General features: G+C 72.7%; 53 protein-coding genes (1 of these 53 running past the window's edge). 32 read left to right on the plus strand and 21 right to left on the minus strand.

Translation table 11 applies throughout. The features are described 5' to 3' along the window. Positions 1-475 precede the first annotated feature (475 nt). Complete coding sequence (locus ACZ3IJ_RS01645) at positions 476-1,753, plus strand: transglycosylase family protein (protein WP_467465629.1); 1,278 nt, start codon at positions 476-478, stop codon at positions 1,751-1,753. Here ACZ3IJ_RS01645 and ACZ3IJ_RS01650 read toward each other — a convergent pair. Then, positions 1,634-2,662 carry a DMT family transporter gene (locus tag ACZ3IJ_RS01650; protein ID WP_467465630.1) on the minus strand — a complete coding sequence of 343 codons (1,029 nt, stop codon included), beginning with the start codon at positions 2,660-2,662 and terminating at the stop codon, positions 1,634-1,636. The two genes, ACZ3IJ_RS01645 and ACZ3IJ_RS01650, sit on opposite strands and share 120 nt — an antisense overlap. Positions 2,663-3,061: 399 nt before the next feature. On the opposite strand from ACZ3IJ_RS01650, the gene ACZ3IJ_RS01655 reads away from it, so the two are divergent. From ACZ3IJ_RS01655 to ACZ3IJ_RS01665, 3 genes are all read left to right on the plus strand, one after another. Continuing rightward, entirely contained in the window at positions 3,062-3,787 is a 726-nt protein-coding gene (locus ACZ3IJ_RS01655; protein ID WP_467465631.1) for a (2Fe-2S)-binding protein, read from the plus strand. A gap of 54 nt (positions 3,788-3,841) precedes the next feature. Continuing rightward, complete coding sequence (locus tag ACZ3IJ_RS01660) at positions 3,842-5,317, plus strand: SDR family NAD(P)-dependent oxidoreductase (RefSeq protein ID WP_467465632.1); 1,476 nt, start codon at positions 3,842-3,844, stop codon at positions 5,315-5,317. A gap of 273 nt (positions 5,318-5,590) precedes the next feature. Beyond that, positions 5,591-5,761, plus strand: a complete 171-nt coding sequence (locus ACZ3IJ_RS01665) for a hypothetical protein (RefSeq protein WP_352189430.1) — start codon at positions 5,591-5,593, stop codon at positions 5,759-5,761. A gap of 92 nt (positions 5,762-5,853) precedes the next feature. Here ACZ3IJ_RS01665 and ACZ3IJ_RS01670 read toward each other — a convergent pair whose 3' ends face one another. From ACZ3IJ_RS01670 to ACZ3IJ_RS01685, 4 genes are read right to left on the minus strand one after another with little or no spacing between them, the layout of a single operon-like run. Then, positions 5,854-7,278, minus strand: a complete 1,425-nt coding sequence (locus ACZ3IJ_RS01670) for a lipase maturation factor family protein (RefSeq protein WP_467465633.1) — start codon at positions 7,276-7,278, stop codon at positions 5,854-5,856. Positions 7,279-7,311: 33 nt separating this feature from the next. Beyond that, positions 7,312-7,494: a hypothetical protein gene (locus ACZ3IJ_RS01675; RefSeq protein WP_467465634.1), complete on the minus strand. Its 183-nt coding sequence runs from the start codon at positions 7,492-7,494 to the stop codon at positions 7,312-7,314. A 40-nt stretch (positions 7,495-7,534) separates the two neighbouring features. Continuing rightward, positions 7,535-8,089, minus strand: a complete 555-nt coding sequence (locus tag ACZ3IJ_RS01680) for a DUF1990 family protein (RefSeq protein WP_467465635.1) — start codon at positions 8,087-8,089, stop codon at positions 7,535-7,537. Then, on the minus strand, positions 8,077-8,970 hold the full coding sequence (locus ACZ3IJ_RS01685) for a YndJ family protein (protein WP_467465636.1): 894 nt from the start codon (positions 8,968-8,970) through the stop codon (positions 8,077-8,079). The genes ACZ3IJ_RS01680 and ACZ3IJ_RS01685 overlap by 13 nt, the downstream gene beginning before the upstream one ends. 181 nt (positions 8,971-9,151) lie before the next feature. On the opposite strand from ACZ3IJ_RS01685, the gene ACZ3IJ_RS01690 reads away from it, so the two are divergent. The 8 genes from ACZ3IJ_RS01690 to ACZ3IJ_RS01725 all read left to right on the plus strand — a co-directional run bounded on the left by ACZ3IJ_RS01690 (position 9,152) and on the right by ACZ3IJ_RS01725 (position 19,270). Continuing rightward, a complete protein-coding gene (locus ACZ3IJ_RS01690; protein WP_467465637.1) occupies positions 9,152-10,336 on the plus strand; it encodes a DUF6777 domain-containing protein in 1,185 nt (394 codons plus the stop codon). Between the two features lie 50 nt (positions 10,337-10,386). Next, entirely contained in the window at positions 10,387-12,492 is a 2,106-nt protein-coding gene (locus tag ACZ3IJ_RS01695) for a SpoIIE family protein phosphatase (RefSeq protein ID WP_467465638.1), read from the plus strand. A gap of 88 nt (positions 12,493-12,580) precedes the next feature. Further along, a complete protein-coding gene (locus ACZ3IJ_RS01700; protein ID WP_467465640.1) occupies positions 12,581-14,008 on the plus strand; it encodes a wax ester/triacylglycerol synthase family O-acyltransferase in 1,428 nt (475 codons plus the stop codon). A gap of 37 nt (positions 14,009-14,045) precedes the next feature. Next, positions 14,046-14,918, plus strand: coding sequence for an Fpg/Nei family DNA glycosylase (locus ACZ3IJ_RS01705; RefSeq protein WP_467465641.1), 873 nt, complete (start codon positions 14,046-14,048; stop codon positions 14,916-14,918). Positions 14,919-14,941: 23 nt separating this feature from the next. Then, complete coding sequence (locus tag ACZ3IJ_RS01710; RefSeq protein WP_467465642.1) at positions 14,942-15,700, plus strand: LytR/AlgR family response regulator transcription factor; 759 nt, start codon at positions 14,942-14,944, stop codon at positions 15,698-15,700. Positions 15,701-15,827: 127 nt separating this feature from the next. Then, positions 15,828-16,268, plus strand: a complete 441-nt coding sequence (locus ACZ3IJ_RS01715; protein ID WP_467465643.1) for a hypothetical protein — start codon at positions 15,828-15,830, stop codon at positions 16,266-16,268. Positions 16,269-16,283: 15 nt separating this feature from the next. Further along, positions 16,284-18,050, plus strand: a complete 1,767-nt coding sequence (locus ACZ3IJ_RS01720; protein WP_467465644.1) for a sodium/solute symporter — start codon at positions 16,284-16,286, stop codon at positions 18,048-18,050. Continuing rightward, positions 18,047-19,270, plus strand: a complete 1,224-nt coding sequence (locus tag ACZ3IJ_RS01725; RefSeq protein WP_467465645.1) for a sensor histidine kinase — start codon at positions 18,047-18,049, stop codon at positions 19,268-19,270. The genes ACZ3IJ_RS01720 and ACZ3IJ_RS01725 overlap by 4 nt, the downstream gene beginning before the upstream one ends. Here ACZ3IJ_RS01725 and ACZ3IJ_RS01730 read toward each other — a convergent pair. The 3 genes from ACZ3IJ_RS01730 to ACZ3IJ_RS01740 all read right to left on the minus strand — a co-directional run bounded on the left by ACZ3IJ_RS01730 (position 19,264) and on the right by ACZ3IJ_RS01740 (position 20,947). After that, complete coding sequence (locus tag ACZ3IJ_RS01730) at positions 19,264-19,761, minus strand: hypothetical protein (RefSeq protein WP_467465647.1); 498 nt, start codon at positions 19,759-19,761, stop codon at positions 19,264-19,266. The genes ACZ3IJ_RS01725 and ACZ3IJ_RS01730 overlap by 7 nt on opposite strands. Before the next feature lie 198 nt (positions 19,762-19,959). Beyond that, positions 19,960-20,379 (minus strand): PaaI family thioesterase, encoded by a 420-nt coding sequence (locus ACZ3IJ_RS01735; protein WP_467465648.1) that lies wholly within the window; start codon positions 20,377-20,379, stop codon positions 19,960-19,962. A gap of 4 nt (positions 20,380-20,383) precedes the next feature. Beyond that, complete coding sequence (locus ACZ3IJ_RS01740; RefSeq protein WP_391797020.1) at positions 20,384-20,947, minus strand: sigma-70 family RNA polymerase sigma factor; 564 nt, start codon at positions 20,945-20,947, stop codon at positions 20,384-20,386. A 276-nt stretch (positions 20,948-21,223) separates the two neighbouring features. On the opposite strand from ACZ3IJ_RS01740, the gene ACZ3IJ_RS01745 reads away from it, so the two are divergent. Together ACZ3IJ_RS01745 and ACZ3IJ_RS01750 are read left to right on the plus strand one after the other, a co-directional pair. Beyond that, positions 21,224-22,411 carry a CapA family protein gene (locus ACZ3IJ_RS01745; protein ID WP_467465649.1) on the plus strand — a complete coding sequence of 396 codons (1,188 nt, stop codon included), beginning with the start codon at positions 21,224-21,226 and terminating at the stop codon, positions 22,409-22,411. Between the two features lie 102 nt (positions 22,412-22,513). Then, a complete protein-coding gene (locus ACZ3IJ_RS01750; RefSeq protein ID WP_467465650.1) occupies positions 22,514-23,407 on the plus strand; it encodes a polysaccharide deacetylase family protein in 894 nt (297 codons plus the stop codon). Between the two features lie 66 nt (positions 23,408-23,473). Here ACZ3IJ_RS01750 and ACZ3IJ_RS01755 read toward each other — a convergent pair whose 3' ends face one another. After that, positions 23,474-24,136 (minus strand): class F sortase, encoded by a 663-nt coding sequence (locus ACZ3IJ_RS01755; protein ID WP_467465651.1) that lies wholly within the window; start codon positions 24,134-24,136, stop codon positions 23,474-23,476. A gap of 389 nt (positions 24,137-24,525) precedes the next feature. Here ACZ3IJ_RS01755 and ACZ3IJ_RS01760 point away from each other — a divergent pair, with 389 nt between their 5' ends. Then, positions 24,526-25,050 (plus strand): hypothetical protein, encoded by a 525-nt coding sequence (locus ACZ3IJ_RS01760; protein WP_467465652.1) that lies wholly within the window; start codon positions 24,526-24,528, stop codon positions 25,048-25,050. Between the two features lie 147 nt (positions 25,051-25,197). On the opposite strand, the gene ACZ3IJ_RS01765 is transcribed toward ACZ3IJ_RS01760, so the two are convergent. Both ACZ3IJ_RS01765 and ACZ3IJ_RS01770 read right to left on the minus strand, forming a co-directional pair. Next, positions 25,198-25,758 (minus strand): hypothetical protein, encoded by a 561-nt coding sequence (locus tag ACZ3IJ_RS01765; RefSeq protein ID WP_467465653.1) that lies wholly within the window; start codon positions 25,756-25,758, stop codon positions 25,198-25,200. Positions 25,759-25,932: 174 nt separating this feature from the next. Beyond that, positions 25,933-26,697 (minus strand): bestrophin-like domain, encoded by a 765-nt coding sequence (locus ACZ3IJ_RS01770; RefSeq protein WP_391796509.1) that lies wholly within the window; start codon positions 26,695-26,697, stop codon positions 25,933-25,935. A 137-nt stretch (positions 26,698-26,834) separates the two neighbouring features. Between ACZ3IJ_RS01770 and ACZ3IJ_RS01775 the strand changes: the two genes are divergently transcribed. From ACZ3IJ_RS01775 to ACZ3IJ_RS01790, 4 genes are all read left to right on the plus strand, one after another. Beyond that, the gene (locus tag ACZ3IJ_RS01775) at positions 26,835-27,302 is read left to right on the plus strand and encodes a hypothetical protein (RefSeq protein WP_467465654.1); all 468 of its coding nucleotides are present in this window, start codon (positions 26,835-26,837) and stop codon (positions 27,300-27,302) included. A 311-nt stretch (positions 27,303-27,613) separates the two neighbouring features. Continuing rightward, entirely contained in the window at positions 27,614-28,597 is a 984-nt protein-coding gene (locus ACZ3IJ_RS01780; RefSeq protein ID WP_467465655.1) for an SCO0930 family lipoprotein, read from the plus strand. A gap of 269 nt (positions 28,598-28,866) precedes the next feature. After that, entirely contained in the window at positions 28,867-29,679 is an 813-nt protein-coding gene (locus ACZ3IJ_RS01785) for an SAM-dependent methyltransferase (RefSeq protein ID WP_467465656.1), read from the plus strand. Then, on the plus strand, positions 29,676-31,844 hold the full coding sequence (locus ACZ3IJ_RS01790) for a putative bifunctional diguanylate cyclase/phosphodiesterase (protein WP_467465657.1): 2,169 nt from the start codon (positions 29,676-29,678) through the stop codon (positions 31,842-31,844). The genes ACZ3IJ_RS01785 and ACZ3IJ_RS01790 overlap by 4 nt, the downstream gene beginning before the upstream one ends. Positions 31,845-31,901: 57 nt before the next feature. Here the strand turns inward: ACZ3IJ_RS01790 and ACZ3IJ_RS01795 are convergent, their stop codons facing one another. Continuing rightward, positions 31,902-32,780 carry a LysR family transcriptional regulator gene (locus tag ACZ3IJ_RS01795; protein WP_467465658.1) on the minus strand — a complete coding sequence of 293 codons (879 nt, stop codon included), beginning with the start codon at positions 32,778-32,780 and terminating at the stop codon, positions 31,902-31,904. 156 nt (positions 32,781-32,936) lie between these two features. Between ACZ3IJ_RS01795 and ACZ3IJ_RS01800 the strand changes: the two genes are divergently transcribed. From ACZ3IJ_RS01800 to ACZ3IJ_RS01810, 3 genes are read left to right on the plus strand one after another with little or no spacing between them, the layout of a single operon-like run. Continuing rightward, positions 32,937-33,563, plus strand: coding sequence for a succinate dehydrogenase (locus ACZ3IJ_RS01800; RefSeq protein WP_467466253.1), 627 nt, complete (start codon positions 32,937-32,939; stop codon positions 33,561-33,563). A gap of 1 nt (position 33,564) precedes the next feature. Then, positions 33,565-35,508 (plus strand): fumarate reductase/succinate dehydrogenase flavoprotein subunit, encoded by a 1,944-nt coding sequence (locus ACZ3IJ_RS01805; RefSeq protein ID WP_467465659.1) that lies wholly within the window; start codon positions 33,565-33,567, stop codon positions 35,506-35,508. Then, a complete protein-coding gene (locus ACZ3IJ_RS01810) occupies positions 35,505-36,254 on the plus strand; it encodes a succinate dehydrogenase/fumarate reductase iron-sulfur subunit (RefSeq protein ID WP_467465660.1) in 750 nt (249 codons plus the stop codon). The genes ACZ3IJ_RS01805 and ACZ3IJ_RS01810 overlap by 4 nt, the downstream gene beginning before the upstream one ends. 43 nt (positions 36,255-36,297) lie before the next feature. Here the strand turns inward: ACZ3IJ_RS01810 and ACZ3IJ_RS01815 are convergent, their stop codons facing one another. Beyond that, positions 36,298-37,152 carry a helix-turn-helix domain-containing protein gene (locus ACZ3IJ_RS01815; protein ID WP_467465662.1) on the minus strand — a complete coding sequence of 285 codons (855 nt, stop codon included), beginning with the start codon at positions 37,150-37,152 and terminating at the stop codon, positions 36,298-36,300. A gap of 176 nt (positions 37,153-37,328) precedes the next feature. On the opposite strand from ACZ3IJ_RS01815, the gene ACZ3IJ_RS01820 reads away from it, so the two are divergent. Next, positions 37,329-37,880, plus strand: a complete 552-nt coding sequence (locus ACZ3IJ_RS01820; protein WP_467465664.1) for a YceI family protein — start codon at positions 37,329-37,331, stop codon at positions 37,878-37,880. A 180-nt stretch (positions 37,881-38,060) separates the two neighbouring features. Here ACZ3IJ_RS01820 and ACZ3IJ_RS01825 read toward each other — a convergent pair whose 3' ends face one another. Further along, positions 38,061-40,424: an ATP-binding cassette domain-containing protein gene (locus ACZ3IJ_RS01825; RefSeq protein WP_467465665.1), complete on the minus strand. Its 2,364-nt coding sequence runs from the start codon at positions 40,422-40,424 to the stop codon at positions 38,061-38,063. A gap of 9 nt (positions 40,425-40,433) precedes the next feature. Further along, complete coding sequence (locus ACZ3IJ_RS01830) at positions 40,434-41,453, minus strand: LLM class flavin-dependent oxidoreductase (protein ID WP_467465667.1); 1,020 nt, start codon at positions 41,451-41,453, stop codon at positions 40,434-40,436. Between the two features lie 578 nt (positions 41,454-42,031). Between ACZ3IJ_RS01830 and ACZ3IJ_RS01835 the strand changes: the two genes are divergently transcribed. Continuing rightward, positions 42,032-42,520, plus strand: a complete 489-nt coding sequence (locus ACZ3IJ_RS01835) for a phosphatase domain-containing protein (protein ID WP_467465668.1) — start codon at positions 42,032-42,034, stop codon at positions 42,518-42,520. Positions 42,521-42,593: 73 nt separating this feature from the next. Here ACZ3IJ_RS01835 and ACZ3IJ_RS01840 read toward each other — a convergent pair whose 3' ends face one another. Genes ACZ3IJ_RS01840 through ACZ3IJ_RS01850 form a run of 3 tightly spaced genes read right to left on the minus strand, consistent with a single transcriptional unit; the run spans position 42,594 to position 44,401 of the window. Beyond that, positions 42,594-42,812, minus strand: a complete 219-nt coding sequence (locus ACZ3IJ_RS01840) for a dodecin (RefSeq protein WP_391796495.1) — start codon at positions 42,810-42,812, stop codon at positions 42,594-42,596. Between the two features lie 26 nt (positions 42,813-42,838). Further along, positions 42,839-43,603 (minus strand): GntR family transcriptional regulator, encoded by a 765-nt coding sequence (locus ACZ3IJ_RS01845; protein ID WP_467465669.1) that lies wholly within the window; start codon positions 43,601-43,603, stop codon positions 42,839-42,841. A 30-nt stretch (positions 43,604-43,633) separates the two neighbouring features. Continuing rightward, positions 43,634-44,401 carry a GntR family transcriptional regulator gene (locus tag ACZ3IJ_RS01850; RefSeq protein ID WP_391796493.1) on the minus strand — a complete coding sequence of 256 codons (768 nt, stop codon included), beginning with the start codon at positions 44,399-44,401 and terminating at the stop codon, positions 43,634-43,636. 182 nt (positions 44,402-44,583) lie between these two features. Between ACZ3IJ_RS01850 and ACZ3IJ_RS01855 the strand changes: the two genes are divergently transcribed. The 8 genes from ACZ3IJ_RS01855 to ACZ3IJ_RS01890 all read left to right on the plus strand — a co-directional run bounded on the left by ACZ3IJ_RS01855 (position 44,584) and on the right by ACZ3IJ_RS01890 (position 53,876). Then, positions 44,584-45,840: an extracellular solute-binding protein gene (locus ACZ3IJ_RS01855; RefSeq protein ID WP_467465670.1), complete on the plus strand. Its 1,257-nt coding sequence runs from the start codon at positions 44,584-44,586 to the stop codon at positions 45,838-45,840. Further along, a complete protein-coding gene (locus ACZ3IJ_RS01860; RefSeq protein WP_467465671.1) occupies positions 45,837-46,736 on the plus strand; it encodes a carbohydrate ABC transporter permease in 900 nt (299 codons plus the stop codon). The genes ACZ3IJ_RS01855 and ACZ3IJ_RS01860 overlap by 4 nt, the downstream gene beginning before the upstream one ends. Continuing rightward, positions 46,733-47,566 (plus strand): carbohydrate ABC transporter permease, encoded by an 834-nt coding sequence (locus ACZ3IJ_RS01865; protein ID WP_467465672.1) that lies wholly within the window; start codon positions 46,733-46,735, stop codon positions 47,564-47,566. The genes ACZ3IJ_RS01860 and ACZ3IJ_RS01865 overlap by 4 nt, the downstream gene beginning before the upstream one ends. Before the next feature lie 10 nt (positions 47,567-47,576). Then, positions 47,577-49,085: a beta-N-acetylhexosaminidase gene (locus ACZ3IJ_RS01870; RefSeq protein WP_467465673.1), complete on the plus strand. Its 1,509-nt coding sequence runs from the start codon at positions 47,577-47,579 to the stop codon at positions 49,083-49,085. Then, entirely contained in the window at positions 49,082-50,506 is a 1,425-nt protein-coding gene (locus ACZ3IJ_RS01875; protein ID WP_467465674.1) for a cellulose binding domain-containing protein, read from the plus strand. The genes ACZ3IJ_RS01870 and ACZ3IJ_RS01875 overlap by 4 nt, the downstream gene beginning before the upstream one ends. Positions 50,507-50,700: 194 nt before the next feature. Next, positions 50,701-51,951 carry an extracellular solute-binding protein gene (locus tag ACZ3IJ_RS01880; protein ID WP_467465675.1) on the plus strand — a complete coding sequence of 417 codons (1,251 nt, stop codon included), beginning with the start codon at positions 50,701-50,703 and terminating at the stop codon, positions 51,949-51,951. A 183-nt stretch (positions 51,952-52,134) separates the two neighbouring features. Then, complete coding sequence (locus ACZ3IJ_RS01885) at positions 52,135-53,001, plus strand: GNAT family N-acetyltransferase (RefSeq protein WP_391796486.1); 867 nt, start codon at positions 52,135-52,137, stop codon at positions 52,999-53,001. Then, positions 52,998-53,876, plus strand: a complete 879-nt coding sequence (locus ACZ3IJ_RS01890; protein WP_467465676.1) for a lysophospholipid acyltransferase family protein — start codon at positions 52,998-53,000, stop codon at positions 53,874-53,876. Before ACZ3IJ_RS01885 ends, ACZ3IJ_RS01890 begins: the two co-directional genes overlap by 4 nt. Here ACZ3IJ_RS01890 and egtD read toward each other — a convergent pair. The 3 genes in view from egtD to egtB are tightly spaced (each overlapping or abutting the next) and all read right to left on the minus strand, a layout consistent with a single transcriptional unit that may run on beyond the window. After that, entirely contained in the window at positions 53,771-54,736 is a 966-nt protein-coding gene (gene egtD, locus ACZ3IJ_RS01895; protein WP_467465678.1) for an L-histidine N(alpha)-methyltransferase, read from the minus strand. The genes ACZ3IJ_RS01890 and egtD overlap by 106 nt on opposite strands. Continuing rightward, the gene (gene egtC, locus ACZ3IJ_RS01900) at positions 54,733-55,485 is read right to left on the minus strand and encodes an ergothioneine biosynthesis protein EgtC (RefSeq protein WP_467465679.1); all 753 of its coding nucleotides are present in this window, start codon (positions 55,483-55,485) and stop codon (positions 54,733-54,735) included. The genes egtD and egtC overlap by 4 nt, the downstream gene beginning before the upstream one ends. Next, positions 55,485-56,041: the 3' end of an ergothioneine biosynthesis protein EgtB gene (gene egtB, locus ACZ3IJ_RS01905; protein ID WP_467465680.1), read on the minus strand. It continues 760 nt past the right edge of the window; only the last 557 of its 1,317 coding nucleotides appear in the window; the start codon falls outside the window, past its right edge; the stop codon is at positions 55,485-55,487. Before egtB ends, egtC begins: the two co-directional genes overlap by 1 nt.

The following is a 56,041-nucleotide window of genomic DNA, read 5'->3' on the forward strand; positions in this document are numbered from 1 at the left end:
GCGCCCGGGGCCGCCCCCGCCGTGCCCCCCTCGCCCCGGCGCCCCGGCCCCCCCCCCCCGCGCCGGGCTCGCGCCCCCGCGCCGGGGGCGGCGGGGGCGCCCCGCCGCGGCCGCGGCGGCGCGCCGACACGGATGAATGGCCCCGGCGGGCGCGGGCATGCGCTCCAGGAGAGCCTGGGGCCGTACCGCCCCCTCGACCGAGAGGCCCGACATGACCCAGCCACCCGTCCCGGCGCCGCCGTCGCCGATCCCGCCGCCCGGCCCGGTGCCGTCCCCACCGGCCCCGGTGCCCGAGCCGCCGCCGGTGCCGCCGCCGAACCCGGTCCCGGAGCCGCCGGGCCCCGCTCCCGTACCGGGTCCCGAACCCCAGCCGGAGCCGGGGCCCGCCGGCCTCTGAGCCCTTGTCACGGCCTGTGACCTTCCCCTACCGTGGGCGACTGCTGACGCCTTCAGTCGAGGGGTTCAAGGGGGGGCCATGGCCTTACGGGGACGACACCGCCGGCAGCAGCCGAGCCGGATCAACGCCGCGTCGCTCACCGTCACAGCGAGCGGCGTCGGCATGGCGCTCCCGCTGGTCGGCGCCGGGACGGCCCAGGCGGCCTCCCTCGACGTCTGGGAGAAGGTCGCCGCCTGCGAGTCCTCCTCCAACTGGCGCATCAACACCGGCAACGGCTACTTCGGCGGCCTCCAGTTCAGCCAGTCCACCTGGGAGCGATACGGCGGCACCCACTACGCGCCGCGGGCCGACCTCGCCTCCAAGGACCAGCAGATCGCCGTCGCGGAGAAGGTTCTGAAGGGACAGGGGCCGGAAGCCTGGCCGACCTGCTCCACACGCGCCGGGCTCGGCGCGGAGAAGACGGGCGCGACGCCCGCCTCCCTCCCCCGGCAGCGGACCGTTCAGACCAAGGCCCCCGCCGCGGCCGCGCCCGCCACCCCGACGACCGTGCCGACGGTCCGCGAGATGTACACGGTCACCCCCGGCGACTCGCTCTCCCGCATCGCCCGCGAGGAGCGGGTGAAGGGCGGCTGGCAGCGGTTGTACGAGGCGAACCGCACGGTGGTCGGCGACGATCCCGACCTGATCCACCCCGGCCAGAAGCTGACTCTCCGGATCACCGCGCCGGTGAAGCCCGGACCGGCGGCGAAGCCTCAGGCGGGCAGGGCCCCGGCCGCCCAGCCGCCCACCGCGAAGCCCCCGGCCGCGAAGGCACCTGCCACCAAGGCGCCCGCCTCCACCACCAGGCCCGTCTCGAAACCGGCCTCCAAGCCCGCCGCCAAGCCCACGGCCACGACGAAGCCCGTCAGCAAGCCCACGAGCAAGCCCACGACCAGGCCCGCGGCCGGCGCGGACAGCTTCTCGGCGCCCGTCTCCGCCTCCATCGGCACCCGCTACCGCGTCTCCGGTTCCTCCTGGTCGAGCGGCTACCACACGGGCGTCGACTTCCCGGTCCCGACCGGCACCTCCGTCAAGGCCGTCGCGCCCGGCCGGATCGTCTCCGCCGGGTGGGGCGGCGCGTACGGCTACGAGATCGTCATCCGGCACGACGACGGCCGCTACAGCCAGTACGCCCACCTGTCCGCGCTCTCCGTCCGCGAGGGCCAGCGGGTCAACGGCGGGCAGCGCATCGCCCGTTCAGGGTCGACCGGCAACAGCTCGGGGCCGCACCTGCACTTCGAGGTGCGGACGGGTCCCGGGTACGGCTCCGACATCGACCCCCTCGCCTACCTGCGCGCCCGCGGGGTCTCGATCTGACACCTGCCGGACCGCCCCCCGGCGATCCGCCGCCGTCTGGTCGGGGCGCGACCGTCGATCTGACACCGACAGGGAGTCCGACGACGTCGTCAGCCGCTCGACGGTGAGCTGGACGATCCCGAGCGCCGCCACGGCGCCGCAGATCAGCGCGGCGACCGTGCCGGCCGCGCCGTAGCGGAAGGACTCGCCGAAGAGCGTGAGACCGACCGTCGCGGCCACCACCGGGTTGACCACCGTCACGGTCGCCAGCGGGGCCGCGAGCCCGGCACCCCGGTACGAGGCCTGCGAGAGCAGCAGCCCGGTCACGGCGAGCGCCGAGAGGACCAGCACGCTGGGCCACTGGGCGAGCGGCGCGCTCGACGTCCACTCCACCGCCACGGTCTTGGTGAAGACCGAGGCGATCCCGAACGAGACGCCCGCCGCTGCCGCCAGGACGATGCTGCGCAGCACCGGCCGGCCCAGCAGGTGTGCGACGGTGAACAGCACGCCCACCACGGCGAAGGTCCCGCCGGCGAGCAGCCAGCGCTCGGCGTCGGCCAGGGACTGGGTGTCGGCGCCGCCGGTCAGGCTGAGCAGCCCGGCCAGACCCACCGTGGCCATGAGCGCACCGCGCCAGGCCGTACGCCCCGCCCGCCGTCCGACGAAGAGCGCCGCCATGGGCAGCGCGAAGACGATGGTGAGGGCGCCCAGCGGCTGGACCAGACTGAGCGGACCGTAGGCGAGCGCGGCCACGTGCAGCGCCGCGCCGAGACCGTTGAGCAGCACGGACCCCCACCAGGCCGGGCTGCGCAGCGGCGCGTACGTGAGGCCTGAGGCGGAGGCCGCGACCCGCTCCTGCACGATCGCCGCTGCCGCGTAGGCGACCGCCGAGACCAGTGACAGGAGCACGGACAGCAGGAGGGGGCTCATACATACAACGATCTCTCTTCCGGGCGTTCACGTCGTCGTACCTGGGAACGCCTTCGTTCGTACTGCCGTCGCAGTACGGCGCCGTCGCGTACGGCCTGAGATGTACGCCCGCGCAGGTCAGGAGGGGTGGAAAGCGGCTTTTCCGGCATCCGGTTCGGGGTGGGCCCCCAAGCTCCGGGCCCTGGCGGAGGCCTCAACCCGAGCCAGTCCACGCCGGATCCGGGCCACTTTGGCCCGTGCGGTGCACCCGCGCCGAACCGGGCCGAAGCCGTCCGGCAGCCGGCCCGAAGCCGGGCCGGGGGTGAGGGCAGGTCGAACGGTCGGGGGCCGGAGCGCTACGGTGATCCGTCGTCACCGGCCGCGACGTGGCCCGGGACGACACGGCCAGGAGGCGGCGCGGTGGATCTCGTCGAGAGCGGGCGGGTGGGTGGCTTCTTCGCCCTGCGGACGACCGTCCCGGAGACGGGCGGCGCGCATCTGCCGCTGGCGCGCCTGTACGCGGGGGAGGACGGCCCGCTCTCCGCCCGCGTCGACCGCGTGGGCGCCCGCCTCGGGGCGCCCGAGCGGCGGGTCGCCGCCTCCATCGCCCACCTGGGACTCGCGGCCCGGCTCTGGTCGACCGCCCTCGGCCCGGCCGCGCTCTTCGGCCGCTTCCCGGACCTCGATCCGGCCCGGCTGTACTGGGATTCCGCCCTGACCTCGCCCGACGACCTGTGGTGGGCGGGTACGGCCACCCGCCCCGCCACCGTGGCCGACCTCCGTGAGGCCGTTCAGCTCGCCCATCTCGTCCCCCTGCACGAGGCCCTCCGCCGCGACGGACGGATCTCGCCCCGGCTGCTCTGGGGGAACGCGGGTTCGGCCCTCGCGGGGGCGCTGCGCGAGCTCACCCGCTGGGCCCGCGCCCAGGACCGGCCCGAGGTCGCCGCCCGCGCCGGCGCGCTCGTCACCGGCCTGTTCGCCCACCCCGACCTGGCCGGCACCGTCCAGGGCCCGGCCCTCCGCCGCGGCAGCTGCTGCCTCTACTACCGCTGCCCCGGCGGCGGGCTCTGCGGAGACTGTGTGTTCGACCACCCTCCCGCGCGAGGACGCCCCACGGGTTTGGAGACAGGGCCACAGGCTCCGTAAAGTTCATCTTTTGGAACGACTGGAACGACCCGCGACAGAGGAACGGCAGAGGCCATGACGGTGACCGAAGAAACCCAGGGGTACGGGCCGGGCATCGACCCCGATCGCCTGGCCGTCTGCCTGAGCGTGCTCGACGAGCTCGACAAGCTGGAGGTCGACCACCCGGACGCGATCGCCGTCCGCCGCGCCACCGCCGGGATCTACCGCACGGTGAAGCAGCGTCGCCGTCAGGAGCGCCGGGCCGCGAAGACCGCGCACGACAAGGCGGTCACCGAGGCCACCGCCACCGGCTCCGCCCAGCGGATCGACGACGAGACCGAGGGCCTGCTGCCCTCCTCCGTCACCGAGGCCGGCAGGATCGCCGGGATACTCCAGCGTCCCCGGTCCTGCTACACCTGCAAGACGCGCTACGTCGAGGTCGACTACTTCTACCACCAGCTCTGCCAGGACTGCGCGTCCCTGAACCGCGCCCGTCGCGACGCCCGCACCGACCTCACCGGCAGGCGCGCCCTGCTCACCGGCGGCCGGGCCAAGATCGGCATGTACATCGCCCTGCGCCTGCTGCGCGACGGTGCCCACACCACGATCACGACCCGCTTCCCCAAGGACGCCATCCGCCGTTTCAAGGCCATGGAGGACTCGGCGGAGTGGATGCACCGGCTGGAGGTCGTCGGCATCGACCTGCGCGATCCCGCGCAGGCGGTCGCCCTGGCCGAGCAGGTCGCCGAGCAGGGTCCGCTGGACATCCTCATCAACAACGCGACGCAGACCGTGCGCCGTCTGCCCTCCGCCTACTCGGCCCTGGTCGAGGGCGAGAGCGCGCCGCTGCCCGCCGGGGAACTCCCCGCCCACCACGTGATCGGTGCCTTCAACTCCGGCGCGGTGGACGGTCTGACCGCGCTGCCCGTCGGCGTCAGCGGCCTGGACGCGCAGAAGGTCGCCGACCTCGCCCTGGTCGCGGGCAACGCGAGCGTCGAGCGGCACCGTGACGGCAGCGCCATCGACGCCGGCGGACTGGTTCCGGACGTCGTCGAGACCAACACCTGGGTGCAGACGATCGACCAGATCTCCCCGGTGGAGCTGCTCGAGACCCAGCTCTGCAACTACACCTCGCCGTTCATCCTGATCAGCGCGCTGCGGCCGGTGATGGCCGACGCCGCCAGGAAGGCGGCCAGCGGGCGCGCCTACATCGTCAACGTCTCCGCGATGGAGGGCGTCTTCGGCCGCGGGTACAAGGGCGCCGGCCACCCGAACACCAACGCCGCGAAGGCGGCGATGAACATGGTGACGCGGACCAGCGCCCAGGAGATGTTCCAGAGCGACGGCATCCTCATGACCTCGGTCGACACCGGCTGGATCACCGACGAGCGTCCCCACTTCGACAAGCTGCGGCTGGCCGAGGAGGGCTTCCACGCCCCGCTCGACCTGGTCGACGGCGCCGCCCGCGTCTACGACCCCGTCGTGCGCGGCGAGGCGGGCGAGGACCTGTACGGCTGCTTCCTCAAGGACTACGCGCCCGGCAACTGGTAGACCGACCGGCCCCGGCCCCGGTTGCACCACCGCGTTAAACCGATCCAATGTCCGAAATTCACTCGATTGCGTCACACTTCTCAGCCCCATGGAGCGCCGGCGCGCTCATTTGGTTAGTCTGATGCCCACGGTCGACCACCCGGGATTCACCAAATCCTCACGGTCGGCCTGGGGACTGGCCTGCCACCAAGGCCGCGGTCCCGCCCTGAAGCCGGCGCCACCGCGACCGAAACGGCCATGTCCTCATAGGTACGCGACACAAGGGAGTGCGCGGTGACACCAGAACTGACGAAGCAGGAACAGCGACCGGCCGAACGCCCGGAGCGGGCCCACCGCCCCGGTGAGCTGGGAAGCCTCGACGTGTGGGCGCATGCTGCACCGATCCGGCTGGCGGGCTACGAGGACGACCTCGCGGAGCCCCACATCCTGCCCGGTATCGACTGAGTCGTACCGCTTCACCCGTGCCCCCGGACGCCCCCGCGCCCGGGGGCACGGGTCTGCCCGGCCGGGTCCGCCCGCCCGAGGGGCAGGGCCGGTCAGCGTCGGGCCGTACTCCCCAGTTCGACCGGCGGCAGGTACTCCCGTACCAGCGTGCGGTGCCACCACGCCCCCGTCTCCCGGAGCTCCCGCCAGGTCGTGAAGCGGTAGCGGTAGAGCCGGGCCCGGACGAGGGCCGGCGGCGCGTCGGGGAACGGGTTGTGCCGCAGCAGCCGCAGGGTGTCCCGGTCCCCTTCGAGCAGGCGCTCCACGAACGGCCCGAACCAGTCCCGGGCGTACACGGGGGAGAGCGCCGCGAACCACATCAGCCAGTCGAGGCGCAGATGGTACGGAGCGAACTGGCGCGGCACCCTCCGCGGATCTCCGGGCTTGCCCTTGAAGCCGTACTCCTTCCACACCGTGCCGGCGTGCGGCACGCGCTCGTCGGTGCCCTCGACGACGATCTCGTCCCGGATCCGGCCGACCGTGCCGAAGGCGCCGTACGAGTTGACCAGGTGGAACGGGTCGTAGGAGCGGTTCATCGCCTGGCGCCGGGAGAGCAGGTTGCGCGCCGGCCGGTAGCTGCGGACCAGGACCAGGGCGGTCACGGCGGCGACCACGACCACGTACCAGACCGGCGGGTCGGGCTGGGGGTGGTGGCCGCCCACGAGGAGCGAGCCGTCCACGGCGGAGAGGGCGAGCACGATCGTCAGCCAGTTCAGCCAGGCGAAGTTCCCCGAGAGCACCAGCCACAGCTGGGTCGCCACCATGAGGCCGGCGGCGACCGTCGCCACCGGCTGCGGGGTGAAGAGCAGCACCGGGACCAGCAGCTGGACGACGTGGTTGGCGGCCACCTCGGCGCGGTGCAGCGGTCGGGGCAGACGGTGGAAGAACCAGCTGAGCGGACCGGGCATCGGCTGGGTCTCGTGGTGGAAGTAGAGGCAGGTCAGGTTCCGCCAGCAGCGGTCACCACGGATCTTGATGAGCCCCGCGCCGAACTCGACGCGGAAGAGCAGCCAGCGCAGCAGCAACAGGACGAGGACCGGTGGTGCGGTCTCGTCGTTCCCGAGGAGGACCGCGAGGAAGCCGGCTTCGAGGAGCAGTGACTCCCAGCCGAAGCCGTACCAGGTCTGACCGACGTTGACGATCGAGAGGTACAGGGCCCAGAGCGCCGCCCACCAGAGCATCGAGACGGCGAGCGGCACGGCGTCGCCCGCGCCCGCCACCAGCGCGAGGGCCAGGGCGGCGCCGGTCCAGGCCACCGTGGCGAACAGCCGGTCCGAATAGCGCCAGTGGAAGAGGCTGGGGGTCCGGCGCGGCTCCACCCGGCGCAGATACTCCGGTACGGGCAGCATGCCGCGCTCGCCGATGAGGGCACGGAACTGGAGAGCGGCGGACAGGAACGCCACGACGTAGAGGCCCGCGAGCCCCCGCTGGAAGACGATCCGGCTCAGCCAGTAGTCCGGTGCGGTGAACCACTCCATCGCTTCCAGTATCGGCGCTGGACGGAGCGGATGTCAGCCCTTCTCGTCCTCGTCCCGGCCGCGCACGCCCTCCGCCTGGGACGGCGTGGTGCGGGCCGTCGCGGGGTGCCGGTGGTCCCGCTGGAGCGCGTCCATGTCCTCTTCGAGCCGCTCGCCCTCGGCCTGTGACGGAGTGCTGTACATGTCGTACTGGTCCTGGCCCACGGCAGCCTCCAAGGTCGGAACATCTGCCTACAAGGGGAGCGTAACTCCGGCGTCATCCCGTGGCGCGCCCCGCGACGACCCGTGCGAGCGTGCGGCCGAGACGGCGTGCGTAGGCCCGCTGAAGGGCGGGGACGAGAGGGCCGGCGAGGCGTGTGTACCAGGTGGCGGGGCGGCTGAAGGCGGTGACCGTGAACCAGACCGTGCCGTCGGGGTGGAGGTCGACGACGAAGGACTCCTCGCCGCGCTCGGGGTGTCCGGCGCGGGTGCCGTACGCGAAGCCGATGCGGTCCCGCTCGTACGCCGTCCAGATCACCTCGCAGGGTGCGCCGAGGCGGACGGGACCGGCGCCGACCGAGACCTCGACGAAGGCGCCGGGTTCGGCGCGGACCGCCCGGCTGCGGACCCGGGCGCCCGAGGCGCGGTGCATCCGCCAGGTCGTGACGGCGGCCCCGGCGCTCTCGAAGGCGTCCCGGCCCCGGCCGACGCGGACCATGTGGTGGAGGTGGTGGTACCCGCCGGGCAGGACGTCGCGCGCGGTGGCTCCGACCTCGCGGTAGTTCAGGGGTGCGGCGGCCGGAGTGGCGAGGTCGCGTATCAGACGGGCCATGGTGCGGTCTCCTTCGAGGGGGCGGTCGCCCGCAGGCGGCGCCAGGCGAGCAGCGAGCAGAGAGCGAAACCGAGGGCGTTGCCGAGGCCGTGGGTCGCGGCCATCCAGGTCAGGTTCGGGTGGGGGAGTCCGGTGGCCTCGCCGAGCGCCCAGCTGAGCGCGAGCAGCATGGTCGCCACCAGGACGACGGCCGAGACGGCGAGGAGGCCGCGGGTGACGCGGTCGGGGGCGCCGGTCCGCAGGTCACGCCAGGTGGCCAGGGCGACGGCCCACATCCCCGCGGTGAGGACCACCGCCCCGGTGAGCTCGGCCCAGTCGTCGACGAAGTAGCCGACGAGGACGAGCAGCGTGCCGAGCGGGACGCTGAGCGCGGCGAAGCGCGTGGCGGGTCCGTCGGACGTACGGCAGACCAGGCCGGCCACCAGGGCGGCGGCGAAGCCCGCGAAGTGGAAGTGGGGCACGGTCAGCGCCAGGATGTCGAGGTCGAAGCCCAGCAGCTCGTGGCCCGCCCGTTCGGCGACGAGCGCGAGTCCCGCCACCGACGGGGTCACGAGCGCGGTGACAACGGCGACCTCCGAGGGGGCGAGGGTCCGGAGACGGCCGGGCACCCTCCCCGTGGGTGGCGGGCGGAGGAGCACCGCGAGCCGGGCCGGGGCGCAGAGTGCCAGCGCGAGCGTGGCCAGCGCGTAGACGGCGGCGAGCGCCGCGGCGGTGGGGGAGCGGGGGAGCCAGAGGGCCACGGCTGCGGGCAGGGCGAGCAGGGGCCAGGCGCGCCGGAGCGGGAGGAGGCCGCGTGGCCGGGGTCCGTCGACGAGCCCGAGACCGGCAGGGACGACGACGAACATGCCCAGCATCACGATGAGTCCGACCAGCACGGACATGGCTCCACCCCCTGATTGAACGTGTTCAAACTTGCTGCACCAGAGACTAGGGCTTTAACTGAACGCGTTCAAGTCTCTTCTCGGCCGGCTTCCCCCGCTTGGCCCCGCCCGGCTTGCCGCCGGCGCCCCGGTGCGACAGACATGAAGGAATGTCTCGGGGTGGAAGAGGCGGGAGATCCACGTGCGCTCACCCATGCGCCGGTCGTCACGGCCCCACGTCACCGCACCGGCCGTCGGAGTGCTGGCCTTGACGCTGCTCCTCGCGGCCTGCTCGGCCCATGACGGCGCGGGCGAGGGCGGCGCCGCCTCGGAGCGGACCGCCGCCGCCTCCCCGGAGGTCTTCCTGCAGCCGGTCGCCGACCAGGGACCCGACCCGTTCACCGCCTCCACGGCCCGGGCCGGCGACCCGTCCCCGGCCGCAACCGCCCCGCCCGGCAGCTCCACGGGCGGAGCGATCCGAGAGGTCACGGGATCCACACCCGGGCTCTACGGCGGAACCCGGGCCGTCGCCAGCTGCGACGTCGAGCGGCAGGCCGAACTCCTGACCCGCGACGGAGACAGGACCCGTGCCTTCGCCGAGTCGGCGGGCATCCCCGAAGCCGGTGTCGCCGACTGGCTGCGCGGCCTCACCGCCGTCGTCCTGCGCGCCGACACCCGCGTCACCAACCACGGCTACCGCGACGGGGGCGCCACCGCGTACCAGTCCGTCCTCCAGGCCGGTACGGCGGTCCTCGTCGACCGGTACGGCACGCCGCGCGTGCGCTGCGCCTGCGGAAACCCGTTGCGCTCACCGGTCGCCGCCCAGGGCGCCACCCGCCGGGGGCAGCCCTGGTCCGGCTACCACCCCGACCGTGTCGTGGTCGTCCGGCCCACGACGACGGTCGTCACCAGCCTGGTCATCGTGAACATCGTCGACAGCACCTGGATCGAGCGGAAGACGGGCACCGGCGGCGAGCGGGACACCCACCCGGCCGTGATCCCGCCCTGCGACCCCGCCGCGTGCGACCTCACCGGAGCACCGACGCCCGTGCCGTCCCCCTCGGGCTCGGACGGCTCGCCCCAGCCCGACCGCGACGAGCCGACGCGCCCCGACGGCTCCGCGCCTCCCGGGGACGTGTCCCCGCCGGCGCCGCCGACGACCGAGTGCCCCTCGTACGACCCGTATCCGAACGGCACGCCGGACACCGCGTCCCCGGACACCACCACCCCGGACACGTCGGTACCGCCCGGCTGCCCCACCCCGACCTGGTCGCAGCCGCCCGTGGAGCCGCGGCCCGAGCCGGAGCCCGAGTCCGACGCGCCCTCCTTCGAGGACCTGTTCCCGGTCGAGACCGCGCCCCAGCAGCCGGAGACGTTCGAGGGCTGAGGCGTGATCTCCGCCGTGCGAGCGGCCGTGCCTGCGCCTAGCGTGGCCACATGAGCGCGGGTAGCGGGGGCGGCGAGTCGACGGAGCCCTGTCGCTGCGCATCGGGCACGGGCGGTGTGACGTGCTGCTTCCTCCGTGACTACGGCCGGGCGTTCCGCATGGGCAGCTTCGACTGGGATCTCGTCGCGGGCCTGATGACCATGGACGAGGGCGCCCTGCGGGTCTTCGACATGCGCCCCGAGGAATACGACGGCCGTCCCGCCGGTCTCTCCTCCCGCGTGGGGCCTGACGAGGGCAGGCAGCTCGACACCCTCGTCAGCCACGCGCTGAAGGACGGCAGTGACCACTACGGTGCCTATTTCCGCGTCCGCACCCGGTACGGCACACCCCGCTGGACGCACACCGAGGGAGAGATCCTTCGGGACGAGACCGGCCGTCCCGTCCGGATCGTCGGCATCGTCCGGGACGCCTCGGAGGAGGTCAGCGAGCAGGCCGCCCGGCTCGGTCTGGACGAGGGCAGGCGCGAACGCACCAGCGTCGTCGAGTCCACCACCGCCGCCCTCGCCCACGCCCGGACGGTGCAGGACGTCATCGACCTCCTCAACGACTCCCACGGTCTGGAGTCCTTCGGTGCCACCAGCCTGGTGATGGGGCTCATGGAGGCCGGCCGGATCCACCTCGTCGCCGAGGGTCCCCAGGGCGCCTTCGTGCCCGGCACCCGGTTCACCCGGGTGGACGAGCCGTACCCGATGGGCGAGGTGATCCGGACCCTCAGACCCCGGTTCATCGAGTCGCCGGACGACTTCGCCGCGTCCTACCCGATCCTGTGGCCCCACATCAGCGGACTCGGCATCACCTCGGCGGTCTACCTCCCGCTGATCGCCCAGGCCCGGCCGATCGGCGCGCTGGGGCTGCTCTACAGCGACCGGACCGGCTTCAGCCCCGACGAACGCAACCTGCTGGTGGCACTCGGCAGCAGCATCGCGCAGAGCCTCCAGCGCGCCATGCTCTACGAGCAGGAACACGACCTGGCCGAGGGGCTCCAGCAGGCGATGCTGCCGCGCCGCATCCCCGACGTGCCCGGCGCCCAGATAGCGGTCCGCTACCGCTCTGCACGCCTCGGCCAGGACATCGGCGGCGACTGGTACGACGTCATCCCGCTGCCGGGCGGCCGGGTCGGCGCCGTGATCGGAGACGTCCAGGGACACGACACCCACGCCGCCGCCGTGATGGGACAGCTGCGGATCGTGCTGCGCGCCTACGCCGCCGAGGGCCACACGCCCGCGACGGTGATGGCCAGGGCGTCGGTCTTCCTCCACGAGCTGGACACCGACCGCTTCGCCACCTGTACGTACGTGGAGGCGGACCTCACCACCGGCGCCATGCAGGTGGTCCGCGCCGGCCACGTCGACCCGCTGCTCCTGGACACCGACGGAAGCTGCCGCCGGCTGCCCGTCGACGGCGGGCTTCCCCTCGGCCTGTCGGCCGAGTTCGACCGGCTCGACTACCCGTCGACGACGCTGGGGCTGTCCCCCGGGCAGACCTTGCTGCTGTACACCGACGGGATGGTCGAGAAGCCCGGCTCCGACCTCGACGACGGGCTGCGGTGGCTCTCCTCGCTGGTGGAGGAGGGGCCGCGCGACCTCCAGCCGCTCGCCGACCACCTCTGCGAGGTCGTGGACGAGCGGGGCGGCGAGGACGACATGGCGCTTCTGCTGCTGCGGCGGCAGGGGGCGTACTTCCCGCAGTCGGGCGGCAGGCTCCAGCAGCACGTGGCGCAGAGCGACCCGGAGGCGCTGCGGTCGGCCCGGCACATGATCCGTGCGGCCGTGCGGGCCTGGGGAGCGGGGGAGCGCTCGGACGAGATCGAGCTGGCCGCCGACGAGCTGATCACCAACGCGCTGATGCACACCGACGGCGGGGCGATCGTGACCCTCCGCGTGCTGGCCGGTCCGGAACGGCGGCTCCGCGTCGAGGTGGAGGACCGTTCCAGCGCCCTGCCCCGGCGCCGGGAGGCCGGCGAGGCGGGCGTCTCCGGGCGGGGTCTGATGCTCGTGGACCGCATCTCGGACGTCTGGGGCGTCGAATCGCGAGGCAGCGGCAAGTGCGTCTGGTGCGAATTCATTGTTAACTCTGCGTACATAGATCGTACTTGACCGTAACGGACCGCAGGCGGTTGACTGCGGTGTCCGCCGCCCTGGTTTCCGCCACCCGGTTTCCGCCACCTGAGGACATGGGGATCTCTTGAGCAGTCAGCTTCTGGCACCTCTCGACCTGGCTTTCTGGCATCTCGAATCCGCCGACCACCCCATGCACCTGGGCGCCCTCGCGCACTTCGGCCCGCTTCCCGGCGACGGCGACCCGTCCGCCGTCCTCGACCTCCTCGGAGACCGCGCCGCCGCCATCCCGCGCCTGCGGATGCGGGTCCGCGACGTCCTGCTGCCCGTCGGCGGGGCCGCCTGGGCCACCGACAAGCACTTCGACGTACGCCGTCACGTACGGGAGATCGCACTGCCCGGCGCCGACTTCGGCGCCGAGACCGCCCGCCTGGCCGGCGAGCTGATGGAGCGGCCGGTCGAACGGGGGCTGCCGCCCTGGGAGATGTACCTGCTCACCGGTGCGCCCGACGGCTCCTTCGCCGTCCTCGTCAAGCTCCACCACGCCCTCGCCGACGGCATGCGGGCCGTCGCCATCGGCGCCGGGATCTTCGACGAGATCGCCGCTCTCGCCCGCCGAACCGGATGGAAGGCGGGCGCCAGAGGCGATCACGCGGACGGGCGGCGGAGTCCCGTGGCCGTACCGCCGCGCTCCTGGCTCCCCGGCCCCGGCCGGATCGTGGGCGCCGCCCGCGAGCGCATCGGCGACCTCGGCCGGGCCGTCGAGGTCGGCGCCTCCGTCGTCGGCGCCTCGGTCGCCCGGGCCGGCCGGCTCGACCCGCCCGCCACGGCGGCGCTCGCCGCCGACTCCAGCGGCACCCGGCGGGTCGCCACGGCCGTCCTCGACGTGGAGCGCGTCCACCGGATCCGCCGGACCTCGGGCGGAACCGCCAACGACGTCCTCCTCGCCCTGGTCGCCGGTGCCCTGCGCCGCTGGCTCGACGGGCGCGGCGAACCGCTCCCCGGCGCCGACCCGCGTGCCCTGGTCCCCGTCTCCCGTCGACGGCCCGGATCCCCCGCGGCCTCCGGGAACAGCCTCTCCGCCTACCTCCTCAGCCTGCCGGTCACCGAGCCCGACCCCGCCGTCCGGCTCGCCGACGTACGCCGTGCCATGGACCGCAACAAGGCCGTCGGGCCCATGCGGGGCGCCGGGGCCGTGGCCGTACTCGCCGACCAACTGCCCCCGCTCGCCCACCGCTTCGGCGCACCCCTGGCCTCCGGAGCGGCACGGCTCCTCTTCGACGTCCTCGTCACCAACGTGCCGCTGCCCCGCTCGGCCCTCTCCCTCGGCGGAGCACCCCTGCGCACCCTCTTCCCGATGGCACCGCTCGCACGCGGCCAGGCGCTCGCCGTCGCCATGTCCCCGTACGGCGGCCGCGTCCATGTCGGCCTGGTCGCCGACGGCAAGGCCGTCCCCGACCTCGACGCGCTGGCCACCGCGCTCTCCGCCGAACTCGACCTCCTCGACGGTGCCGGCCTCCCCGACGGACGCGGGCCCCTCGGCGGGGCCGGCTGAACGCGCGGCCGGACGGCGGCTGCGGCAGGGTGGAGCCATGCCCGAACTGCCCGAGGTGGAAGCCCTGCGAGAGTTCCTCGACGAGCACCTGGTGGGCAAGGAGATCGCCCGCGCCCTGCCCGTCGCGATCAGCGTGCTCAAGACGTACGACCCGCCCCTGAGCGCCGTCGAGGGCGCCACCGTGACCGGGGTCGCCCGGCACGGCAAGTTCCTCGACATCGCCACCGACGGCGCGGCGGGGCGGCTCCACCTCCTGGTCCATCTGGCGCGCGCGGGCTGGCTCCAGTGGAAGGACCCCCTGCCCTCCGGCGTCCCCCGCCCCGGCAAGGGACCGCTCGCCCTGCGGACCGCGCTCACCGGCGGCGACGGCTTCGACCTCACCGAGGCGGGCACCACCAAACGCCTCGCCGTCCATCTGGTCAGGGACCCCCAGGACGTACCCGGCGTCGCCCGGCTCGGTCCCGACCCGCTCGCCGGGGACTTCGACCTCGCCGCCTTCACCGCCCTGCTCACCGGGGAACGACGCCAGCTCAAGGGCGCCCTGCGCGACCAGAGCCTGATCGCCGGGATCGGCAACGCGTACAGCGACGAGATCCTGCACGTGGCGAAGATGTCGCCCTTCAAACCCACCCAGAACCTGACCGGGACCGAGACCGCCGTCCTCTACGAGGCGATGCGGACCACGCTGCGCGAGGCCGTCGAACGCTCGCACGGGGTCGCGGCGGGCAGACTCAAGGCCGAGAAGAAGAGCGGGCTCCGGGTCCACGGCAGGACCGGCGAACCCTGCCCGGTCTGCGGGGACACCATCCGCGAGGTGTCGTACCGGGACTCCTCGCTCCAGTACTGCCCCACCTGCCAGACCGGCGGCACCCCCCTCGCCGACCGCCGCACGTCCAAGTTCCTCAAATAGTCGCTTCCCCTAGACTCCGCCGCATGCTGCGCGTACTGGCCGTCGACGACGAAGAGCCGGCCCTCGGGGAACTGCTCTACCTTCTCCGTGCCGATCCGCGGATCCGCAGCGCCGAGGGGGCGACGGACGCCACCGGGGCCCTGCGCAGGATCGGTCGGGCGCTGGAGGCCGGGCCCGACGGGGACGAGGCCATCGACGTCGTCTTCCTCGACATCCACATGGCGGGGCTCACCGGCCTCGACCTCGCCCGGCTGCTCGCCGGCTTCGCCCGGCCGCCGCTGATCGTCTTCGTCACGGCGCACGAGGGATTCGCCGTACAGGCCTTCGACCTCAAGGCCGTGGACTACGTGCTCAAGCCGGTGCGGCGCGAGCGGCTCGCCGAAGCGGTCCGCCGCGTCCGCGAGCTGGTGCACGCCCCCGCGGCCCACGCCCCCGCCGCCCTCGCGGCCCCCGAGCAGATACCCGTCGAACTCGGCGGGGTCACCCGGTTCGTGGCCGTCGACGACATCGCCTACGCCGAGGCGCAGGGCGACTACGCGCGCCTGCACACCGACGAGGGCAGCCACCTCGTCCGCATCCCGCTCTCCACCCTCGAGGAGCGCTGGGCGGCCCGTGGCTTCGTCCGGATCCACCGCAGCCACCTCGTCGCACTCGCCCGCATCGACGAACTCCGGCTCGACGGCGGTGCCACCTCCGTCCGGCTCGGCTCCACCGAACTCGCCGTGAGCCGCCGCCACGCCCGCCAGCTGCGCGACCTCCTCATGCGCCGCGCCGGCGGCTGACCCGCGCGCCGTCACCGCGGGCGGGCGCGCCCGCCTCTGCCGGCGGCGGCCCTGCCGGACGCCTCTACCGTGCGTGAGCGCCGCTGCGTAGACTCCGTGCACTCCACAGCCCCTGCGAGGTCGAGCCATGCCGGAGCGGACACCGACGTCCGAGGAACCACCGCCGCGCCGGCCCCGGCGCGAGACGGTCACGCGTGCCTCCGCGCTCCGTGACGGCGGACCGCCCCGGCAGCGCTTCCCCGGCCCCCCGACCTCCACCGGCCTCCGGCCGCAAGGACCCCCGCCTCGCTCCGCCCGCTCGGAGATCAGCGAGCAGAGCACCCTTGGCCACACCTACGTCCGCTCGCTCATGCGGAGCCAGCTGCGGGCCGCCCTCACCGCGCTCGGCGCGCTGGCCCTCTGCGTCGGACCGCTGCCCCTGCTGCTCGCGCTCCCCGCGCCCGAGGCCTTCGTCTGGATCGCGCTCGGCGCCGGCGTGTACCCCGTCATCTGGGCCGTCGCCCACTGGTACGTCCGCAGGGCCGAGCGCAACGAACGCGACTTCACCGGCCTCGTCGAGGGCCGCTGAGCGCGGGGGCCGGACGTGAACCACACCTACGCGGTGGCAGCCGTCACCGCCGTCGTCCTCGCGACCGTGCTCATCGGCGCCCTCGGCCTGCGGATATCCCGTACGACCTCCGACTTCTACGTCGCCTCGCGCACCGTACGGCCCGGCCTCAACGCCGCCGCCATCAGCGGCGAGTACCTCTCCGCCGCCTCCTTCCTCGGCATCGCCGGCCTCGTCCTCGTCCAGGGCCCGGACATGCTCTGGTACCCGGTCGGCTACACCGCCGGCTATCTCGTCCTGCTTGTCCTCGTCGCCGCCCCGCTGCGCCGCTCGGGGGCGTACACGCTCTCCGACTTCGCCGAGGCCCGGCTCGAGTCCCCGCCCGCCCGCCGGCTCGCGAGCCTGCTCGTCGTCGGCATCGGCTGGCTGTACCTGCTCCCGCAACTCCAGGGCGCGGGCCTCACCCTGGAGATCCTCACCGGGGCACCCGACTGGGTCGGCGGCCTCCTCGTCGCCCTCGTCGTCACCGGCATCGTCGCCGCGGGCGGCATGCGCAGCATCACCTTCGTCCAGGCCTTCCAGTACTGGCTGAAGCTCACCGCCCTGCTCGTTCCCGCCCTCTTCCTGACCGCGGCCTGGTTCGGCGACGACGCGCCGCGCGTCCGCTTCGACGCCCCGGCCGTCTTCCGCGAGCACACCACCGTGAAGGTCGCCGACACCGTACGCATCGAGCTCGACGCCCCGCTCACCCTCACCGTCACCGGCCGCGTCGACGACCTCCCGTACGACGGCGGGTCCGTCACCCTGGACGAGGGCGCCCACCGCGTGGACGGCGGCACCGAACTCGCCTTCCCCCGGGGCGCGCCGGTCCCCGCGCGGGCATCCACCGGAGCCGACCCCCTCGGCTGGTCCCAGCCGCTGGCCGGCGGGCGCGACGGCCACCAGCTCTACGCCACGTACGGGCTGATCCTCGCCACCTTCCTGGGCACCATGGGACTGCCGCACGTCGCGGTCCGCTTCTACACGAGCCCCCACGGACGGGCGGCGCGCCGCACCACGCTCGTCGTCCTCGGACTCGTCGGCGCGTTCTACCTGCTGCCACCGGTCTACGGGGCGCTCGGCCGCATCTACGCCCCCGAACTGGCGCTCACCGGAGCCGCCGACGCCGCCGTGCTCGTGCTGCCCGAGCGGATGCTCGGCGGTGTGCTCGGGGACCTCCTCGGCGCGCTGCTCGCCGGCGGAGCCTTCGCCGCCTTCCTCTCCACCGCCTCCGGGCTGACGATGGCGGTCGCCGGAGTCCTCACCCAGGACGTGCTCCCCTCGCGGGGGGTACGGCACTTCCGGCTCGCCACGCTTCTCGCCACCGCCGTACCGCTGACCGCCGGGGTCTTCGCCTCGAAGGTCCCGGTCGCGGACGCGGTCGGCCTCGCGTTCGCGGTCTCCGCCTCCTCCTTCTGCCCCCTTCTCGTCCTCGGGATCTGGTGGCGCCGGCTCACCCCGCCGGGAGCCATGGCGGGGCTCGTGCTGGGCGGCGGCACCGCGCTCACGGCCGTGATGGCGACCCGCGCCGGCCTGCCCGACGAGGGCTGGCCACACACCCTGATGGCCTGGCCGGCGGTCTGGTCGGTGCCGCTGGGCTTCCTCACGATGATCCTCGTGTCGCTCGCCACCCCCCGGCACATCCCGGCGGGCACCCCGGCGCTCCTGGCCCGGCTGCACCTGCCGGAGGAGCTGACGGCCCGCCCGGAGCCGGTGCGTCACGAGCCTCGCCCCGAGCCCGGGGCGAGGGGGGCCGAGCGATGAGCGGAATCGCACTCGCCGCCTCCGCCGCCGTCGGAGCCGTACTCCTCGCCGTCGGCTTCGCCCTCGGGCGGCTCGCCGCCCGCCGCGGCGACCGGGCGGCCGACCTCGACCTCGGCACCCCTGTCGAGCGGGCCACCTTCACCACTTTGCACACCGCCTCGCTCGCCGCCCCGCCGCTGCGGGCCGGCCTGACCGAGGACACCGCGCGCAAGGCCGCCCGGCACCTCCGCTCGTTGCTCGGCACGGAGGCGCTCTGTCTGACCGACCGGTCCGAGGTCCTCGCCTGGGACGGGCCGGGCGAGACCCACCACCGCGCGCACGTCATGGAGCAGGTCACAGGGATCCTGGGCTCGGGGCGCAGCCTGTCCGCGCACATCGGCTGCGCCGACGTCGACTGCCCGCTGCGCTGGGCGGTGATCGCCCCGCTCACTGGGGAGGGCGGCGTCCTCGGAGCTCTCGTCGCCTATGGCTCGCGGGAGTCGGCGGTGCTGGTACGGGCCGCCACGGAGGTCGCCCGCTGGGTCTCCGTCCAGCTCGAACTGGCCGAGCTGGACCGGTCGCGGACCAGGATCGTGGAGGCCGAGATCCGGGCCCTGCGCGCCCAGATCTCCCCGCACTTCATCTTCAACTCCCTGGCAGCCATCGCCTCGTTCGTCCGTACCGACCCCGAACGGGCGCGGGAGCTGCTCCTGGAGTTCGCCGACTTCACCCGGTACTCCTTCCGCAGGCACGGGGAGTTCGCTCAGCTCGCCGACGAACTGCGCGCCATCGAACAGTACTTGGCGCTCGCCGGGGCTCGTTTCGGTGACCGTCTCAAGGTCACCCTGCAGATCGCGCCCGAGGTGCTTCCGGTGGCGCTGCCGTTCCTCTGCCTCCAGCCGCTCGTGGAGAACGCCGTGAAGCACGGTCTGGAGGACAGTGTGAACGTCTGCCGCGTCACGATCGCGGCCCGTGACGCGGGCTCGGAGGCGGTGGTCGTGATCGAGGACGACGGTGTGGGCATGGACCCGGACGTGCTGCGCGCGATCCTGCTGGGGGAGCGGCCCACCGGTTCGGGCATCGGCCTGTCCAACGTCGACGAACGGCTGCGCCAGGTGTACGGCGCGGAGCACGGACTCGTCATCGAGACCGGGATCGGCGCGGGGATGAAGGTGACGGTACGGATCCCCAAGTACCGCCCAGGGGTGCACCCGACGGCCCCCTACCCCTCCGATCAGTAGAGATGCAGGGCCAGATGGCCGAGTGGGACTCCCAACTGCCAGGCGGGCAACCAGACATGTGCCGACTCGTCGATGTGGAGGCGGCCGAGTCCGGCCGGCGGGAGGCCGCCGAGGTCGGCCGCTCGCACCGTCGTCGCCTCCAGGAGGCGCCAGGTCTCGCGGGCCATGGCGAGGTCCGGGCCGTCGTCGCCCGCGTGCGTCCGCTCGGCGAGCCGCGCGCGGACCCACTGCGGCCAGGGGTGGTCGTAGGCGGTCCTGGACAGCCACTCGTCGAGCCGGCCCGCGGACCGTGCTCCGCCCAAGGCCCCGTCCCCCTCGCAGAGATGGATGGTGAGCGCGAGTGTCTGGAGTCCGGCCCGGTACTCCAGCGTGCCGGGCGCGACCAGGCAGCCGGCGCGCAGCAGATCGTCGGCTATGAACTCGGCACACAGCCACGCCATGGGGACGGCGAGTCCGCCCCCGCTGGTGCCGTTCGTACTCTCGGGCAGCAACGCTCCCACCTTCTCCCGGACATGTCGGTCGGCGATCCCGAACACGAGCCTCCACCGAGGAAGACGCGCGCGGGTCGCTCTTTACTCAACTCGCCGGTGTGGTTTCGGATACGTTTCTCCGCCGGATCGGTGCCGGTGTGGCGCCAGGGAGGCGTGGAGACGCCCGGGGCGGTCGGGGCGGTGCGACGGACCGGCGCGTCAGCCGAGGAGCGCGTACACCGCCGTCGCGTGCGCGGCCGTCTCCTCCGTGCCGTCGGCGGTCATCGTGATGTCCGCGAACGCCATACGGCGGCCGGCCTTGGTGAGCCGGGCCCGCACCAGCACGTCCGTACCGAGCACCGCCCGCTGGAAGCTGATGGACTGCTGCACCGTCGTCATCGGCACGAAGCCGCCGCGGGCCGCCGCCACCGCGATCACCGTCGCCGTGTCGGCGGCGGCCATCAGCGCCTGGCCGGACAGACCGCCGCCCTCCCGGGCGAGCCGGTCGGACCAGGGAAGGCGCAGCACCGCCTCCTGGGCGTCGACCGAGACCACGGAGAGTCCCAGATCGAGCACCCACGGGGCGAAGTTGTCGGCGAGTACCTTTTCGGCGGCGGCGGAGGTCAGCGTCGGCGTCACGGGATCATTGTGCGGCCACGGTCCGCTGACGGGCAACGGCGCGTCGCCGCGGCCGGTAGTCGGGCAGCCGGTGGCCGAGTTGCCGCAGCGCGTAGTGGGAGCGGGACTTGACCGTTCCGGCGGGGATGCCGAGGTCGGCAGCAGCCTCGTTGACGGTCAGGCCCCGGAAGTAGAGGCTGACGAGCACCGCGCGGTGCTCCGGGCTGAGCCCCCGGACGGCCTCGCGCACGTCGAGCGCGGCCACCGCCGACTCCGTGGCGTCCGCCGGGTCGGGGGTGGCGGCGAGCATCCCGTCGCCGATCTCGGCGGGCCTGGCGAGCCGGGAGCGCCGGGCGTCGATGGCGAGGCGCCGGGCGACGGTGAAGAGCCAGGGGCGCATCGAGTCGTAGGGCCCGTCGAAGGCCTCCGGGTGCAGCCAGGCCCGTACGAGCGTCTCCTGCACCAGGTCCTCCGCGCGCTGCTGGTCGCCGTAGGTCAGCCCGAGCAGGAAGCCGAGGAGGGCCTGGCCGTGGTCACGCTGCAGCTCCGCGAGGGCCCGCTCGTCCGTCGTCGCCTTCCCCGTCGTCACGGTCGCCGTCGTCATGCTCCACACCTCTTCTGCCGGCTCGTCGTCCCGGGGCGTATACGAACGCATGTGGGCGGCGAGGGACAGGGAACGGACAGCCGTCTGCGACGAGCGGTCGCACCGAGCGGCGAATGGTGCGATGAGCGGTCGGGGCGGAGGCGTTTCATCCGAATAAGCAGGCGTTACGCCAAATGCGGCTTCACCCCTTGACTGGGTCAATGATCCCCTATCAATTCATCAGGAAAGCTTTTTATCCTATGAATCGGGCGGAGTGGGCGGATGACCCAGCGTACGAAGCACGGGGCGGCGGCCTTCGCGGCGGTCCTGCTCGCGGCGGCGACCGGCTGCGCGGGCGGCATCGGCGCACCCGCCGACCGTTCCGGCTCCGGGAGCCCCTCCGCCCCCTCGCCGGTCGGCGGCGGTGCCTCCGCCCGGACCGGCTTCACCCTCGTCGCCTCGGGCGACGTCCTGCCGCACGATTCGATCATCCGCCGGGCCGCCGCCGACGCGAACGGCCGGGGATACGACTTCCGGCCGATGCTCTCCGGCGTCAAGAGCGTCGTCTCGGCGGCCGATCTGGCGATCTGCCACATGGAGACCGTGTACGGACCGGAGGGCGGGCCCTACACCGGCTACCCCGCCTTCACCTCCCCGCCCGAGATCGCCCCGGCACTCAAGGAGACCGGGTACGACTCCTGCTCCACCGCCTCCAACCACACCCTCGACGACGGCGCCGCCGGACTCGCCCGCACCCTCGACGCCCTCGACAAGGCGGGCGTGCGGCACGCCGGTTCGGCCCGCACCGCCGAGGAGGCGGCGCGCCCGACGCTGCTCAGGGCGGGCGATGCCACGGTCGCCCAGCTCGCGTACACCTATGACACCAACGGCTACCCCCTGCCCGCGGGGCAGCCGTGGGCGGTCAACCTGATCGACGAGGAGAAGATCGTCGCCGACGCCCGGGCCGCCCGGAAGGCCGGCGCCGACGTCGTCGTGGTCAGCATCCAATGGGGAACGGAGTGGCAGACCGCCCCTGACCGGCGGCAGCTCACGCTCGGCCGCTCCCTCACCTCGTCGAAGAGCGGCGGCAGGCCCGACATCGACCTCGTCCTCGGCACGCACGCCCATGTCCCGCAGGCGTACGAGAAGGTCAACGGCACCTGGATCGTCTACGGGATGGGGGACCAGATCGCCGGTGACATGGTCAACCACCAGGGCGCCTTCGACCCCCGCGGCAACCAGGGCACCCTCGCGCGCTTCACCTTCACCCCGCCGGCCGCCACCGGCGCGCGGTGGGAGGTCGCCAAGGCGGAGTTCCTTCCGCAGTGGTTCGACACCGGCCGCGGCCGGGTGGTCGACCTCAACGCCGCGATCAGGAAAGGGGAACCCGTGACCGCCGTACGGGACTCCATCCGCGACGTCGTCCTCGGCCGGGGCGCCGCGAAGGACGGCCTGGTGATGGGGGAGTAGGGCGCCGAGGACGCCTCCGCGGTGTGCGCCCAACGGGTGCATTCGGGCGAGCCGTCGGTGTGGATGAGGCACGCCGGTGTTCGACCGTGCGAGCTATTAGTCATGAAAAAGGATGAGAAGCCCAGTGGGCGGCGGACGATCCTGCGCATCGCCGCCGCCCTCGGTGCCACGGCCACGGTCGGAGTCCTGTCGGCGGACCGCCTCACGGCGCCCCCGGGCACCGCACCGGAGGCCTCCGGACCGGCGGGACGTCCGGCCCCCGGAAACAGCCCGGTGGCGGGTCCTCCGGCGGGTCCTCCCGGGGGGCCGCAGGCGGGGGCGCGGCTGAGTCCGTCCTCGTACCGGCTCCAGCCGATGACGGCGTACGCGCCCCCCGCCTTCCGGCGGGCCCTCCCGCCCGTCCGCCAGCGGCCGTTCCTGAAGATGTCCGGCGTCGGGCGCTCGATGGTGCTCACCTTCGACGACGGCCCCGACCCCCGCTACACGCCGGAGATCCTCGCGACCCTGCGCAGGTACGGCTGCCGGGCGATGTTCTTCGTCTGCGGCGAGATGGCGGTCGAGAACCAGGACCTGGTGCGGGAGATGGCCGCCGACGGGCACGTGGTCGGCAACCACTCGTGGTCCCATCCCCTGATGCCGAAGCTGCGTCCCTCCCGCATCCGGGACGAGCTGGGCTCCACCAGCGACCTGGTCGAGAAGGTCCTCGGCTCGGCTCCGCTCTGGTACCGCGCCCCGTTCGGGGCGTGGAACCGGCACTCCTTCGAGATCGGCGCCGAATTGGGCATGGAGCCGCTCGCCTGGACCGTCGACACCCTCGACTGGAAGGAGCCGGGCACCGGCAGCATCGTGCGCGCGGTGCTGGACGGGGCGGCGCCCGGCGTCGTCGTCCTCTCGCACGACGCGGGCGGTGACCGCTCCCAGAGCGTCGCCGCGCTGAAGCGGTACCTGCCCGAACTCCTCGACGCCGGCTACAGCGTCACCGTGCCCCGGCGCTGAGCCCGGACGGCGAAGGCCCCCGGTGCCGTCGGGCGCCGGGGGCCTTCGTGCGGACGCGGCGACCGCTCAGTTGGATCCGATCATGCGGGCGTAGACCACCACGTTGCCGTCGTAGCCGTTCGCGCGGGAGTAGCCGCCGCCGCAGGTGATGACCCGGAGTTCGGGCGCCCCCGTGTCGCCGTAGACCGCGGCCCCGGGGAAGTCGTTCTTGGCGTACACCTCGATGCCGTAGATCTCGAAGACCGCCGTCCGGCCGTCGTAGCGCTCCACCTCGATGTGCTGGCCCTTCTCCAGCGAGCCGAGGCCGTAGAAGACCGCGGGGCCCGCCTGGTTGTCGACGTGCCCGACGACGACGGCCGTGCCGCGCTGACCCGGCGCGATGCCGTTCTGGTACCAGCCCGCCATGTTCGGGTCCTGCGGGGGAGGTGCCTCGATCCACCCGGAGGCGTCCAGACCCACGTCCATGATGGGTGCGTTGACCGAGATCGAGGCGATCCGGATGCGCGAGGCGGGGGCCTGGGGAAGGGCCTCCACGCCGGCGGACATGGGGGGCGCGGGACCTGTCAGACGGGTGTCGAGCGCAGCGGCGGCCGCGGGCTGCGGCGGGCCGGCCTCGACGTCGACTCCATTGCGCATCATCGCCAGACCGGACAGCATGACGAGGGTCAGGACGCCCCACGGCCGGCGCATCCTTCTGGGCTCGAAGACGCTGAAGTCCTTGGGGCGCATGGTTCTCCCTTCGTGGCGTCGTCAGAACGGTAAGGGCGGCGGGCCGGACCGGCGATCAGAGCGGGGCGAACGGGTGGCGGCCGGGCGGCCGGCGGGCGCCGGACGGGTGCCGGGAGGCGGTCCGCGGGCCCCGAACCCCTCGCGCGCGGGGGCGGCCCGGGTGACACGGACGATGACCCATCCGAGTATTCGTCGGACAATCACCCTGACGGCCTGTGACCTGCGGCTCCGTCAGATTCGGGGGCGATTCCCCGGCGTGTCGCCTCACCGGGGTGGACCAGTGCCGAAATGCGCGCTTCGCCAGCACTTGTGAGGGTTCGTCATGGAAGGCGTACTCGTCGAACTTCCCGGAGCACCGCTTTGGGGCGTCTTCCACTGGAGGTTCAACCATGCGTGCTGCACGCACTCTGGCGGTGACCGCCACCGCGTTCGCGGCGGTCGGGCTCGCCGCCCCTCTCGCCGCCGCCACCCACGGGCCCACCCACGTGGCCGTCAGCGCCCACCAGGTCGACCGGGGCGGTGACGGCGCCAACAGCGTCACGGTCTCCCCGTTCGCCGTGCACCAGGGCGGCATCCTCACGATCTCCGTCCGGAACTGCCCCGGCGGCCGGGTCACGTCCAACGCCTTCCCGACGGTCACCCTCTCCGGCAACGTCAACGGGGTGTCCACCGCCACCGCCCGCATCCACGACCACGCCACGCCGGGTCAGTACAACCTGGCCGTCCAGTGCAACGGCCGCACGCTCACCCAGACGTTCCGCGTCCTGGCCGGCCAGGGCGCGCAGGGTGGCCTCGGCGGCTCGCTCGCGCCCAGCTCCACGGAGATGGCGGTCGGCGGATCGCTCGTCGCCGCGGCAGCGCTCGGCGGTGGTCTCTTCATCGCCCGGCGCCGTATGAGCGGCGGAAGGGCCTGACCGCCGAACCTCCCGGTCGGCCCGCCACGCCCGTCGCCCCCGGGTCCAGGACCCGGGGGCGACGGGCTCGGTGTGTTCCGCGGGACGGTGGGTGTTCGTGCACCCGCAGGCCGGTGGTGAGCGGTACGGGGGACACCGCCCCCGCCGTCAGTGGCGCCGGCCCCGGTCGAGCTGCGACCGGCGTCGTACGACAAGGACGGTTCCCGCGGCGGCGGCGAGGACGAGGCCCGCGCCGGCCGCCAGCATCACCTTGTCGACCTCGTCGACCGAGCCGCCGAGACCGCCCTGGACACCGCGCGGTGTGGTGAGGACGGTCGAGCTGGTGGTCGGCGTGGCGGTGGTGCCGCTGATGGTCAGGTTGACGGTGTCCGTGATCCCGCCGGTGCAGTTGAACGCCACGGTGTAGACGGCACCGCGCCGGGCGTCCGCGTCCACCACGGCGGTGGCCGAGGACCCGGGGGCGATGGTGACCGTGTCGAAGATGCCCGCCGACGCGATCGCCGTACTGCGGCAGCCGGGAGCGGTGAGCGTCACCCGGCCGCCCGGCGCCACCAGCGAGGGGGTCACGACGAAATCGCCCGGTGCCTTCGCTCCGGCGGCCTTGGGGGGCGGTGCGGGTGCGCCGTCCGCCGCGGAGGCGACGGGAGCGGCCAGGGCGAGGGTGGCCGCCCCCAGCAGGGCTGTGGACACGGCACGTATCGCGCGCATGGATTCCTCCGGGTCCCCGAGGAGCAGCCGCGGAAGCGGTTTCCGCACAAGGACAGGGCATACACCTCGATACCGTCAGACGCTAGGAGCGCACTACCACAGCCGCGATCCCAGACGAGCGAATGGGGGACCGATGTCCCCCGTACGGCCCTGGTGGCGTGTCGCGCGCCGCCGCTATCGCGTGAGGTGCGGGAACAGGTCGGTGAACGGTGTGGCCGTCGCCGAGATCCCGCGCCCGAACGGCGCGTCGAAGTCCCAGATCAGGAAGAGCAGGAAGGCGATGAGCGCGCTGAACAGCCCCGCGAGCAGCAGCTCCCGGCCGGTGCGCCGGATCTGCAGGGTGAAGATGAGCCCGACCGTCACCAGCGCGCCGATGATCAGGCCGAACCACACCACCCCGGGCATGGTCGCCCCCGCGTTCTGCCCCCGGGCCCCACGCGCGTCGTCCACCACGGCCACCTGGTCCACGAGCGGTTGGTACGCCTGCCCCTCGTGGTCGTCCGCGGGCCGGTAGTCGGTCACGCTCCTGCGCACCTGTTCGAGCAGCCGGGTGCCCTGCTCGCTGAGTGCGCCGTGCTCGGACATGTGGTCCCACTCCTCGTCGACCACGTACGCGGCGTACGCGTCGACGTCGGCGCGGATCCGGTCCCGGACGCCGGCCGGGTACACCTCGACCCGGGCCGAGATCTCGTGCAGCGCCTGGGCCTCCTGGCGGACGGTCTCCTGGGCCGCGCCGCGTGCCTCCCAGACGCCCGCGATCGCGAGGCCGAGCACGATCGCGTAGATCACGCCGATCATCATGGTCATGTACTCCATGACGTCGGGGGTCTCGCTGGGATCGTCGTCGTCGGGGACCCTGCGGTTGTTGATGACGACGATGGTGAGGACGACCGCGCACGCGGCGGCCATCGCGATGGTCAGGACGAGCCATTCGGACATGGTGTTCCCTTCGGCGGACTCGGCGGACTCGGCGGACTCGGCGGACTCGGCGGGCTCAGTGCGCTCGGCGGGCTCAGTGCCGGCGGGCTCAGCGGGAGCGCGGGCGCAGGATCGCTGTCGCGAGCACCGCGGGAGCGGTGACCAGCAGCATCAGGGAGACGAGCGAGGGCCCGCCCGTGGGCTGGGGCCGGGCGGCCCGGCGGTACTCGGGCAGGGCGACGGGGGCGGGCGCGGGTGCCGGCGGTCGCGTACGCGCCGACGGCGTCGGCGAGGGTGGCGGGGGAGCGGGCGCCGGTGGTGGCGGGGCCGGAGCGCGGCTCGGCGGGGCCGGCCGCGGCGGAGGCGGAGGATCCGCCCGCTCGGGAGGGGGCGGCGGCGGGGGTTTCGGCGGCGTCGGTTCCTCGGGTGGTTCCTTCGTCGGTTCCGGTGTGGGCTCGGGCGTCGGCTCCGGTGTGGGCGTCGGCGTCGGTTCCGGTGTGGGCGACGGAGTCGGCTCCGGAGTGGGCTCCGGACATGGCGGCGGGGTGGTCGGCGGGGGCGGACACCCGCCCGGACCGGCGCCCGCGACCGCGGTGTTCGAGCCGCCCGGCCCGGTCACGGCGTAGGCGCAGGCGTCGGCGGCCGCGGGCGCCGGGGCGGCGAGCAGCCACAGCAGCGCGGCGGCCGCCAGCGACCGCGCGAGGTGAGATCCGTACAGAGACACAGACACGCCGAAGAGCATGATCAGAGCCCCGGCCCAGCACGCCGGGAACCGGGCCGGATTCCCCGGATGGAGGGGATCTCGGCCGTCAGTGGTTTGACGATCTCCGAAAGTTTTCTCGCCGCCGTTGAGTGCGACGCCTCCGAGCCCCGTATCCAATGCCGTGAAGCGGCCGCGGAGGCTGCGCCGACAAGCAATGATGCAACGGGAGTTGACATGAAGACCTGGGGGAACGCGGCGCTCGCACTGACGGCGGCGACGATGCTCGCACTGACGACGGCGTGTGGTCAGGAGCAGGGCGACCAGACACTGGGCGGCCAGCCCGCGGGAGCCGCCAACCCGGCCGGAGCGCCCGCCGACGCCGGATACAGCTCCGGCGGTTACGCCTCCGGGGGTTACGGCGACAGCGGCGGCGGCGAGGCGGAGCCCGCCGGGCAGATGGCGGTGGCGTCCACCAAGCAGCTCGGCAAGGTGGTCACCGACAGCGAGGGCTTCACGCTCTACCGCTTCGACAAGGACTCCGCCTCCCCGCCCAAGGCCACCTGCGAGGGCGACTGCGTCAAGGCGTGGCCCGTGGTGAGCGCGGAGGGCGCCAAGGCCCCGGCCGGCGTGGACGCCTCGCTGCTGGGCGAGGTCACCCGCGCCGACGGCAGCAAGCAACTGACGCTCGGCGGCTGGCCGATGTACCGGTACGCCAAGGACACCAAGCCCGGAGACGTGAACGGCCAGGGTGTCGGCGGCACCTGGTTCGCCTCCGCCCCCGACGGCAAGAAGGCCTCGGCGGGAGCCGACGGCGGCGCCGCGGAGGAGGGCGCCGAGGAGGAGCCGGTGACGGACGCGGCCGGGCTCTCGGTGCACAAGGACCCCAAGCTCGGTGAGATCGTGGTCGATTCACGGGGAATGACGGTCTACCGCTTCAAGAAGGATTCCGCCTGGCCCATGAAGACGGCCTGCACCGGTGCCTGCCTGGAGAAGTGGCCGGTTGTCGCCCCCGTCGACAAGAACGACATCGAGGGCATCACGAAGAAGGGCTTCGTCACCTTCTCCCGGCCCGACGGCATCAAGCAGCAGACCATCGACTGCTGGCCCCTCTACACCTTCGCCGGCGACGAGGAGCCCGGAGACACCAACGGCCAGGGTGTGGGCGGCACCTGGTATGCCGTGTCCCCCGAGGGAAAGCTGGTCGGAGCGCCCAAGTAGGTCCCCCGCGCCGCGCTTCCGGCCTGCCGGCCCGCCGTCACCTCCCCGGTGACGGCGGGCCGGCGCACGTCCGTATGCACGTGAAAATGCACGAGCTGAAGGCGTGAACCTTTCTCTTCCGCTCGCACGTGCCAATGGCGTGTGACGAAGAACGGACCGCGAATTTCCGTTTCCACTCGCTCTCGCGACGGGCGATCAGTAGCCTCTGCTCGAACACCGGCCGCGAACACCTGGCCGCATCCCCCGTGGTTGACTCGTTGGAGACAGTGATGGAGCGTCCCGCCTGGGCCCCGCCGGGCATCGATATCTCGGTGCCGAGCGTGTCCCGAATGTACGACTTCTATCTGGGCGGCTCGCACAATTTCGAGGTCGACCGCGAAGCGGCCCGCAAGGCCATGGAGTTCATGCCGGGACTCCCCAAGGTCATGCAGGCGAACCGTGCCTTCATGCGCCGCGCCGTGCGCTACGCCGTCGCCGAGGGCGTGACCCAGTTCCTCGACATAGGCTCCGGCATACCGACGTTCGGCAACGTCCACGAGGTCGCCATGGCCGCCTCGCCCGACGCGCGCGTGGTGTACGTCGACCACGACCCGGTGGCCGTGGCGCACAGCCGGGCCGTGCTGGAGGGCGAGGGGCGCGCCGCCGTCGTCGCGGCGGACCTGCGCAAGCCCCGGGAGATCCTGGACAGCCCCGAGGTCCGCCAACTCCTGGACCTGGAAAAGCCCGTGGCGCTGCTCCTGGTGGCCGTCCTGCACTTCCTCGAGGACGAGGACGAGCCGCGCGCGGCGGTCGCCGAGCTGCTCGACGCCCTCGCCCCCGGCAGCCTGCTCGTGCTGACCCACGCCTCCTACGAGGGCATCCCGCTGACGGAGGACGAAGCCGCGGGTACCGTCGGTGTGTACCGGCAGATCCGCAACCCCCTCGTGATGCGCTCGCACGCCGAGATCAGCCGGTTCTTCGACGGCTGCGAGCCGGTCGAGCCCGGCGTGGTCTCCATGCCGGAGTGGCGGCCCGAGAGCCCGGTCGAGGAGGAGGATCCCTACGCCTTCTCGGGCTTCGCCGGTGTGGGGCGCAAGGCGTGAAGGTGCCGTCGCAGCCGTCGGGCTCCGGTGCGGAACCGGACAGCCTGGAGGGCAGACTCCGGCGGTTCGTGACCATCTGGAGCCGGGCCACCTTCCCCGTCACGGCCACCTCCATGACCCGCGCCGAGTTCGAGCAGCAACTGATGCCGCTCGCCCGCGCGCTGTGCGCCGCGCTGCACGACCGGTCCCTGGACACGGCGCCCGCCCACGGCGTCGGCGCCGCGCTGGTCGGCATCCACTGCACGGAGCCCGACGCGCTCAGCCGCACCCTCGGCGTCATCGACGCCTACCTGGTGCTCTACTGCGGTGACGAGGAGAGCACCACCTCCACGGAGGAGCTGCGGGCCCGCTGTTCACGGCTGCAGCACGCGATGGCGGCCGGTTTCGCCCAGGCCCTGCGCGAGCGGACCCGCGCCGAGCAGGAGGCCATCGCCCGCTCCGCGCTCAGCGCCCGCAACGCCGCCGAAGTCGCCCTGCACACGACTGAGAGCCGCTTCCGGGCGGTCTTCGACGGGGCGGCGGTCGGGATCGGCATCGCCGACCTCGAAGGGAACGTCCTGGAGGTCAACGAGACCCTCACCCGGATGTTCGGCGGCCTGGACGGGCAGATCCGCGCCCGCAAGGTCAAGGAGTGGGCCCACCCCGAGGACGGCCCGCACGTCTGGAAGCTCTACGACGAACTCGTACGCGGAGAGCGCGAGCACTATCGCGTGGAGAAGCCGTACTACCGGGGCGACGGCACGGTCCTGTGGACCAACCTCACGGTCTCGCTGCTGCGCGACGCCGAGGGCTTCCCGCAGTACCAGCTCGCCCTCCTGGAGGACACCACCGAGCGGCGGCTGCTCAACCTGCGCCTGCGGTACGAGGCGACCCATGACGCGCTCACCGGGCTGCCCAACCGGACCCTGTTCTTCGAACGCCTGGAGAAGGCGCTCGGCTCGGCCGACGGCGGCCGCTTCGGCCTCTGCTACCTCGACCTGGACGGCTTCAAGGCGATCAACGACAGCCTCGGCCACGCGACCGGCGACCGGCTCCTCGTCGAGGTCGCCGACCGGCTGCAGAGTTGCGCCACCGCCCCGGGCGAGATGGTGGCCCGCCTCGGTGGCGACGAGTTCGTCGCGCTGACCACCGGTCCGCACACCGAGCGCGAGGTCGTCGAGCTGGCCAACCGCATCCTCGCCACGCTCGCCACCCCCGTCCGTATCGACGGCCGTGAGCTGACGGTCCGCGGCAGCGTCGGTGTCGTCGAGGGACCGGCGGGGGAGCGGACACCGGCCGAGGTGCTGCGCAGCGCCGACATCACCATGTACCGCGCCAAGTCGGCCGGCGGAAACCGCTTCGAGTTCGCCGACGCCGAGGCCGACGCCCGGGCGATCACCCGGCACGGGCTGACCACCGCGCTTCCGGCGGCCCTGGAGCGCGGAGAGTTCTTCATCGAGTACCAGCCGCTGGTACATCTCGGCGACGGCAGCGTGCACGGCGCCGAGGCGCTCGTACGGTGGTGCCATCCGCAGCACGGCGTCCTGGGGCCCGACCGGTTCATCCCGCTCGCGGAGAACACCGGGCTGATCGTGCCGCTGGGCCGCTGGGTCCTCCAGGAGGCCGTCCGCCAGGCCCGGTTCTGGCAGGCCCGGCACGCCGACGGCGGCCCGCTGCGCATCAACGTCAACCTCTCGCCGACCCAGCTGCACCATCCGCGCCTGGTCGCCGACACCGTCGACGTCCTGGAGCGCTCGGGCCTCGAACCGGGCGCGCTCTGCCTGGAGGTCACCGAGTCGGCGCTGATCGGCGCCGACGACGACCTGCTGAAGCCGCTGCGCCAGCTCGCCGAGATGGGTGTGGACATCGCGCTCGACGACTTCGGCACGGGCTACTCGAACCTGGCCAATCTGCGGCGGCTGCCGGTGAGCGTCCTCAAGCTGGACCGTTCCTTCACCCAGGGCATGCAGCAGCACCCCGCGGACCCGGTCGACCTCAAGATCGTGGAGGGCATCGTCTCGCTCGCGCACAGCCTGGAACTGGCGGTGACGGTGGAAGGCGTGGAGACGGGCGCACAGGCGCAGCAGCTCAGGGAGCTCGGCTGCGACACCGCCCAGGGCTGGTACTACGCGCGCCCGGGCGCACCGGACCGCATCCACTCCCTGCTCCTGGCGGACGCGGTGTGACACCCGCCGAGGGGCACGTTCCCCCTGGGGACGGTGCCCGCCCCGACCGGGGCGCGGTCAGGTGGAGCGGAGGAGCAGGCGCTGCAGCTCCCGCGCGGCCCGGGGCGGTGCCACGTCGCTGCGGTGAGCCAGCGCGATCGTGCGGCGCAGCCCCGGACGGGCCAGGGCCGTGACCCGGAGGTCGCGGCCCGCGCGGGCCGCGACCATGGCCGGCACCACCGCCACCCCGAGGCCCGCCCGGACGAAGCCGAGCACCGCGTCCATCTCGCCGCCCTCCACCGTGAACGTGGGCTCGAAGCCCTCCGCCCGGCACGCGGCCACCGTCAGCTCCCGCAGGTCGTAGCCGTGCCGGAACATCACCAGCGGCTGATCGCGCAGATCCGCGATACGTACCGGCCGGGCCGGCGCCCGGGCCGCCGCGCTCGAGACCACCACCAGATCCTCGCGCAACAGCTCGACCGTCGTCAGGGCCGGGGACGGCGTCGGCAGCGGCAGCACCACGAGGGCGAGGTCGAGCGCGCCACGCGCCAGCTCCCGTACGAGGTCGTGCGAACCGCCCTCCTCGATGAGGAGCTGGATCCCGGGGTGGAGGTCGTGGAAGGCGCGGAGCACGTCCGGCAGGAGACCCGTGCAGAGGCTCGGCGTCGCACCGAGCCGAACCCGCCCGCGCCTCAGCTGCACCAGCTCCTGCACCTCGTGGCGGGCCGTGTCCGTGTCCGCCAGGATCCGGCGTGCGAGCGGCAGCAGCGCCTCGCCGGCGTCGGTCAGCGTGATGTTCCCCCGCGCCCGGCTGAACAGCTCCGCCCCCAGCTCCTTCTCCAGGGCCCGGATCTGCTGCGAGAGCGAGGGCTGGGAGACGTGCACCCGCTCGGCGGCACGCGTGAAGTGCCGGGTCTCGGCCACCGCCACGAAGTACTGGAGCTGCTGGAACTGCATAGGCTCAGCCTATCGAGATAAGCCGGACCATGTCTTGGACCTCTCGGGCCCTTCGGCCCTAGCGTCGGATGCATGGCTCTGGCAACGAAGACGGCACCCCCGCCGCCCACCCGCCCCCGCGGCTTCTGGTCCTCGACCATCGGCAAGAAGACCGTCATGGCCGTCAGCGGTCTGCTCATGCTCGGCTACCTCGTGGCCCACGTCATGGGCAACCTCAAGGTCTTCTTCGGCCCCGAGGAGTTCAACGCCTACGGCCACTGGCTGCGCACCATGGGCGCGCCGGTCCTGCACCACTCCTGGGCCCTCTGGCTCGTCCGGATCGTGCTGCTCGCCGCCGTGGTCGGCCACGCCGTCTCCGCGTACCAGCTCAGCAGGCGTGACATCAAGGCACGACCCACCGGCTACGTGCACCGCCGCAGGAGGTCCTCGTACGCCACGCGCACCATGCGCTGGGGCGGGATCATCCTGGCCCTCTTCATCGTCTGGCACATCCTGGACCTGACCACCGGCACCGTCCACACCGGCGGCTTCCAGGAGGGCCACCCGTACCAGAACGTCGTGGACACCTTCTCCACGTGGTACGGCAACGTGATCTACATCGTCGCCATGCTCGCCGTCGGCCTCCACGTCCGCCACGGCTTCTGGAGCGCCGCGCAGACCCTCGGCGTCGGCAACGCCCGGCGCGAGCGGCTGCTCAAGGCCCTCGCGAACGGCCTCGCGCTCGTCCTGACCGCGGGCTTCATCTCCGTACCCGTAGCCGTCATGACCGGAGTGGTGAGCTGACATGAGCTTCCTCGACTTCACGACCGGTGAGCCGGTCGTCGACCACAAGGCCCCGGCGGGACCGATCGCGGAACGCTGGGACACCCGGCGCTTCCAGGCCAAGCTGGTCAACCCCGCCAACCGCCGCAAGCACACCGTCATCGTCGTCGGCACCGGCCTCGCCGGCGGCTCCGTCGGCGCGACCCTCGCCGAACAGGGCTACCACGTCGTCCAGTTCTGCTACCAGGACTCCCCGCGGCGCGCCCACTCCATCGCCGCCCAGGGCGGTATCAACGCGGCCAAGAACTACCGCAACGACGGCGACTCCGTCCACCGCCTCTTCTACGACACCGTCAAGGGCGGCGACTTCCGCGCCCGTGAGTCCAACGTCCACCGTCTCGCCCAGATCTCGGTCGAGATCATCGACCAGTGCGTCGCCCAGGGTGTCCCCTTCGCCCGTGAGTACGGCGGACTCCTCGACACCCGCTCCTTCGGCGGCGTCCAGGTCTCCCGCACCTTCTACGCCCGCGGCCAGACGGGCCAGCAGCTGCTCCTCGGGGCGTACCAGGCGCTCTCCCGGCAGATCGCCGCGGGCAACGTCGAGATGCACGCCCGCACCGAGATGCTCGACCTGATCGTGGTCGACGGCCGGGCGCGCGGGATCGTCGCCCGGGACCTGGTCACCGGCGCGATCTCGACCCACTACGCGGACGCGGTGGTCCTCGCCAGCGGCGGCTACGGCAACGTCTTCTACCTGTCGACGAACGCCATGAACTCCAACGCCACCGCCGTCTGGCGGGCCCACCGGCGCGGCGCGTACTTCGCCAACCCCTGCTTCACCCAGATCCACCCCACCTGCATCCCGCGCACCGGCGACCACCAGTCCAAGCTGACGCTGATGAGCGAGTCGCTGCGCAACGACGGCCGGATCTGGGTCCCGAAGGCGAAGGGCGACACCCGCCCCGCCGCCGAGATCCCCGAGGACGAGCGCGACTACTACCTGGAGCGCATCTACCCCTCCTTCGGCAACCTCGTCCCGCGTGACATCGCCTCCCGTGCCGCGAAGAACGTCTGCGACGAGGGGCGTGGTGTCGGACCGGGCGGCCAGGGCGTGTACCTGGACTTCGCCGACGCCATCCGGCGGATGGGCCGCAAGGCGGTCGAGGAGAAGTACGGCAACCTCTTCGACATGTACGAGCGGATCACCGCCGAGAACCCGTACGAGGTCCCGATGCGGATCTATCCCGCCGTGCACTACACGATGGGCGGACTCTGGGTCGACTACGACCTCCAGACCACCGTGCCGGGCCTGTTCGCCATCGGCGAGGCCAACTTCTCCGACCACGGGGCCAACCGGCTCGGCGCCTCCGCGCTGATGCAGGGGCTCGCCGACGGCTACTTCGTCCTGCCGTCCACCATCAACGACTACCTCGCCCGCCACCCGCACGCCGAGCAGGTCACCGACGAGCACCCGGCGGTGCGGGAGGTGCTCGCCGAGACCGAGGACCGGCTCAACCTGCTGCTCGCGGTCGACGGGGACCGGACCCCGGACTCCTTCCACCGCGAACTCGGCGAACTGATGTGGGAGTTCTGCGGCATGGCCCGTACGGACGAGGGGCTGCGCAAGGCGCTCGACCGCATCCCCCGGATCCGCGAGGAGTTCTGGCGCCGCATCAAGGTCCCCGGCACGGGCGAGGAGTTCAACCAGTCGCTGGAGAAGGCCAACCGAATCGTCGACTATCTGGAGCTCGCCGAGCTGATGTGCCTCGACGCGCTGAACCGCGCCGAGTCCTGCGGCGGCCACTTCCGCGAGGAGTCCCAGACGCCGGACGGCGAGGCCGCGCGGCGCGACGAGGAGTTCTCGTACGCGGCGGCCTGGGAGTTCACCGAGGGCGGCGCCCCCGTCCTGCACAAGGAAGACCTCGTCTTCGAGTACGTCCACCCCACCCAGCGGAGCTACGCATGAAGCTCACCCTGCGCATCTGGCGCCAGAAGAACGCCGACGCCCCCGGCGCCATGTCCACCTACGACATCGACGGCATCTCCGCCGACATGTCGTTCCTGGAGATGCTCGACACGCTCAACGAGGAGCTCATCCTGCGCGGGGAGGACCCCGTCGCCTTCGACCACGACTGCCGCGAGGGGATCTGCGGCGCGTGCAGCCTGGTCATCGACGGAGACGCCCACGGCCCCGAGCGCACCACGACCTGTCAGCTCCACATGCGGTCCTTCCGCGACGGCGACACCATCGACATCGAGCCCTGGCGCGCCTCCGCCTTCCCCGTGGTCAAGGACCTGGTGGTCGACCGCTCCGCCTTCGACCGGATCATCCAGGCCGGCGGCTACATCAGCGCCCCCACCGGCGCGGCCCCCGAGGCCCACGCCACCCCCGTGCCGAAGGCGGACGCCGACTTCGCCTTCGAGCACGCCGAGTGCATCGGCTGCGGCGCGTGCGTGGCCGCCTGCCCGAACGGCTCGGCGATGCTGTTCACCTCGGCGAAGGTCAACCACCTCAACGTGCTGCCCCAGGGCTCCCCGGAGCGCGAGACCCGGGTCCTCGACATGGTCGGCCAGATGGACGCCGAGGGCTTCGGCGGCTGCACGCTCACCGGGGAGTGCGCGACGGCCTGCCCGAAGGGGATCCCGCTCCCGTCGATCGCGGCCATGAACAAGGAGTGGCTCCGCGCGACGCGCAGGTCCGGCCGCCGGTAGGCAGGGGTCGCGGTCGGCCCCGCGGCCTCCGGGCCCTTCCTGGTCAGCCGCCGACCGCCCGCAAGGTGCCCGGCCGGCGGCCGACCAGCCGGTCCAGGGCGACGGAGGACGCCTCGTCGGCGGGCAGCCGTACCACGAGCCGCTGCCCGTCGGCCTCGGCCAGGTCGAGCACCTCGTACGCGAGCCGCAGCTCACCGGCCTCGGGGTGCACCAGCCGCTCGACCCCCGAGCGCTCCGGCAGCACACCGGCGGAGGCCAGCCGGTCCGAGAAGGCCGCGCCGGCGGTGACCGTCAGCTCCCTCGCCAGCTCGGCCATCGCCGGATCGGAGCCGGTGACGCCGAAGTACAGCCCCGCCACCTGCTGGTCGGCGACCCGGTCCCAGTCCGGGTAGACCTCCCGGGCCCTCGGATCGGTGAGGACGTACCGCGGCATGCTCGGCGGATCGCCGTCGAGCAGGCCCACCGGCCCCGCGAGCCGCGCGAAGCCGTCGCTGTACGCGACGATCTCACCGAGCATGTTCGTCACCGCGGCCGGCGTCTCGCCGAGCCGGTCGAGCAGCACACGCACGGTGGACCGCACCTCACGGGCCGGGGCCGGAGCGAGCGCGCACATGTGCTGGTCCTGACCGTGCTTCTGCAGCCGCCGCATATGGACCCGGGCGTCGAGGGGCAGCCGCAGGGCGTCGCTCAGCGCGCCGAGGACCTGGGCCGACGGGTTGCGGTCCCGGCCCTGCTCCAGGCGGGCCAGGTACTCGACGCTGATCCCGGCGAGCATCGCCAGCTCTGTCCGCCGCAGCCCCGGGGTCCGCCGGCGTGTCCCGGCGGGCAGCCCTGCCTGGGCGGGTGTCAGGGCCTCGCGTCGGGCGCGCAGGAACGCTCCCAGTTCGTTGTCGCTCACTCCACGATCGTACGAGCGCGGTGCGAGAACAGGGTGGCCCTGTCACTACCAGGCTCCGCGACTACCAGGCCCCGCACTGCCAGGCCCCGCACTGCCAGGCTCCGCACTACCAGACTCCGTACTACCCGTCCGGGCGCGGCCTTCCTCGTGGGACGGCGAGGCCCCAGCGTGGAGCCATGACCACTGAACAGCAGACCAGCCCGACCGCACTGCCGCTGACCGCCGGCCGCTGGGCCTTCGACCCGTTGCACTCCGCCGTCGGCTTCACCGTCCGTCACCTCGGCATCTCCAAGGTGCGCGGCCGCTTCAACGACCTCGACGCGGAGCTCGTCGTCGGTGAGAGCCTGGCGGACTCGTCGATCACCGCGACCGTCGCGCTGGCCTCCATCGACACGGGCAACGCGGACCGTGACGCGCATGTGCGGGCCGCGGACATGCTCGACGTGGAGAAGCGCCCCACGATGACGTTCCGCTCGACCCGGATCGGCGGTGCGGACGAGGATTGGACGCTCCAGGGCGACCTCACCATCGGGGACGTCACCCGGCCCGTCACCTTCGACGTGGAGTTCGGGGGAGTCGTGGAGGTGCCGATGGAAGGCAGCCGGCACGCGGGCTTCGACGCCACCGGTGAGTTCCGGCGCAGCGACTTCGGCCTGGACTTCGCCCCCGGCTTCCTCGGTGACGTCATCAAGGTGAGCCTGGAGGTCCAGTTCGTGGAGCCCAGCTAGGGCGTGTTGCGAAAGTCCCGCCTGCCCCGCGACGCCTGGCACGCACGCTCGCTGCGTTGTCGGGATCGTCCGAGTACACCCGGTACGAGGACGACCCTCCGCCTTGCGATCGCACGCACCAGACGCCGCGGGGCCCGCCCTTCGGGCGGACGGCGCTACTTTCGCAACACGCCCTAGGGCTCACCGGGGGCCTCGACCGCCGAGCCGGGCCGCGAGGTAGCGCGCGGTCCGGCTCTCCGGCGCGGCGGCCACCGTGTGCGGCGGGCCCTCGGCGACGATCCTGCCGCCCTCCTCGCCGCCGCCCGGACCGAGGTCGAGCACCCAGTCCGCCGTGGCGACCACGTCCATGTCGTGCTCGACGACGACCACCGAGTGCCCGGCGTCGACCAGGCCGTGGAGCTGGCGCATCAGCACCTCCACATCGGCCGGGTGGAGGCCGGTCGTCGGCTCGTCCAGGACGTAGAGAGTGTGCCCACGGCGCAGCCGCTGGAGCTCGGCGGCGAGCTTGATGCGCTGGGCCTCGCCCCCGGACAGCTCGGTCGCCGGCTGGCCGAGCCGGAGATAGCCGAGGCCGACGTCGAGCAGTGTGCGCAGACTGCGGGCGGCCGCCGGGGTGTCGGCGAAGAAGCCGGCCGCCGCCTCGACCGTGAGATCCAGGACCTCCGCGATCGTGAGCCCCCGCAGTTGCACCTCGAGGGTCTCCGGGTTGTAGCGGGCGCCCCGGCAGTCGGGGCAGGGGGTGTACGTGCTCGGCAGGAAGAGCAGCTCGACCGAGACGAAGCCCTCGCCCTGACACGTCTCGCACCGCCCGCCGGGCACGTTGAACGAGAACCGTCCCGCCTTGTACCCGCGCCCCCGGGCCTCCTCGGTGGCCGTGAACAGCTTGCGGACCACGTCGAAGAGACCGGTGTACGTCGCGAGGTTGGAGCGCGGCGTCCGCCCGATCGGCTTCTGGTCCACCGTCACCAGCCGCTCCACGCCCTTGAGTTCCTCGCCGAGCGTGCCGACCAGGGTCGACTTGCCCGACCCCGAGACCCCGGTCACCGCCGTGAGGACCCCGGTGGGGAAGGCCGCGTCGACCGCCTTGAGGTTGTGCCGGGTGACCGGCCCGGTGCGCAGCCAGCCGGTGGGCCGGCGCACCGTCCGCGCGGGGGCGGGGGCGCGGTCGAAGAGGAATCGGCGGGTCGCCGACTCCTCCACGCCCGCGAGGTCCTCCGGCGGACCGCTGTGCAGCACCCGGCCGCCGTGCACCCCCGCCCGGGGGCCGACGTCCACGATCCAGTCGGCGTGGCGGATCACGTCGAGATGGTGCTCCACCACGAACACCGTGTTGCCGGCGGCCTTGAGCCGGTCGAGGACGACCAGCAGCGCCTCGGTGTCGGCCGGGTGCAGACCCGCGGAGGGCTCGTCGAGTACGTACACGACCCCGAAAAGGCCCGAACGCAACTGGGTGGCCAGGCGCAGCCGTTGGAGCTCTCCGCTGGAGAGTGACGGGGTGGTGCGGTCCAGACTGAGATAGCCGAGGCCCAGTTCGGTCACCGTGCCGATCCGCGCGACGAGGTCCTCGGTCAGGAACCGCGCCGTCTCCGAGCCGTCGTGCTCCGTCAGGAGCCCCGCCAGAGCCGTCAGCGGAAGAGCGGCCAGTTCGGCGATCGTGCGTCCCGCGAAGGTCACCGCGAGCGCCTCCGGCCGCAGCCGGCTGCCCTCGCACACCGGGCACGGCGCGCTGGTCAGGAAGCGCTCGGCCTTCGCCCGCAGCGTGGGGCTCTTCGAGTCGGAGAACGTGTGCAGCACATAGCGGCGGGCGCTCATGTACGTTCCCTGGTAAGGCCGTTGGATGCGGCCCGCATCCCGTACCGGGTGGACCGTGACGACCGGCTGCTCGTCGGTGAAGAGGATCCACTCCCGGTCCTTCGCGTCGAGCTCCCGCCACGGTCGGTCGACGTCGTGGCCGAGCGCGTCCAGCACGTCGCGCAGGTTCTTGCCCTGCCAGGCGCCGGGCCACGCGGCGATCGCGCCCTCCCGGATCGACAACTGCGGGTCGGGTACGAGGAGTTCCTCGCCGGTCTCGTGGACGAGGCCCAGACCGTGGCACTCGGGGCAGGCGCCGACGGCGGTGTTCGGCGAGAACGCGTCGGAGTCGAGCCGCGCGGCCCCCGCCGGATACGTCCCGGCGCGGGAGAAGAGCATGCGCAGCGAGTTGGAGAGCGTGGTGACCGTGCCGACCGACGAGCGGGTGTTCGGCGAGGATCGGCGCTGTTCGAGGGAGACCGCCGGGGGAAGCCCGGTGATCTCGCCGACCTTCGGCGCCCCCACCTGATGGATCAGGCGCCGGGCGTAGGGCGCGACCGACTCGAAGTAGCGGCGCTGGGCCTCCGCGTAGATCGTCCCGAACGCGAGCGAGGACTTGCCGGAGCCGGACACCCCGGTGAAGACGGCGATCGCGTCACGCGGGACGTCCACGTCGACGCCGGCGAGGTTGTGCTCGCGGGCGCCCCGGACGCGGACGTACGGGTCGTGGCCGTCGATACGAGTGTCGGGCATTCCGCAATCCTAGGTGTTTGCGCTGGTCAGGCCCGTCACGCGAGCGAGACGGCGGTACGAGTCGAGGAGCGCCGCACGGTCGTACGTACTCGTCGTCACCAGTACTTCCTGAGCCCCGCTCTCCTTCGCCACCCGCTCCAGCGCGTCGCCGACCTGCTCCTCCGTGCCGTACAGGTGTCCCGTCAGACCCGACTCGAAGAAGCCGCGCTGCCTGTCGGTCATGGGGAGCCGCAGGATCTCCTCCACGGGCCTGAGAGGCGGGAAGACGCCCTGGGTGCGGGAGTGGGCGAGCGACCACGCCTCCGGTATCAGCAGGCTCCGCGCCTCCTCCTCGGTCGCGGCGACGGCGACGGTGCCCGCGATCACGACGTACGGCTCCTCGGACCACGCCGAGGGGCGGAACGCGGACCGGTAGGCGTCGACGGCGCCCAGCATCCGCTCCCTGCCGCGCAGATCGCCGATCACCAGCGGCAGCCCCGCCTCGGCGGCGATCGTCGCGCCCTCGCCGGTCGCGAGGACGTACGGCGGGATCCGCAGCCCCTCCGCCGGGCGCGCGTGCACCTGGGGGTGGGCGGTCTGGGTGCCGTCGAACCATCCGAGGAGCTCGGACAGCTGCTCGCCGAAGCGGTCCGCGTCCTCCTTGTCCCGGCCGAGCGCGCGCCGGATCCCGTCGGTGAAGCCGACGGAGCGGCCGAGGCCCATGTCGATCCGGCCCGGGAACAGCGACTCCAGGACGCCGAACTGTTCGGCGACGACCATCGGCTGGTGGTTGGGGAGCATCACCCCGCCGGTGCCGACCCGGATGGACGAGGTCGCGGCGGCCACGGCGGCCGCGAGCACGGTCGGCGCGGAACCGGCCACGCCGGGCACGCTGTGGTGCTCGGAGACCCAGAACCGGTGGTACCCGAGCGCCTCCGCCTGCCGCGCGAGCTCCACGCTCGCCCGCAGGGCGACGGCCCCGTCCTCACCCTCCCGGGTCCGGGAACGGTCGAGGACGGAGAAGCGGATGCCGCCGAGCGAAGAGGTCACGCAGGTTTCAACGCGCGCGGGCGCGGAGGATTCCCGGGCGGGGCGAAACGGTCGGCGACGGCATGCCGGCACTCGGGTACCGGCGACCCGGGACTCCGGCGCCTCAGCACCCGGTAGGTGGCGCCCCGCACCCGGCGTCCCACCACGCCGCCACTCCGGCGTCCCGGCGTCCCGCCACTCCGCCACTCCGGCGTCCCGCCACACTCCGGCGTCCCGGCGTCCCGCCACTCCGCCACTCCGGCGTCCCGCCACACTCCGGCGTCCCGGCGTCCCGCCACTCCGCCACTCCGGCGTCCCGCCACACTCCGGCGTCCCGGCGTCCCGCCACTCCGCCGCACTCCGGCGTCCCGGCGTCCCGGCGTCCCGCCACTCCGCCGCACTCCGGCGTCCCGGCGTCCCGCCACTCCGCCGCACTCCGGCGACCCGGCGACCCGGCGACCCGGCGACCCGGCGTCCCGGCGACCCGGCGTCCCGGCGTCCCGGCGTCCCGGCGCTCCGCGCGTCTCCGACCCCCTGGCACCCCCGGCCCTCGGCGGGCCGCGTGTCCCGGCCTCGTCCGTACTGCCTACGCTGTCCGTGTGACGCCCAACCGCAGCCCCCTCGCCGTGTTCGACCTCGACAACACCCTCGCCGGCACCGCCCACCGGCAGCGGTTCCTGGAGGGCCGGCCGCGCGACTGGGCGGCGTTCTTCGCCGCGGCGCCGCACGACCCGCCGCTCGCGGAGGGCGTAGCCCTGTGTCTGGAGGCCGCCGAGGAGTGCGAGATCGTCTATCTCACCGGGCGCCCCGAGCGCTGCCGCCGGGACACCGTCGCATGGCTGGCCGCACAGGGACTGCCGGAGGGCGCCCTCCACATGCGGCGTGACCGCGACTTCCGCCCCGCGCGCCGGACCAAGCTGGAGATCCTGCGCCGGCTCGGCCGCGACCGTGAGATCCGGATGCTCGTCGACGACGACGAACTGGTCTGCGACGCGGCCGAGGAGGCCGGCTTCGCTGTCGTCCGGGCCCGCTGGGCGACCGCTTCGGAGGCGCTGAAGGACGCGCAGGAGAAGGAGGGCCGTACCTGACCCCGTGAAGGAAGGCCGACGCCCGGCCCCTCAGGAGCCGCTCCTCAGGGAGCCGCCCCTCACGCCGCGCCCCTCAGGAGCCGCCCTCCTCCAGCCGGAAGCCGACCTTGAGCCCGACCTGGTAGTGGCCGATCTGCCCGTCGACGATGTGGCCGCGGACCTGCGTCACCTCGAACCAGTCCAGGCCCCGGAGGTTCTGTCCGGCACGCTGGATGCCGTTGCGGATGGCCTGGTCGACGCCGTCGGGGGAGGTGCCGACGATCTCGGTGACGCGATACGTGTGGTTCGACATGGCGGCCGAACTCCTCTCGGTGGGGGTCACTCCACGGTGCCCCACCACGCCCCGGTCCGCGACACGTCGGGCGCCGGGTGGTCGGGCGCGCCGTCGGCGAGCGCGAGGCGGGAGACGATCCGGTAGCGGTCGCCCCGGTAGAGCGAGCGGACGTACTCCACCGGGCGTCCGCCCGTGTCCGAGGTGATCCGGTCGAAGAGCAGCGCGGGGGAGAGGACGGGGACGTCGAGCAGCGCGGCCTCCTCCTCGCTCAGGACCGTCGGCTCGATCGACTGCACGGCCCGCGCCGTCCGGATGCCGCACTGCTCCCGCAGGTGGGCGTAGAAGCCGCGCTCCATGTCGGCCGCCGTCAGACCCGGGACCAGTTCGGCCGGGACGTGCAGGTGTTCCAGGGCGATCGGCGCGCCGTCCACCCGCCGCAGCCGCGCCACGTAGACCAGCTCCGCAGCGGGGGAGACGGTCAGTTTCCGGCCGATCCGCGCGCCCGCCCGCACGGTACGGAACTCGAGCACCGTGCTCGTCCAGCTGCCCCTGCTCGGGGGCGCCCCCGCCGCGTGGTCCTCGGCCACCAGTTCCTGGGTGATCTTGGCGGGGGCGACGAACATGCCGCGCCCGTGTTCCCGTACGAGCGCTCCCGTGGCGACCAGTTCGTCGACGGCGGCCCGCAGGGTGGGGCGCGAGACGCCGAGGGTGGCGCACAGCGTGCGTTCGGAGGGGATCGCGTCGCCCGGGCGACGGCCGTCGATCACGGCCAGCAGATGCTCCCGTACCCGCTCCCGCTTGAGTTCCATCGCGTGCCCTCCCCGCCGTGGTTCCGGCGGTCAGTATGCATCGCCCTCCGTCGAGGAGGTCACGACGCCGTCGCGGGTGAAGTCGAGGCGGGAGACGATCCGGTAGCGGTCGCCCCGGTAGACCGAGTGGACGTACTCGACGGGCCGGGCCGAGGTGTCGAGGGTGAGACGCTCGATCAGCAGGGCGGGGGAGAGGACGGGGACGTCGAGCAGGCGCGCCTCCGCCTCGCTGACGACGGTCGGTTCGATGGACTGTGTCGCCTCCCGGACGTGGATGCGGTGGTGCTCGCGCAGATGGTCGTAGAGGTCACCGGCCTCCAGCTCCTCGGCGGTGAGCGCGGAGGGCACCAGGTCCGCCGGGATGTGGAGGTGCTCGATGGCCATGGGGGAGCCGTCGACCAGGCGGAGCCGGGCGATGTAGAGCAGTTCGGCGGCGGGGGAGACCCGGAGCTTGCGTCCGATCCGGGCCCCCGCCCGCGTCCTGGCGGACTCGAGGACCGTGCTCGACCAGCTGCCCGCCGCCCGGGGCACGGCGAACGCCGTGTCGTCCGGAGCGAGTTGCTGGGTGATCTTGGCGGGGGCGACGAACATGCCGCGCCCGTGTTCCCGTACGAGCGCTCCCGTGGCGACCAGTTCGTCGACGGCGGCCCGCAGGGTGGGGCGCGAGACGCCGAGGGTGGCGCAGAGCGTGCGTTCGGAGGGGATCGGGTCACCCGGGCCACCCGCCTCGATCAGCCCCAGCAGATGCTCCCGTACCCGCTCCCGCTTCAGCACCCCGCCCGAGGGGCTGTCCTTCATGCGCTCTCCCTGACTCCTGACTGGTCAACTGGTAAGCCTCATCCTAACCAGGCTCGCGGGCGGGGAGTCTGTGAACAACGCATATTTTTCAAGGGGTTGACGGCCTCATTGGTCCATGCCACCTTCTGGTCACGCAGCTGACCACTTGACCAATTGGTCAATTCTCCTTCTCCGAGGTGCCCGTGAAGACCAGATCCCTCGCAGCGCCCGTCGCCGTCGCGGCGACCCTCGCCCTCTGTGCCACCGCCTGTGGTTCGACGGACGACCCGAAGGCCGGAGACTCCGGCGAGGTGACCGTGTGGATCATGAAGGACAGCGTCACCGACGACTTCCTCACGCGCTTCCGCGCCGACTTCGAGGCGACGCACCAGGGCACCACCCTCGACATCCAGATCCAGGAGTGGGACGGCATCGGCGAGAAGGTCACCGCCGCCCTGGCCGGCAACGACGCCCCGGACGTCATCGAGGTCGGCAACACGCAGATAGCCCAGTACGCGGTGAGCGGCGGCGTCCGAGACCTCAGCGACAAGGTCGACGAGCTGAACGGCGCCGACTGGCTGCCCGGACTCGCCGAGCCCGGCAGGATCGACGGCAAGCAGTACGGCATCCCCTGGTACGCCGCCAGCCGGGTCGTCATCTACCACAAGGACCTCTTCGCGCAGGCCGGCATCACCGCCCCGCCGAAGACCCGCGACGAGTGGCTCGCCGTCACCGCCAAGCTCGACAAGGGCCCGACCCAGGGCATCTACCTCCCCGGCCAGAACTGGTACGCCTTCGCCGGCTTCGTCTGGGAGGACGGCGGCGACCTCGCCGTACGCGACGGCGAGACGTGGAAGGGCTCGCTCGACACCCCGGAGGCGCTGGCCGGCATGGAGTTCTACCGGCAGCTCCAGGCCCTCGGCAAGGGGCCCAAGGACTCCGACGAGGCCAAGCCCCCGCAGGCCGACGTCTTCGCCAAGGGCGACGTCGCCCAGATCATCGCCGTACCGGGAGGCGCGAAGATCGTCGAGGAGGCCAACCCCGCGCTCAAGGGCAAGCTCGGCTTCTTCCCGATCCCCGGCAAGTCGGCCGACAAGCCCGGCGCCGTCTTCACCGGCGGCTCGGATCTCATCGTCCCCGAGGCCTCCGCCCACCCCGACGCCGCCTACGAGGTGATCAAGGCGCTCGCCGGTGAGAAGTGGCAGACGGAGATGGCCAGGACGATGAGCTACGTCCCCAACCGCACCTCGCTCGCCAAGGTCATCCAGGACGACCCCGGCACCGCCGCCATGGCCGCAGGGGCCGCGCAGGGCCGCGCGACGCCCAACTCCCCCCAGTGGGCGGCCGTCGAGGCCACCAACCCGATCAAGCAGTACCTGACCGCCGTGCTCACCGGTACCGACCCGGCGAAGGCCGCCAAGGACGCGTCGGAGAGCATCACCAAGACCCTCGGCTCGTGAGCGGGCGGCGCCGGGCCGCACTCTGGCCCTACCTCCTCGTCGCGCCGACGGTCCTCGGCGGCGCCCTGCTCCTCGGCTACCCCCTCGTCCGCAACCTGCTGATCTCGCTCCAGCACTACGGGATGGGCGAACTGATCCGGGGCGACGCGGTGTTCGTCGGACTCCGCAACTACCGGACCGTCCTGGCCGACCCCGAGTTCTGGGAGGTCGTCAGGCGCACCTTCTGGTGGACCCTGGTCAACGTCGCCCTGATCATGGTGATCGGCACCCTGGTCGCGCTGATGATGCGCAGGCTGAGCCGGCGGATGCGGATCCTGGTGACGAGCGGGCTGGTCATGGCATGGGCCAGCCCGGTCATCGCCACCACCACCGTCTTCCAGTGGCTCTTCGCCTCCCGTCTCGGGGTCGTCAACTGGGTGCTCGTACGGCTGGGGTTCGACTCCTACGAGGGATACTCGTGGCTCGCCGACGGCACGGCCGCCTTCACCGTCCTCGTCCTTCTCGTGGTCTGGCAGTCCGTCCCGTTCGCGGCCATCACCCTGCACGCGGCGCTGATGACCGTCCCGGAGGAGCTGTACGAGTCGGCCCGGCTGGACGGGGCCGGGGCCTGGCGGATCTTCCACGCGATCACCCTGCCCCTGCTCCGTCCCCTCTTCGGCCTGGTCCTCTGCCTCGAGGTGATCTGGGTCTTCCGCTGCTTCGCCCAGATCTGGGCCGTCACCCGCGGTGGCCCGGGCGACGCGACCACCACGCTGCCGATCTACGCCTACCGGATCGCGCAGTCCCTGCACCGCTACGACCTCGGCTCGGCCGTCTCGACCCTGACCGTGCTCCTCCTGGTCGCCGTGCTGATCGCCTACTTCCGTCAGTTGCTCCGGCAGGAGGCCGACCGGTGACACCCCGCGCCCTGCGCCGCCTACCGCTGAACACGGCCGCGGCGATCGTCTTCGTCCTCGCCGTCTTCCCCGTGTACTGGATGGTCCTGACCGCCTTCAAACCCACCCGGGACATCCAGACCGAGACCCCGGTCTTCCTGCCCACCTCCCTCACGCTGGAGCACTTCGCCGACGCCGTGGAGGCGGACGGATTCTGGCTCTTCTGGCGCAACAGCCTTCTCGTCACGGCCGGCTGTGTCCTGCTCGCGCTCGTCGTCGCGCTCGGTGCCGCGTTCGCCGTCGCCCGGATGCGCTGGCGCGGCCGCCGGGGCTTCATCCTGATGGTCTTCATCGCCCAGGTGGCGCCCTGGGAAGCCCTGCTGATCCCGATGTACGTCATCGCCCGGGACGCCGACCTGCTCGACCGGCTGGCGACCCTGACCCTGATCTACTTCATGATCACGCTGCCCTTCACCATCGTGACCCTGGGCTCCTTCCTCGCCGCCGTCCCCGCCGAGCTCGAAGAGGCCGCCCAGGTCGACGGCTGCACCCGGGCGGAGGCGTTCCGCCGGGTGACGCTGCCGCTGCTCGCGCCCGGTCTCCTCGCCACCTCGCTCTTCGGATTCATCACCGCCTGGAACGAGTTCGCCTTCGCCAACATGCTGATCATCAAGAACCAGGACGACCGGACGCTGCCCGTCTGGCTCTCCTCCTTCTCCAACGTCTTCGGCACCGACTGGGGCGCCACCATGGCGGCCTCCACGCTCTTCGCCCTGCCCGTCCTCGTCCTGTTCCTGGTCCTGCAGGGCCGGGTCGCCGCCGGGATGACCGGCGGAGCCGTGAAGGGATAACGAGCACGCCATGCGCCTGCCCCCACTCGTTCCCCAGCCCACCCAACTCCACCAGTTGTCCGGCAGGTTCACCTTCGACCACGCCACCGCGCTCAAGGTCGCCCCCGGCGCCGAAGGGGCCGCCCGGCTGCTGCGCACCCTCCTGGGCCCCGCCACCGGTCTGCCCCTGCCCGAACGGTCCGACGGCACCGTCGTCCTCGCCCTCGACCCCGCCCTCACCGGACTCGGCGACGAGGGGTACGGCCTGACGGTGGGCGCAGAGGGCGTGCTGATGCGCGCCGCCCGCCCCCAGGGTCTCGTCGCCGGCGTCCAGACCCTCCGTCAACTACTGCCCGTGCAGGCCCTGTACGACGGCCCCTCGCCCGGCGTCGCCTGGTCCGTCCCCTGTGTGCAGATCACCGACACACCCCGGTTCCCCTGGCGCGGCGCCATGCTCGACGTCGCCCGCACCTTCCGGACCGTCTCCTTCCTCCACCGGTACGTCGACCTCCTCGCCCTGCACAAGCTCAACGTCCTCCACCTCCACCTCACCGACGACCAGGGCTGGCGCATGCCCGTCGCGTCCCGCCCCCGTCTCACCGAGGTCGGCGGCCATCCGCACGGCGGCGCCTACACCCGTGCCGAACTCACCGCGCTGGTCCGGCACGCCGCCGAGCGCGGTGTGACCGTCGTCCCCGAGATCGAGATGCCCGGCCATGTCAGGGCCGCGCTCGCCGCCTACCCCGCGCTCGGCAACCGGCCGGACCGGGCCCTCGGCGTCTGGGACCGCTGGGGGGTGTGCGACACGGTCCTGGGCGTCCACGACGAGGTCCTGGACTTCTGCCGTGACGTCCTCGACGAGGTGATGGACGTCTTCCCCTCGCCGTACGTCCACGTCGGGGGAGAGGAGTGCCCGACCACCGAATGGCACGCCTCGCCCGCCGCGCGCCGGCGCGCCGTCGAGGAGGGGCTCGACGGGCCCGCCGCCCTGCACGGCTGGTTCATGGAGCGGATCGGCGGCCATCTCCTCGACGCCGGCCGCCGGCCCCTCGGCTGGACCGAGACCGGCGCCGACCTCCCCCCGTACTTCACCGTCATGCCCTGGCGTGACACCGCGCACGGCCGCACCGCCGCCCGTCGTGGCCACCGGGTCGTCATGGCGCCGCACCGCACCACCTACCTCGACTATCCGCAGTCGGCACGCTCCGACGAGCCCCCGGGCCAGCCCGGCGCCGTCGTCGACCTGCGCGCCGTCCACGGCACCGACCCGGCGCCCGGCCACTGGAGCGCCGAGGAGACCGCCCAGGTGCTCGGAGCCCAGGCCCAGTTGTGGACCGAGTACGTGCCCACCGCCGCGCACGCCGAGTACCTGACGTTCCCCCGGCTCTGCGCCCTCGCGGAGGTCGCCTGGTCCGGCCGCGGCGACTGGAACGCCTTCCTGGCGCGGCTGCGCCACCACAGGACCCGGCTCGACGCCCTCGGGGTGCCGCGCCGCCTTTCCCCCGCCCCCGTCACCCCCTCAGGAGAGGAAACCCGATGAGTGAACCGAAGAGCACCAGGAACCTGCGGGCACGTGCCGCGCTCGCCGTCGCCGCCGTGACCGGCCTCGGCGCCACCGCCCTGACCGCCCTTCCGGCGGCCGCGGCGGGCGAGGCCGTCACCGTCCAGTACCGGCAGAGCGCCACCGGGAGCGACCAGGTCGAGCCCTGGTTCAAGGTGGTCAACTCCGGTTCGTCGAGCGTCCCGTTGAGCCAGGTGAAGGTGCGGTACTACTTCAAGGCCGACGCGGGAGCCTCGTACACCTACGCCTGCTCCTGGGCGGTCAAGGGCTGCGCGAACCTCACCGGAACCTTCGGCACCCTCGCCAACCCCACCGCCACCGCCGACCGCTATCTGGAGGTCGGCTTCACCGCCGGCGCCGGCAGTCTCGCCCCCGGCGCGGACACCGGAGACATGCAGCTGCGCTTCCACCGCTCCAACTGGCAGCCGCTGAACCAGAGCGACGACTACTCCTTCGGTCCGTCGCAGACGGCCTACGCGACCTGGAGCAAGGTCACGGCCACCGTCGGCGGGGTCCAGGTCTGGGGCACGGCCCCCGCGGGCAACGAGCCCACCCCGACCCCGACCGACCCCACCACACCGCCGCCCACCGGCGGGGCCGCCCTCTTCGACGACTTCGACTACACCGGCCACACCGACCCCGCGGTCTCCGCCCACGGATGGAGCGTGCGGTCCAACTCCGGCGGACCGGGTGTGCCGGGCGCCACGTGGGCCGCCGAGAACGTGACCTTCGCCAAGGAGGGCACCAACTCGATCATGAACCTGCGGACCTCGACCGCCGGCACCGCAGAGTCGACCCGGCAAACCGAGATCCTCACCCGGGCGACGAAGTTCAGGAACGGCACGTACGCCGCACGGGTCCGCTTCTCCGACGCCCCGGTCTCCGGGCCGGACGGCGACCGCCTCGTCCAGACCTTCTTCACCATCAACGACCTCAAGGCGCCGATGGCCGACGACTACGCCGAGTACGACTTCGAGTACCTGCCCAACGGCGGCTGGGGCGAGCCCGCCAACATCCTCTACACCACCTCGTGGGAGACCTACCGGCCCGATCCCTGGGAGGCAGTCAACCAGCACTCCGAGGTCCGCGCGAGCTACGCCGGCTGGCACGACCTGGTCCTGACCATCGACGACAACACGATCGTCTACTACGTCGACGGCCAGGAGTTCGGCCGCCACGACGCCCGCTATCTGCCCGAGCGCCCCATGTCCATCAACTTCAACCAGTGGCTCATCGACCTCCAGGGCCAGACGTCGACCACACCCCGGTCCTACGACCAGAAGGTCGACTACGTCCTGCACGTGAAGGACCAGGTCCTGACCCCGGCGCAGGTGGCCGCCAAGGTGGCGGCCTACCGCACGGCGGGCACCGCGTTCGAGGACTCCGTACCCGCCGCCTGACGGACCTACCCGGGGTAACGGGCGGGCGTGCCCGTGCACGCCTGCCCGGAACCGGACAGTCCCGGGCTTGACCAGTCCGTTGGTCCAGACCAGAATCCAGGCCACGCACCCGCACGAACACGCCGTTCGGTCCCCCCACGACGGGTCAGCTCCCCATGCCGCACTCCATTCATGGAACGCAGAAGGTGACCTACGTGAAGAACCGCCACCTGGCCTGTCCCCTGGCAGCCGCGACCGCCCTCGCCCTCGCGGGCTGCGGGCTCCTCCCCGGCGACGAGGGCGGGACCCGAACGGTGAACGTCTGGCTGATGCGCGACAGCGCCAGCGAGGACTTCCTCGAACGCTTCGAGGCCGCGTACGAAGCGGAACACGACGGCGTCGAACTGGAATTCACCATCCAGGAATGGACGGGCATCGGGAAGAAGGTCACCGAGGCGATCCGGGGCGAGGGCGGCCCCGACGTCATCGAGGTGGGCAACACCCAGGTCGCCCAGTACGCCGACACCGACAAGCTCTACGACCTCACGCTGGAGTCCGTACGCGACCTCGGGAGCGAGGACTGGCTGCCCGGCCTCGCCGAACCCGGACGCATCGGCGGATCCCAGTACGGGATCCCCTGGTACGCCGCCAATCGGGTCGTGATCTACCACAAGGACCTCTTCGAGCAGGCCGGCATCACCAAGCCGCCCACCAGCCGGGCCCAGTGGCTCGACGACACCGAGAAGCTCAACAGCACCGGGTCCCAGGGCATCTACCTCGCGGGACAGGACTGGTACACCCTCGCCGGGTTCATCTGGGACGAGGGCGGCGAACTGGCCGAGGACAAGGGCGGCGACTGGACCGGCTCCCTGGACAGCCCCGCCGCCCTGCGCGGCATGGAGTTCTACAAGGACCTTCAGTCCCTCGGCTCCGGCCCCAAGGACGCCGACGAACAGACGCCGCCCCAGGCCGAGGTATTCGCCCGCGGTGACGTCGCCCAGATCATCGCCACCCCCAGCGTCGTCGCCGCCATCACCAAGGCCAACCCCGGACTCGCGGACAAGCTCGGCTTCTTCCCGATCCCCGGCAAGAAGGCCGGACAGCCCTGCGCGGTCTTCACCGGCGGCTCCGACCTGATCGTCCCGGAGAACGCGCCCGAGCGGAACGCCGCCATCGAGGTCGTCAAGGCGCTCGCCGGCGAGAAGTGGCAGACGGAGCTCGCCCGTGCCATGAACAACGTCCCCAACAAGACCTCCCTCGCGTCCGTCGTCCAGGGCCAGGAGGCCACCGCCGTCATGGCCCGAGCGGCCGCCCGCGGCCGCGCCACACCGAACTCCCCGCAGTGGGCCGACGTCGAGGCCGCCAACCCGATCAAGCCCTACATGACGGCCGTCCTCCAGGGCGACGACCCCGAGAAGGCCGCCCGGACGGCCTCCGAGAAGATCACCCAGACCCTCGGCGAATAGCCCGGCCCGACCGAAGAACCAGGCCACGCGGGGTTCACCGACCAGCATTCAGCACCTACACACCCGCGAGCCCCCGAACGGTCATGTCGAATCCAGTCGGCCACGGAAGAAGTAAGGAGCCGGACCACCGCTCACCCGGTCCGGCCCCCACCGTCCCCCTTCCGTACGCCGGAGGAGCCCGACATGCCCGCACCCTCGCCCGTAGCCGCTGTCGCACCCGCCGTCCCCGTCCCCGCCGGTGTCACCCTCACGACCGCCCCCCTCACCGGGGTCCCGGCGCAGCCGCAGCCCCTGGCGGCCGACCGCGCCACCGAGGAGCAGCCGCGCTACGTCGTCTGCCTCGCCCGTGACCAGGACGACGTCCGCGCCGCGCAGCGGCTCCGCCACCAGGTCTTCGCCGGCGAGATGGGCGCCCACCTCGACGGACCCGAGCCGGGCCTCGACATCGACGCCTTCGACGCCTACTGCGACCACCTGCTCGTACGCGAGGAGGCCACCGGCGACGTCGTCGGCACGTACCGCGTACTGCCGCCCGACCGCGCCCGGATCGTCGGACGCCTCTACTCCGAGAGCGAGTTCGACCTCGGCCGCCTCGGGCCCATCCGCGACGACCTCGTCGAGGTCGGGCGCTCCTGCGTCCACCCCGCCCACCGCAACGGCGCCGTCATCGCCCTCATCTGGGCCGGACTCGCCCGCTACATGACCCGCACCGGCCACAACTGGCTCGCCGGGTGCTGCTCGATACCGCTGGCCGACGGCGGCACGCTCGCCGCCGCCACCTGGGACACCGTCAAGGCCAAGCACCTCGCCCCCGAGGAGTACTGGGTCACCCCGCACAAGCTCTGGACCCCCGACGGCGTCACCCGCCCCGAGGGCCGCGTCGAACTCCCGCCCCTGCTCCGCGGCTATCTCCGGCTCGGCGCCTGGGTCTGCGGTGCGCCCGCGCACGACGTCGACTTCGGGGTCGCCGACCTCTACGTCCTGCTGTCGCTGCGCAACACCAACCCCCGCTACCTCCGCCACTTCCTCTCCCTCGCCCCGGCGCAGTGACCACCGCCGGCCCCGTCTCCCCCTGGCTGCCTTCGGCGCCGTGCGCGCCCGGCGACTGCGCCCGGTACGCCGGCCCGTCGGCCGGGCCGGCCCTGGCGGCGCTCCGGCTGACCACGGGCGTCACCGCCGTCCTCGCCGGGGTGCTGCTCGCACCGCTGGCGGTCCTGCTGCCCGCCCGCGCCCGGCGGGCGCTCGTGCGCCGGTGGTGCCGGCTGGTGATCCTGGCCTTCGGCGTCCGTATGAAGGTCACCGGCGCCCCCGTCCCCCCGGACGGGCCGCTGCTGGTCGTCGCCAACCACATCTCATGGCTGGACATCCCCCTCGTCGCCGCCGTCCTTCCCGGGCGGATGCTCGCGAAGCGGGAGGTCAGGTCCTGGCCGGTGCTCGGCCCGCTGGCGGCGCGGGGCGGCACGCTCTTCATCGACCGCGACCGGCTGAGAGCCCTGCCCGAGACCGTACGCACAATGGCCGGGGCGATGGCGGGCGGCGGGCGGGTGGTCGTCTTCCCGGAGGGGTCGACCTGGTGCGGCCGGGGCGGCGGCGCCTTCCGGCACGCCGCCTTCCAGGCCGCCTTGGACGCCTCCGCGCCGGTCCAGCCGGTACGGCTGGAGTACCGGCCCGTCGGTCCCGCCGCCTTCGTGGGAGACGATCCGCTGGCCGTCTCCCTCTGGCGGATCGCGAGGGCCCGCGGCATCACCGCGGAGATCCGGATACTGGATCCGATATCCGGCATCCAGTATCCGAACCGTCGTGAACTCGCCCGGGCGGCTCAGAGAGCCGTAGCCAGCGACAGCGCGAACCGCCCCTCACTGTCAGTCCACCAGCGGGTCAGCTCGAGGTCGGCCTCGGCCAGCTCAGCCCGCACACCCGCCTGACGGAACTTCGCCGACACCTCCGTCCGGATCTCCTCGCCCTTCTCGAACGGCACCACCAGATCGAGCTCCGGGATCTTCACCGTCAGCGCGTGCCGCGCCCGCAGCCGCATCTCGATCCACTCCCGGTCCCGGTCCCAGACCGCCACATGGTCGAAGTCCTCCGGCCGGACGTCCGCGTCCAGCTCACGGGCGATCACGGCCAGCACGTTCTTGTTGAACTCCGCCGTCACCCCCGCCGCGTCGTCGTACGCCGCGACCAGCGTCGCCTCGTCCTTCACCAGATCCGTACCGAGCAGCAGCGCGTCGCCCGGCGCCAGCATCGCCCGTACCGAGCGCAGGAACACCGCGCGCTCGGCGGGCAGCAGATTGCCGATCGTGCCCCCGAGGAAGGCCACCAGGCGCGGCCCGGGAGTTCCCGGCAGCGCGAGCCCCCGGGTGAAATCGGCGACCAGGGCGTGGATATGGAGACCGGGACGCTCCTCGAGCAGCGCCTCGGCCGCCCCCTTCAGCGCCGACTCGCTCACGTCCACCGGCACATAGCTGTCCAGCTCCGGCAGCAGCGCGTCGATCAGGAAGCGGGTCTTCTCCGAGGAGCCGGATCCCAGCTCGACCAGCGTCCGAGCCCCCGTCGCCGCCGCGATCTCATGGGCCCGGTCGATCAGGATCTCCCGCTCGGCACGGGTCGGGTAGTACTCGGAGAGCCGGGTGATGTCCTCGAACAGTTCACTGCCGCGCGCGTCGTAGAACCACTTCGGCGGCAGTTCCTTCGGCATGCGGGTCAGACCGTGGAGCACATCGGCGCGCAGATCGGCCTCCGTGGCGTCCTCGGGAAGGGTACGGGTCAGCTGGAAGGGGCTCACGAGGACGGCTCCTTGAGCGAGGTGAGGGTGACATCGGTACGGGTGGCGGTCAGCAGCGTGCGGTCCGGCACCTCGTGCCAGCGGGGATCGTCGTCGTACGGTTCGGAGGCCACGACCACGCGGTCGGGACGTCTGAGGTGCCACAGGGAGTTCCCCCAGCTCGTCGCGGTGATCTCCGCACCGTCGGTGAGCAGCAGGTTGAGCCGGGACCCGGGGGCGGCCCCGGCGACCTCCCGTACGGTGTCGGCGAGCGCCTGCCCCGGCGCGTCACCGGCCCGGAGCCGGTGCAGTACGAGGGCCCACACCAGCGCCGAGTCCGTACGGGCCTCCAGCGCGAGCAGCTCCGCGGCCGACAGCGAGGCGGCCGGGCCGGTCAGCGACCCCGGCCAGCCCTCGACGGCGCCGTTGTGGCTGAAGAGCCATGGCCCGGCCGCGAACGGGGACGCCGCTGCCTCCCCGTCCGCGCCCGGCCGGGTGGCGCCCCGGACCGCAGCGAGCAGCGCGCCCGTGCGCACCACCCGCCCGAGATCGGCCAGGGTGAGGTCGCCCCAGACGGGCGCGGCCCGACGGTAGCGGGCCGGCACCGGGTCGCCGTCGGCGTACCAGCCGACGCCGAACCCGTCCGCGTTCACCACACCGCTGGTCTGCATACGCGGCTGCCAGGCCTGCCGCTCCAGCGAGAAGGGCGGCCGCAGCAGCAGCTCGCCGAGCGGCAACGGATCGCCGACGAAGGCGAGATGGCGGCACATCAGGAGAGCTCCGCATCCCGCGCGGTCCGGAACCCGGAGAAGATCTGGCGGCGCACCGGGAGGTCCCAGTTGCGGAACGTGCCCCGGCAGGCCACCTTGTCCACCGCGAACGACCCGCCGCGCAGCACCTTGTGCGCGGGACCGAAGAACACCTCCGAGTACTCCTTGTACGGGAAGGCGGTGAACCCCGGATACGGCAGGAAGTCGCTCGACGTCCACTCCCACACGTCCCCGATCAACTGCCGTACTCCGAGCGGCGAGGCGCCCTCCGGGTAGCTGCCGGCCGGGGCCGGCCGCAGGTGCCGCTGACCGAGATTGGCGTGGCCGGGCTCGGGGTCGGCGTCGCCCCACGGGTAACGGCGCGAGCGCCCCGTCGCCGGATCGTGCCGGGCCGCCTTCTCCCACTCGGCCTCGGTGGGCAGCCTGCGCCCGGCCCAGCGGGCGTAGGCGTCCGCCTCGTACCAGCTGACGTGCATCACCGGTTCGTCCTCGGGCACCGGCTCCGTCACGCCGAAGCGGCGGCGCAGCCACTGTCCGCCGTCACGCCGCCAGAACA

The organism is Streptomyces sp. NPDC013317, from assembly GCF_055563155.1.

Excerpts from the sequence above, each read along its gene's own strand:
- ACZ3IJ_RS01645 (WP_467465629.1), top strand. The coding sequence starts at position 476 with ATGGCCTTACGGGGACGACACCGCCGGCAGCAGCCGAGCCGGATCAAC.
- ACZ3IJ_RS01650 (WP_467465630.1), bottom strand. The coding sequence starts at position 2,662 with ATGAGCCCCCTCCTGCTGTCCGTGCTCCTGTCACTGGTCTCGGCGGTC.
- ACZ3IJ_RS01660 (WP_467465632.1), top strand. The coding sequence starts at position 3,842 with ATGACGGTGACCGAAGAAACCCAGGGGTACGGGCCGGGCATCGACCCC.
- ACZ3IJ_RS01670 (WP_467465633.1), bottom strand. The coding sequence starts at position 7,278 with ATGGAGTGGTTCACCGCACCGGACTACTGGCTGAGCCGGATCGTCTTC.
- ACZ3IJ_RS01680 (WP_467465635.1), bottom strand. The coding sequence starts at position 8,089 with ATGGCCCGTCTGATACGCGACCTCGCCACTCCGGCCGCCGCACCCCTG.
- ACZ3IJ_RS01685 (WP_467465636.1), bottom strand. The coding sequence starts at position 8,970 with ATGTCCGTGCTGGTCGGACTCATCGTGATGCTGGGCATGTTCGTCGTC.
- ACZ3IJ_RS01695 (WP_467465638.1), top strand. The coding sequence starts at position 10,387 with ATGAGCGCGGGTAGCGGGGGCGGCGAGTCGACGGAGCCCTGTCGCTGC.
- ACZ3IJ_RS01705 (WP_467465641.1), top strand. The coding sequence starts at position 14,046 with ATGCCCGAACTGCCCGAGGTGGAAGCCCTGCGAGAGTTCCTCGACGAG.
- ACZ3IJ_RS01710 (WP_467465642.1), top strand. The coding sequence starts at position 14,942 with ATGCTGCGCGTACTGGCCGTCGACGACGAAGAGCCGGCCCTCGGGGAA.
- ACZ3IJ_RS01715 (WP_467465643.1), top strand. The coding sequence starts at position 15,828 with ATGCCGGAGCGGACACCGACGTCCGAGGAACCACCGCCGCGCCGGCCC.
- ACZ3IJ_RS01725 (WP_467465645.1), top strand. The coding sequence starts at position 18,047 with ATGAGCGGAATCGCACTCGCCGCCTCCGCCGCCGTCGGAGCCGTACTC.
- ACZ3IJ_RS01745 (WP_467465649.1), top strand. The coding sequence starts at position 21,224 with ATGACCCAGCGTACGAAGCACGGGGCGGCGGCCTTCGCGGCGGTCCTG.
- ACZ3IJ_RS01750 (WP_467465650.1), top strand. The coding sequence starts at position 22,514 with ATGAAAAAGGATGAGAAGCCCAGTGGGCGGCGGACGATCCTGCGCATC.
- ACZ3IJ_RS01755 (WP_467465651.1), bottom strand. The coding sequence starts at position 24,136 with ATGCGCCCCAAGGACTTCAGCGTCTTCGAGCCCAGAAGGATGCGCCGG.
- ACZ3IJ_RS01760 (WP_467465652.1), top strand. The coding sequence starts at position 24,526 with ATGCGTGCTGCACGCACTCTGGCGGTGACCGCCACCGCGTTCGCGGCG.
- ACZ3IJ_RS01765 (WP_467465653.1), bottom strand. The coding sequence starts at position 25,758 with ATGCGCGCGATACGTGCCGTGTCCACAGCCCTGCTGGGGGCGGCCACC.
- ACZ3IJ_RS01770 (WP_391796509.1), bottom strand. The coding sequence starts at position 26,697 with ATGTCCGAATGGCTCGTCCTGACCATCGCGATGGCCGCCGCGTGCGCG.
- ACZ3IJ_RS01780 (WP_467465655.1), top strand. The coding sequence starts at position 27,614 with ATGAAGACCTGGGGGAACGCGGCGCTCGCACTGACGGCGGCGACGATG.
- ACZ3IJ_RS01785 (WP_467465656.1), top strand. The coding sequence starts at position 28,867 with ATGGAGCGTCCCGCCTGGGCCCCGCCGGGCATCGATATCTCGGTGCCG.
- ACZ3IJ_RS01795 (WP_467465658.1), bottom strand. The coding sequence starts at position 32,780 with ATGCAGTTCCAGCAGCTCCAGTACTTCGTGGCGGTGGCCGAGACCCGG.
- ACZ3IJ_RS01800 (WP_467466253.1), top strand. The coding sequence starts at position 32,937 with ATGGCCGTCAGCGGTCTGCTCATGCTCGGCTACCTCGTGGCCCACGTC.
- ACZ3IJ_RS01805 (WP_467465659.1), top strand. The coding sequence starts at position 33,565 with ATGAGCTTCCTCGACTTCACGACCGGTGAGCCGGTCGTCGACCACAAG.
- ACZ3IJ_RS01810 (WP_467465660.1), top strand. The coding sequence starts at position 35,505 with ATGAAGCTCACCCTGCGCATCTGGCGCCAGAAGAACGCCGACGCCCCC.
- ACZ3IJ_RS01820 (WP_467465664.1), top strand. The coding sequence starts at position 37,329 with ATGACCACTGAACAGCAGACCAGCCCGACCGCACTGCCGCTGACCGCC.
- ACZ3IJ_RS01825 (WP_467465665.1), bottom strand. The coding sequence starts at position 40,424 with ATGCCCGACACTCGTATCGACGGCCACGACCCGTACGTCCGCGTCCGG.
- ACZ3IJ_RS01840 (WP_391796495.1), bottom strand. The coding sequence starts at position 42,812 with ATGTCGAACCACACGTATCGCGTCACCGAGATCGTCGGCACCTCCCCC.
- ACZ3IJ_RS01845 (WP_467465669.1), bottom strand. The coding sequence starts at position 43,603 with ATGGAACTCAAGCGGGAGCGGGTACGGGAGCATCTGCTGGCCGTGATC.
- ACZ3IJ_RS01850 (WP_391796493.1), bottom strand. The coding sequence starts at position 44,401 with ATGAAGGACAGCCCCTCGGGCGGGGTGCTGAAGCGGGAGCGGGTACGG.
- ACZ3IJ_RS01870 (WP_467465673.1), top strand. The coding sequence starts at position 47,577 with ATGCGCCTGCCCCCACTCGTTCCCCAGCCCACCCAACTCCACCAGTTG.
- ACZ3IJ_RS01875 (WP_467465674.1), top strand. The coding sequence starts at position 49,082 with ATGAGTGAACCGAAGAGCACCAGGAACCTGCGGGCACGTGCCGCGCTC.
- ACZ3IJ_RS01885 (WP_391796486.1), top strand. The coding sequence starts at position 52,135 with ATGCCCGCACCCTCGCCCGTAGCCGCTGTCGCACCCGCCGTCCCCGTC.
- egtC (WP_467465679.1), bottom strand. The coding sequence starts at position 55,485 with ATGTGCCGCCATCTCGCCTTCGTCGGCGATCCGTTGCCGCTCGGCGAG.